Below are 57,671 nucleotides of genomic sequence, written 5' to 3' on the forward strand. Positions count from 1 at the left end.
CAATAATGTTGCCCCACGGTAGCGTTCGAAATTGTTTCCTTTCGGGTCAATCAAAACGGGAACATTGGCCTTGTTAGCGAGCGCTATCATTTTCTCAACATGCGTTAATGCCCCTTTTGCATAGTCAGACAGCACTAGTGCACCAATGTGTGGCAGTGCTTGTTCTATGCGCTCCAGTACGGGGGCAACATCCACGTTTTCAAAACCTTCTTCAAAATCAAGGCGAATAAGTTGCTGATTACGTGAAAGTACGCGTAATTTAGTAATCGTTGGATGAGTGGGAATAGCGACAAAATCACAACGCACCTGCACCGCATTTAAATTTTCAGTCAGTGCTTTTGCCGCGTCATCAATCCCAGTTAACCCAACAAGACGTGAATTTGCCCCTAACGAGGCAATGTTCATCGCGACGTTAGCCGCGCCACCGGGACGCTCTTCTACCATCGTGACTTTAACGACCGGAACAGGGGCTTCTGGCGAAATTCGGTTTGCAGGACCATGCCAATAACGGTCTAACATCACATCACCAACCACCAGCACACCGGCTTGTTTATAATCCGGGAGAGTTACTTTCATCCTGCACTCCAGTTTTAAAAGGAAATCTAATAATAATTAGCAACAATACTAGCATATTGCGCTGTTTAGCTAAATAAAATGCGTTTGTTCCTTATTCCTCAAGCCATTTTTGCCAACTCGCTAAAACTTGTTCACGTTGCTGAGTAAATTGGTTTGTTTCAACACGGCTTGGCAATGATTGTAATGCTAAGTGATGGAGTTCATTACGCATCGTGACATACGCTTGAGTTAAAGCATTCGCCTCATCTTCAGGCATGAAACCATATTGCGCCATTAGCTCGAAAATACGCACATTATCAGACCAACGTGTTAACACGTTATTTTCTGCGGCAAAACGCAAAACTAAGTATTGCGCGATAAATTCAATATCGGTGATCCCACCTGGATCCGCTTTTAAATCGAACTCATTAGCTTGATGGCTTCCTAGGTGCTGATGCATTTTCAACCGCATATCACGCACTTGTTGCTGCAAGGTGTGAGGGTCTCTTGGCATACACAACGTTTCGTGGCGAGTTTGTATAAATTTCCGTTGTAAATCCTCATCACCAAACACCATTCGAGCTCGAATGAGTGCTTGATGCTCCCATGTCCAAGCATCATTTTTTTGGTAGTCATCAAATGATTGTATTGTACTGACTAACATCCCTGACTCACCGGAAGGCCTGAGTCGCGCATCAACTTCATACAACACACCAGAAGGGGTTCGAGTACTAAACAAATGGATAATGCGTTGAGCAACACGCAAGTAAAATTGGCGTGCATCAATGGAACGTTCGCCGTTGGTGACGACATCTAAAGGGCAATCGAAAAGAAAAACGAGGTCTAAATCAGAACCATAGCCCAATTCCCAGCCACCTAGTTTTCCATAACCTAATACCGCAAACCCATATTGTTTTTTGTCACTTTGCTCGAGATGCGCTGGCTCACCATAGCGTTTTACCATTTTTTGCCACGCTTGGTGTACCACCGCATCAATAATTGCTTCTGCAAGGTAAGTCAGATGATCACTGACTTTCATTACCGGCAAAACACCTGAAATATCTTCAGCAGCGATGCGTAATAATTGAGCCTGTTTGAATTGACGTAATGCTTCAAGTTGTTGTTCTTCGTCATCTTCAGGAACGCGCATTAAATATTGGCGTAACTCGTCACGGTAGGCCGCTAGTGGCAGAGGCTGGTATAAGGATTGAGGGTCGAGCAATTCATCAAGCAACAATGGGTGGCGCGCTAACTGCTCCGCTATCATGGGTGAAGCCGCACATAAACGAATAACGTGCGTCAAAACCTCATCAAATTCAAGCATTAACTCTAGGTAAGTTGTACGGCTAACAATGCTCAATAACAGTGGTATGATGCGCTCAATGACTTGGCCTGCATCATCACGTTCACCGACTTTAGCCAATAATTTAGGCATTAATTCATCAAGAACATCCCGTCCACGAGGGCCAATGGTGCGTTTATTGAGATCATGGCGAAACATCACTATGCCGTGAATAATGCGTTGTGCAATATCTTCATTTTTAGAGGGCAAATAGGCGGCTAATTCTTCTTTCGATAATTCACTTTGCCACAGTGTGATATAAATTTCATCGAATGCATCGGTATTCTCAGTGTCATCTTCCTGGCCTATTTGCTCAGTGAATATTTGATGTACTGCCGCCATTTTCTGGCTCAAAAGTTGGTAAAACTCAGGCCAATCCGCAAACCCCATTCCCCACGCTAAGCGCGTTTGGTTTAAAGTATCTTCAGGGAGTGTTTGTGTCTGTTGGTCATCGATACTTTGCAGTAAGTTTTCGACTCTACGCAAGAAAAGGTAGCCATCTTGCAGGATATCAACTTGATCTTCAGTTAATAATGCAAGTTCTCGGATCCCTTGTAATGTTGAAAATAAGGATTGCGACTGTAAAACAGGTTCTCGCCCCCCTCGAATAAGTTGGAAAACCTGTGAAACAAATTCAACTTCGCGGATCCCTCCAGCGCCTAATTTGATGTTATTGACCAAACCACGACGCCGAACCTCTCGCTCAATCATATTTTTCATATTACGTAAGGATTGGATCACGCTAAAGTCGATATAGCGACGATAGACGAAAGGACGCAAAAGTTTTCGCAAACACGCCTCATAATGCAGGCTATCAGCCCCCATAATACGGGCTTTAACCATCGCATAGCGTTCCCAATCTCGCCCTTGTTCTTGGTAATAATCTTCTAGCGCAGAAAAACTAAAAACCAGCGGGCCGCTATCTCCAAATGGCCGTAAACGCATATCGACCCGATAAACAAAACCATACTCCGTCACTTGATCGAGTACGCGGATCAATTTTTGCCCTAAACGCGTAAAAAATTGTGCATTATCTAACTCTTTCCGGCCACCTTGGGTAACCCCATTTTCTGGATAAGCAAAAATCAGGTCAATATCTGAAGAAAAATTGAGCTCTCTGCCCCCTAACTTTCCCATCCCTAAAACCAATAGTGGCTGCGGTTTTCCTTCTGCGTTACAAGGGGTTCCCCATGACTGACTATATTCTTGATACAACCAGTCTCGCGCCGCAACAACCAAGGTCTCCGCCAATATACTGAGCTGATAAATCGTTTCTTCTTGCGTGCTTATTTCTAACACTTGCATCCATGCGCAGCGCACTAATATATAGTGGCGAAAGATGCGCAATACTCGCATCAAATGTTCTTCATGACTAACTGACGACAATTCTTGTGATAACCATGATGCATAACTTTTCCATTCATCGGCTTTCGGTGGCTGAGAACGAATTTCAAGTAAAAACTGTGAATGCACGAGTACTTTCTTGAATGCAAAATCGCTGAAAGACAGCACCTGAATTTCTTGTTCGCTTAACGGCAGTAACTCGTGAGCCTGTTCCGTTATTCGGCTTAAAACGCGTTCACCTTGGCTTTGTAATAACTCAGGAAAAGCATGCATATTATCAATACCTTAATGGGCTTCTTGATAGGTTAAAGCACTTAACCACTGGATAAAGGCTAATTTACACTTTAACCACTGGCTGCTATAGCAAAAATCCTCCGCACTGATGGTTTCATCGGCAATATCTGAACGTAATTGTTCCAGTGGCGTGTCATGGATAAAGTGAGGTACTGAATTTTGATAATGCACTAAAAATGCCTGAACAAAACGTAAAAACTCACTGAAGCCTTGGCGTGCATTGCTGCTATTTGCTAACCAGTAGTCTTCATGCTGCTGGCAAAGTAATTGCATATGCATTAATGACTTTTCTAAGGGGTGCTCTTCATAGTCAAACACCGAGTCAGGGCGAGCTAATGGCTCTTTTGACGGTGATAGCAATGAATATCCACGTGCAGCTTTGCTAAGTGATGACAGGTGCAGACCATCAATATCTGCAAATTTCTTTGCTAAATTGAGCACATCAGCAATAAAACCTTTTTTGAGTTCTAATTCAAACTCTTGAATAGGCAAATCCTTTGAACCTGCGGATATCTCTCCTTGGTCAAAAACGACTTCTATTTCGCTATCTTCAAACGTGACTAACCATTTTTCACGCGTAAAATTCGTGCTGAAAAGGATATTTAATTCAGACTTAAGCTGTGAAATGTCAGTTCCTTCGGGCCAAATTTCAGCGGGTAATGCCGCTAAATCAAGCTCTGGCGAATCTATGTCAACGTTATATTCAGGCCGTTGATGCAAACCACCTACCGCCTGTCCTGCCGTTTTCATTGTCATTTCATAGCGGCCATCACAACCTCGGATACGTAAGCCCATATCCCACTGACGTAACTGCTTATTTGCCGTATCAAAGTAGATATTGGTTAACTTCGTCGGCTCACTGTATTGGTGAGACAATGTCGATAGACACTGTCGTACAGCCTCTATTGCGGAACTCTTAGCAGCAAGTTTGAGTTCAACCTCTACGTGGCTCATACATATCCTTATTTAATTATTTCACTTCACTCATATTACCCCAATCGAGCTAAGCTGAGAAAAGAAACTGTGCGATAAACAAAAATTCTACCTGTCATATTTCTTTCAGTGAGTTATATTGAAAACAAAGTAAAAACAAGGGTAATTTAGACAGTTAGGATAGTTCTCATTCTCCTTTAGACTGTAGAGACATCTGCGTTTAGGATTTGCACCCTCGCGTTTTACTCATTAGTATTCAAATAATATAAAACTCATTCACCATCAAAAGACTGTAAATACCATGCGAAAAATTCCATTATTATTAATTTCAATCATGGGGCTAGGCCTTTCCTTAAATTCACATGCAGCAGAAAAACGTTATGTATCAGATGATTTATCCACATACGTTCATAGTGGACCTGGCACAAAATATCGTATTGTAGGTACGCTCAATGCCGGGGAAGCAGTTGAACTGCTCTCCACAGATAACAAATTTGCACAAGTTCGCGATGAAAAAGGCAGAACGGTCTGGTTACCCATTGAGCAACTCAGTAATACACCAAGTATGAAAACTCGCATTCCAGAACTTGAAGCTGAAAACCAAAAACTACGTCAACAGCTCGACAATATTGATAGCACGTGGAATACACGAACTGCAGATATGCAGCAAAAAGTCGCTGATAATGACAATATCGTCAGCCAACTAAAAGCTGAAAATGAAAAATTAAAAAATGAGTTGATCAAATCCGGCAAAAAGCTAGAAATTGCTGAGGTCAACTTAGATGATCGCCGTCGTGAATTGATTTTACAATGGTTTATGTATGGTGGTGGCGTCGCCGGTGTTGGCTTAATTTTAGGTTTGATTTTACCGCACATTATTCCACGTCGTAAAAAACGTAATGATGGTTGGATGTAATTGAGGCCATTCAAATGAAAGTCTATCTCGTGGGGGGGGCTGTACGTGACCAACTTCTTGGACTACCTATTTCAGATAGGGACTACGTGGTGGTTGGCACAACACCCGAGGCAATGCTATCTCAAGGTTTTCAACAAGTCGGAAAGGATTTTCCTGTTTTCCTACATCCAAAAACCCATGAAGAATACGCTTTAGCCCGAACAGAACGTAAAACTGGCGCGGGCTATACTGGCTTTAGCTGCTATAGCGCTCCCGATGTCACCATTGAAGATGATCTACTACGTCGCGATCTAACAATTAACGCGATAGCACAAAGTGGATCAGGCGAAATTGTTGACCCATTCCAAGGCGTAAAAGATCTCAACAACCGTATTTTACGTCATGTTTCTGACGCATTTTCTGAAGATCCTTTACGGGTCTTACGGGTTGCGCGATTTGCCGCTCGCTACTTTGAACAAGGTTTTACGATTGCGCCTGAAACATTAGCATTAATGCAAAAAATGGCCGCAACAGGGGAATTATCTCACCTCACCGCCGAGCGCGTTTGGACAGAAACCGAAAAAGCACTGAAATCAAACTCCCCACAGATTTATTTTGACGTTTTACGCCAATGTGGTGCTTTAGCCGTTCTTTTTCCTGAAGTTGATGCACTATTTGGTGTCCCAGCCCCTGAAAAATGGCACCCAGAGATTGATACTGGCATTCACACCCTAATGGTAATGAAAGTGGTTACCGAGCTATCTAACAGTGTGGATATTCGCTTTGCTGCCTTATGCCATGATTTAGGTAAAGCGCTGACACCACCGGATGTTTGGCCAAGTCACCCAAACCACGGTGAAGCAGGTATCCCATTAATAGAAGCACTCTGCGCAAGATTAAAAGTGCCAACTACCGCTCGGGACTTAGCCCGTCTAGCGGCTCGCTATCATGATAAAATCCATATTATCAATAAATTACCTGCTAATGAGCTCATTGCGATTTTTGATGGGCTTGATAGCTGGCGTAAACCAGAACGTATTGAACAACTCAGTTTAATCAGCGAGGCGGATGCAAGAGGTCGATTAGGCCTTGAACAACAAGCCTATCCACAAGGACGGTACTTCAGGCAAGCTTTTTCCATTGCACAGTCCGTTGAAGTAAAACCAATTATTGAACAAGGCTTTCAAGGCCCTGAAATCCGCCAAGAACTTACGCGACAACGTATTGAAGCCGTTGCAGGTTGGCAGCAACAACAAATCATCTAACACTCATAAAGCTGGCGGCTGAACACCGCCAGTCATCATTTAAGCGCTTTTCACGCCTCTTTCGATAACAACCCCAACCTGCTTGGCTCGCGCCACGGCTCCCGGCTTAGCGACCTTAATACGAACCCATGGGCTAGCAAATTGTGTCATCAATAATTGTGCAACTTCTTCAGCAACACGTTCTACTAACCCAAACTTGTTATTCCCTACATGAGCGAGGATAGCCTGACTAACCTTGGCATAATCTAGGCAATATTCTACATTATCGCTCATAGACGCGCGTTTGTTATCCCATCCCATTTCGATATCGAGCACGAGTTTCTGTTCAATATCTTGTTCCCAGTCATATACACCAATCGTGGTGATGACTGATAATTGCTCAATAAATACGATATCCATCACGTCATTTTCTCATTTATGTACTGAATTGATACCACTTCAGCAAAAATATGCGTATTATCCAAGACTGAAGTGAATTTATGGCCTTAACCGTTTTGGAGTTAGCTATGAGTGCAACCGCGCTTGGCATGATAATCTTCGCCTATCTTTGCGGCTCAGTTTCGAGTGCGATACTGATCTGCCGTTTGGCGAGACTACCCGACCCCCGTCAACACGGCTCTGGTAACCCTGGTGCAACTAACGTATTGCGTGTAGGCGGTAAAGCCGCCGCTGCCGGGGTACTCATTTGTGACGTATTAAAAGGGATGATACCCGTTTGGCTTGCTTATTATTTAAATGTGCAGCCATTCTATCTTGGCTTTGTTGCAATTGCAGCCTGTCTTGGGCATATATATCCCATTTTCTTTCGTTTCAAAGGCGGAAAAGGTGTAGCAACTGCATTTGGCTCAATTGCCGCTATTGGTTGGGATCTTTCTGGTTTAGTCGCAGGGACATGGTTACTTACAGTATTGCTTAGTGGTTATTCATCACTCGGCGCGATTGTCAGTGCCTTACTTGCTCCCTTTTATGTTTGGTGGTTCAAACCTGAATTCACCTTCCCTGTTGCCATGTTGTCTTGTTTAGTGTTAGTCCGCCATCACGGTAATATACAACGCCTTTGGCGCGGCCAAGAAAGCCGTATTTGGCAAAAACTGAAAAACAAAAAACAAAAAACCAATAAAGAAATAGCCCAAGAAGCCAAAGAGCAAGAACAGGATGACTGATCGTTACATTTGATTTTTCCCTAAGAAGAGCTGATTTCAGCTCTTTTTTTATGCTATTTTGCCTTGTTTAAAATTTCCCAAAAAAGCCCATCAATAACAACAGCGCGATATCCCTCCTTAAAACTGTACTGGTAGCAATTTGTGCTGCGTTACATTTTAGCCATAACTAGCGCACACTTTTAAAGAAAAGTTAAATTATTGCAAAATTATTACTAAGGAATATTTAAAAGCTGTCGACTATATAAAAGGAAAATTAAACAATAATAATGGTATTGTAATGAGCAGAACCCCTTATATCACTCAAAATGAATATGTGTTAGATGAAAATATCACATTGATGACAACTAGCGATCTGCAAGGAAACATTGTTCACGCTAATGATTTCTTTGTCCAAGTTAGTGGTTATGAATTAGATGAGTTATTAACACGTCCGCACAATATTATCCGCCATCCAGATATGCCCAAAGAAGCTTTTGCCGACATGTGGGCAACACTTAAAAAAGGAGAACCTTGGACTGGTATTGTAAAAAACCGTCGGAAAAATGGTGACCATTACTGGGTTAGAGCCAATATCATCCCAGTGGAACGCAAAGGTGTCATTACGGGCTATATGTCCATTCGAACCCGTGCAACACGCCAAGAAATTGCGACAGTAGAACCGCTCTATACCGCAATGAATGAAAATAGAAGTAAACGAAAAATTTTTAAGGGAATTGTACTTTCTAAAAAAATACCGTTTCACTTTTCTATATGTTCAACACGCTGGCGTATCCGACTCGTCATGAGCCTGTTGTTTATTCTTTGGCTCATCATGGCAAGCGTTGTTTTGCAACCAATCGGATCCCTTTTAATCATGAGCATCTGCACATTTATCACATTACTGGTCGGTAATGTGATATTTGAAAAAATGCTCGCCACACCATTGGAAAACATCACCCAACAAGCACTTGGTATTGCACGAGGAAATCAACATAGCGTTAACCATATGCAACGTACAGATGAAATTGGCTTAGTATTACGCGCTATAGGGCAACTTGGACTGGTTTGCCGCTGGCTAATCAAAGATGTCTCCGAACAAGTTGATAACGTCCGCAAAGGCAGTGAATCTTTAGTCTCCGATTGTGGTGAATTAGAAACGCATACTCAGCAAACCGTCGGTTATATGCAACAAACCGTTGCGACCATGAACCAAATGGCTGTTTCTGTAAAAATGAATGCCGATAATACAATCCAAGTTGATCAGCTTTCTAATACCACTAGCGAAACCGCAGTAAATGGCGGTGCAATGATGGAAGCCGTTGTCGATACCATGAATGAGATTGTTAATAGTACCAGCAAAATCAATTCCATTACGGATGTGATTAAAGACATCGCATTTCAAACTAATATACTCGCGTTAAATGCCGCTGTAGAAGCCGCTCGTGCAGGTGAACAAGGCAAAGGCTTTGCTGTTGTCGCAAATGAAGTACGCAGCCTCGCAAGCCGTAGTGCAAGCGCAGTGAATGATATTCGCGAATTAATTAATGATTGCGAAAAGAAAGTCAATTCAGGGAAAAATCAAGTAAATACGGCAGGGGACACCATGAAGGAGATTGTTGACCAAATACAGAATGTCACGCAATTGATTACCCATATTAGCCAAGCAACCTCTGAACAAGCGGCTGGGATCGCCGATATTACCCAAGCGGTAAGTGAGCTCGAAACCATCACACAACAAAGCACATTACTGGTAGAGCAAAGTACAGAGACATCAAATATGGTAAAAGCTCGTTCAAGCAGGCTTGAAGATGCGGTCGTTGTCTTACACTAATCGTTGTTTTACATTAATATTTAATTGAAAAGTAAAAGGGCTGTCACCCAGCCCTTTTTATCAAAAACATAAACTCATCAGCGATGTTATTTTTCTAACGCTGGCAATTCCGCCAGTGGCCAACGCGGGCGAACTGTTACACCAAGCCCTGTCGTTGACCCACCTTTAAGGCGAATAAGCCCCGCTAAAGCAATCATCGCGCCGTTATCCGTACAGAATTCAGGGCGTGCATAAAAAACTTCACCGCCGCGCTGTTTAAGAACGTCTTCCATTTTAGCTCTGAGTGCGCGGTTAGCACTAACGCCCCCCGCCATCACTAAGCGTTTAAACCCTGTTTGTTCTAAAGCGCGTTTGCATTTAATTGCTAGAGTATCTACCACGGCATCTTCAAAGGCTCTCGCAATATCTGCTCGGGTTTGGTCGTCATCCGCATTTTCACGAATGGTATTGGCTGCAAAGGTTTTTAACCCTGAGAAGCTAAAATCAAGCCCTGGCCTGTCTGTCATTGGGCGAGGAAAAACAAAACGGCCCGCAGTACCCTGCTGCGCCATGCGAGATAGCACAGGGCCGCCAGGGTAGTCTAAACCTAATAATTTCGCTGTTTTATCAAACGCTTCACCTGCCGCGTCATCGATGGATTCGCCAAGTAGCTCATACTCACCAATTCCCGTCACACTGATAAGCTGGGTATGCCCACCAGAAACCAGTAATGCAACGAAAGGAAATTCAGGGCTTTTCTCTTCTAACATTGGAGCCAATAAATGGCCTTCCATGTGATGAACCGCCACGGCTGGAACATTCCATGCAAAAGCTAATGAACGCCCAACGGTTGCACCTACCATTAAAGCCCCTACCAAACCTGGGCCCGCAGTATAAGCGACAGCGTCGATATCTTGGCTTGTTAAATTAGCTTCTTTCAGCGCGGCTTGAATTAACGGCACTGTTTTGCGAATATGATCGCGCGAAGCCAATTCAGGCACGACACCACCGTAATCTGCATGAACTTTAATTTGGCTGTATAATTGATTGGCTAATAAGCCACGCTCATCATCATAAATTGCGATACCCGTCTCATCGCAAGAGGTTTCGATACCTAAAACACGCATTGCACTACCCTTGTTTATTGCATAACAGCAAGTCTATCACTATTTTCGCGCAATCGCGTAATTAATGTTGGTAAAAGGCTGACTTTCCTGACTGTATAGTCTATAATCAGTCCCCTGTAATAAAAAATTTCGTGTGGCTAATTCTCATTATTATCTGGTTTTGTTTGCTTTTTCATCGAATGAACTGCAAATCAGGTAATCTTGTGTGATTCAATTTTATACGGCACTTTACAAACCCGTACTCATTGAAGTAAAATTCCGCACCATTTTAAATGAAGGCTGGTGAATCAGTACCAGCAACAAACCGATTTCTATTGAGGTGAGAGGCACATGCCGGTAATTAAAGTACGTGAAAACGAGCCATTCGACGTTGCACTGCGTCGTTTCAAACGTTCCTGTGAAAAAGCAGGTGTTTTAGCTGAAGTTCGTCGTCGTGAATTCTATGAAAAACCAACGACTGAACGTAAACGCGCTAAAGCATCAGCTGTAAAGCGTCACGCTAAGAAACTGGCTCGCGAAAACGCACGCCGTACTCGTCTGTACTAGTTGTTTGCAGTGAAAACTGCATTCATTACAGACGATAGCTAATACAAAACGTTGGTTTCTCTCGTAGTCACTTAGTTTTTGTAGTAGTAAATAGCTAAGCAGTTAAAGGCCGTGCTTTCCTCAAGGAAGCGCGGCTTATTATCGTTCATCAACAGGCGAAAAAGAGGCTTATGGCTGGACGAATTCCGCGTTCATTTATCAATGACTTGTTAGCAAGAACTGACATCATTGATTTAGTAGATGCAAAAGTCCCATTAAAAAAACAGGGTAAAAACCATCACGCTTGTTGTCCGTTCCATAATGAAAAAACACCTTCTTTTACCGTAAACGGTGAAAGACAATTTTATTACTGTTTTGGTTGTGGTGCTCACGGCAACGCTATCGATTTTTTGATGAATTATGACAAACTCGATTTTGTCGAAGCTGTTGAAGAATTATCTGCACTGCATGGCCTTGATGTCCCTTATGAAAAAGGAACGGGTTCAAGCCAAATAGAACTTCATCAACGGCAAAATTTATATCAGTTGATGGAAAAAATTAATCAATTTTACTGTGCTGCCTTAAGTCATTCTTCGGCTAATAAAGCGAAAGATTATTTAAGCCAACGTGGTTTAAGCGCTGAAATTATTGAGCATTTTTCGATTGGTTTCGCCCCTGCGGGCTGGGACAATTTACTCAAAAAATTCGCTGTAAACCCAGAAAGTCGCAAACAGCTTGATGATGCAGGCATGTTAGTGACAAATGATAATGGCCGAATCTATGACCGTTTTAGAGAGCGTGTCATGTTCCCAATTCGGGATAGACGTGGTCGTGTAATTGCCTTCGGTGGGCGTGTGTTAGGGGATGCCCTTCCCAAATACTTAAACTCTCCCGAAACTGATATTTTCCATAAAGGTCGTCAATTATTTGGCCTCTATGAAGCAACACAAAATAGTAGTGAATTAGCGAAGTTACTCGTAGTTGAAGGCTATATGGACGTTGTTGCTCTCGCTCAGTATGACATCCGCTATGCGGTTGCCTCACTTGGCACATCAACAACCTCTGAACATATTCAGCTACTTTATCGTTCAACAGATACAGTTATTTGTTGTTATGATGGCGACCGCGCTGGCCGAGAAGCGGCTTGGCGGGCACTGGAAACAGCACTTCCCTATCTAACGGATGGTCGCCAGCTGCGCTTTATGTTTTTACCCGATGGTGAAGACCCTGATTCATTAGTGCGTAAAGAAGGCAAAGAGACTTTTGAGCAACGCATGAAAGATGCTCAAACCCTTTCCGCCTTTTTATTTGATTCACTTGTGCCTCAGGTAGATTTAAAAACGCAAGAAGGGAAAGCAAAATTTAGTAAACTGGCTATCCCTTTGATTAAACAAATACCTGGTGAAACGCTGCGCCTTTATATGGCACAAGAGCTAGGAAATTTTATTGGTATACCGGATATTTCTCAAGTTCTTGCTATGATTGATAGAGAGAGCACAGAACAAGTTAACTATCAGGCGCCCAAATTAAAACCAACCACAATGCGAATACTTATCGCGCTGTTGGTACAGAATCCGAACTTTTCGGAGCTTGTTCCCTCATTAGAGGGGATCGCCCATATTCAAATGCCGGGGCTTTCTCTATTTCAGGAATTGGTTGATGTTTGCCGTTCCACCCCCGGAATGTCAACTGGGCAGTTGCTAGAGCGTTATCGTGATAATAAATTTTCGAAACAGCTTGAAAAACTAGCAACGTGGAACGATATAGAAATAGAGGAGATAGCGGAAAATACCTTTATAGATGCGTTAAACCATCTATTTAATAGCGCACTCGACGAACGTTTTGACTATTTGATAGCAAAAGAACGAACTGAAGGGCTGACCCCAGAAGAGCGCGAAGAAGTCCGCTTAATCACTCTTTCAAGAGTGAAAATATAATCTAACCCAAAACAGAATTAATATTTTAAACGGCTTAAGTGCCGATAAACACAAGGCAAATGCCTGTAAAATGCTACGAAAATAAAGGGCGTAGCGAATAATAAATATTCCCTTTGTATGTTCTTGTTGGCCGAATGTTTCGCCGACCGACACCAATTAAAATACTCAGAAGTGTGGATACCGTCTTATGGAGCAAAACCCGCAGTCGCAGCTTAAGCTACTCGTAACCAAGGGTAAAGAGCAAGGTTACTTAACCTATGCCGAGGTCAACGACCATCTGCCGGAAGATATCGTCGATTCAGATCAAATTGAAGATATCATTCAGATGATTAATGACATGGGCATCCAGGTCATGGAAGAAGCACCTGATGCCGATGATTTAATTTTGGCTGAAAATACTTCCGATACTGATGAAGATGCAGCAGAAGCCGCTGCACAAGTGCTGTCCAGTGTTGAAAGTGAAATCGGCCGTACAACCGACCCAGTCCGCATGTATATGCGTGAAATGGGTACCGTCGAGCTTCTCACACGAGAAGGCGAAATCGACATTGCAAAACGCATCGAGGATGGTATTAATCAGGTTCAGTGCTCTGTTGCTGAATATCCTGAGGCTATCACCTATCTTCTTGAGCAATATGACCGTGTTGAAGCAGGAGAAAGCCGTTTATCTGATTTAATCACCGGCTTTGTTGACCCTAACGCGGAAGAAGATCTTGCACCAACAGCAACTCACGTTGGCTCTGAATTACCACAAGCAGAGCTTGATAAAGACGATGACGAAGACGAAGAAGATGAAGACGGCGATGACAGCGATAGCGATGACGATAACAGCATCGATCCTGAATTAGCGCGTCAAAAATTCTCTGATCTTCGCGAGCAATATGAAAAAACGCGTCAACATATTAAACAATATGGCCGTAGTGATGCGAAAACGGCTGCCGCTATTGAGCAGCTTTCCGAAGTATTTAAAGAATTCCGTTTAGTTCCTAAGCAATTTGACTACTTGGTCAATAACATGCGTGAAATGATGGACAGAGTTCGCTTACAAGAGCGTACCATCATGAAACTGTGTGTTGAACAATGTAAGATGCCGAAGAAAAACTTCATTACTTTATTTAGTGGTAATGAGACCAGCGAAACTTGGTTAACTGCTGCAAAAGCAATGAACAAGCCTTGGTCAGAAAAACTACTTGAAGTTGAAGAAGAAATTCTACGTTGCCTGCAAAGACTGCGTCAAATTGAAGAAGAAACGGGTCTGACAATTGAACAAGTTAAAGATATCAACCGTCGTATGTCTATCGGTGAAGCGAAAGCACGCCGTGCGAAGAAAGAGATGGTTGAAGCAAACTTACGTTTGGTAATTTCTATCGCTAAGAAATACACCAACCGTGGCTTGCAGTTCCTTGACCTGATCCAAGAAGGTAACATCGGCCTGATGAAAGCCGTTGATAAGTTTGAATATCGCCGTGGTTATAAGTTCTCAACTTATGCAACTTGGTGGATCCGTCAGGCTATCACGCGTTCAATCGCTGACCAAGCACGTACTATTCGTATCCCGGTTCACATGATTGAAACTATCAACAAACTGAACCGTATCTCTCGTCAAATGCTGCAAGAAATGGGCCGTGAGCCATCGCCAGAAGAATTGGCAGAACGCATGCTAATGCCGGAAGATAAAATTCGTAAAGTACTGAAGATTGCTAAAGAACCTATCTCTATGGAAACCCCTATTGGTGATGATGAAGATTCACATTTAGGTGATTTTATTGAAGATACAACTTTAGAACTACCTTTAGACTCTGCAACGTCAGAAAGCTTACGCTCTGCAACTCACGAGGTGTTAGCAGGCTTAACCGCTCGTGAAGCAAAAGTGCTACGTATGCGTTTTGGTATCGATATGAATACTGACCACACCCTTGAGGAAGTCGGTAAACAATTTGATGTTACCCGTGAACGTATCCGTCAGATCGAAGCGAAAGCATTACGTAAATTACGTCACCCAAGCCGCTCAGAAGTTCTGCGCAGTTTCCTTGACGAGTAATTAGTTGATTTATACCTAAAAACACCTGCTCCGGCAGGTGTTTTTTTATGTCCGTAACCTCAATATCAATTAATTCACTGATTTATACCTTGCCATTAGGCATAAAGTAATCATTATGGCTACCGCTCCACCTAACATCGCTACATTAAAACCAGAAACAAAAGCTGACCGTGTGACTTGCTCAATAAAGGCAGATGGCATTGCTGAAGAAGTTTGAATCAAATGTTTGATTTCCTGTGTCGATAACATCCCAACCAACTTGTCATCCTGTAATAGCTGCTCTACAGCGCGATGTGTCATCAACGTTCCCAAAAGAGCAATACCGAGGGTCATACCTGTTTGCCTCAATGCATTCATAACAGCGGATGCAATGCCGGAATAGGCCTTATCAACACTCGCCATGACAAGTGCCCCAATTGCAGGGGTAGATATTCCCATTCCAGCACCCAAAATAAATAATGTTATCGCAATAGGTATATAAGGTGTCTCAGCGTTAACACGAGTTAATAATAATGAAGCCAGCGCGATTAAAATAAAGCCAAAGATCATCAGATTTCGCACGCTTAAATAGCGAGAGAGTTTACCGAAAGAGAATGAAAAAATAGCCATGGCAATAAACTCAGGTGCCATGCGGATCCCCGCTTCAAATGCCCCCCACCCTTGGCCTTTTTGTAAAAATAGCGCAATAAAAAATACATTGCTGTAAGTTGCAAAACCCAACGCAAAAGAAGCCATATTATATTGAAAGAAAAATGGATTTTTTTTAAATAAAAAGAAAGGTAGTAATGGCCGAGCTACGTGGCGTTCAACCCAAATAAATCCTAAGAATGCAATAATTGCAATGATTAACCCACTCAATGTGAAATAGCTACCCCAACCTTGCTCCCCTGCCTCAATTAAAGCAAAGGTTAAACCACCTAATGCAATGATACTTAAAGCTTGCCCCATCGGATCCAGTGCGGCTTTATCTGGATCTGAACTTTCTTGTATCCCTAGCCAGCCTAACAGGAATGTTAGCAATCCTATCGGGATATTGATTAAGAATATCGTTGTCCAATTGAAGCTATCGACTAAAAATCCCCCTAAGATAGGGCCGATAATTAAGGAAAGTGCACTCACGGCTGACCAGATACCAATAATTCTTATACGTTCAATATCATTCGAGAAAGCTTGTGTAATGATAGAAAGTGCCCCAGGAATTAAAGCCGCGGCAGCGACCCCTTGAATAATACGCCCCGCTATCAACATGTGCGACGATGTAGAAAATGCACAAATTGCAGACCCTAGAGTGAAAATAACAATTCCTGTTAGCCAAATTTTTTTACGCCCATAACGGTCGCTAATAGGGCCAACAGACAAGATCAATGCTGACAAACATAGTGCATAGGCGTCAATAACCCATTGTAGCATAGACATATTCGCATCGAGATCACGCCCAATAGAAGGTAGTGCAACGTTTACAATACTGATATCTAACGTTGCCATAAAAGTGCCCAAGCAAACAGCTAGGATCAAAAAAAGTCGTCTCATTTTTTATACCTCATCTTCGATCATAGTAGCATGATAATACTCGACCGACCGACGGTCAATTAAAATGAGAATAAATATCATCTATAAACTTATGCTGTCTGTTGGTGATAAAACAGTAATTACTCTGTTTTATCACCCTCATTTTATCTCATTTACACTACTGGAGTTTCATGCAAATAAACCCAGACACACTTTTCTGCTTCGACCCTGATACATGCAGCAGAAATTCTTAACGACTCAATACCGTTTATTTGCTGTTTTTCTTGATATTGAACCCAGCAATAACCATTGTCTTCGCGTAATGGCATCAGATTAATACACTCTGTTGTAAATAATGTTCGAGCCCCTACATTCTGACTGAATAACTGAGTCACTTCATTTAATCCAATACAATGGCCCTGGATTGTAACCATTTTAAAGTGCTCATCGAAACTGGCTAATAGAGGAGCCAAACTTTTATCACCATTTCTCCCCATAAAAACATTCTCAATTAAGACATGTACGTCCACAACGCTTTGCAGCGCTCTTTCCATTGTTTCACTCATTTATTTTTCCTTGATCACTGAAATTAATGAAAGTAACCCGAGTATTGATGCGATAAGAAACGTATATTGATAGCGTAATAAATCACTCGAAAAAGTCGTTAGGCTAAATATAGAAATAAATATGACGGCACCCACACTAAATGCGACTTGCCGATTAATATTCCACAATACGCTCCCTTGAAGTAAATCTTTGTCTTTGAAATCCATCAGCGAGCTAATTTGTGCAGTATTGGCGCTCAATCCACCACCCATCCCCATCAATAAATAAGCGATTATTAATAAATAGAGCTGACTTGAAGATGAAACCCAATAAAGCAGAAAAATACCAAGGCTATGTAATGTAATACCAATAATAAATAATTTTTTTTTCCCTATCTGCAAATAAAGGCGACCACCAGTTAACATTGATATCACCGCTCCCAATGCATATAGCACCATGAATAACCCTGTTTGTGCCGCACTGAATCCCATGTTCTCTTGTAGATTAAAAATATTGAGTAAATTAACCCCTGTAAAAATACCGGGAACAGCATAGTAAACAATAAAAGCGTTACGCAGATTGGCGTTTTTCAATAACTGAAAATTTAAAATAGGTTCTCGACATTTTTTTGCATATTTAAGATAAACAATAAATACAAGGGCTGAAGTAGAAAAACTCACCAAAGCCAATAATAAATTGTGATAGTCATTATAAAAAGAGAATGATAATAATAAGCTTAATAAACTTAAACTTACCATTATTAACCCCAAAATATCTGGCTTTTCTCTTATTGTTTTCCCATCATTTTTTATCCAAACCCAGGCAAGTACGGCCGTTAGCAATGAAAAAGGTAAATTAGCATAAAAAACCCAATGCCAAGATAAAGAATCAATAATTAAACCACCAATGGCAGGTGAGAATGCAGGCGCAATTAACGCGACTGTCATAATCAATGTTGATATACGCTGACGATCATTATTTGGAAATAATGCAAAAACGAGTGCCTGACCTACAGGAATTAATAACCCTCCCGCGGCTCCTTGGATAAAACGCCAAAAAATTAAACTATAAATTGAATCACTGCTCCCACTGAACCAAGCTGCAACAGAAAAGAGCAACATGGAATAGCAAAGTAGCTTTTGATTACCTAGCCTGCCTGCTAGCCATAAACTGATGGGCATCACCAGAACTAAACCTAAAATATAACCATTGGCAACCCAAGCAACTTGAGATTGGCTCGCTGAAAATGACGATGCAATATCAGGTAATGCTATCGCTGACATAAAAATATTAATACAATCAATAAAGAAACCGAGTAAAAATACTGTGGCGATTTTGTATCGATAAGTCATGGACTTCCTCCAGTGGCAAAGAATAGATTTAAGTACTTTCTTTGTCGATACAAGGGAGGTAACATGATTGTTTAATAAAAAAGAACAATCATTGTCATTATGCAAAAAAATCTCAAAAAGATTATCAGCTTTCTACAAGTTGTTGACTCCGGTTCATTCACGAAAGCCGCAGATATTTTAGGGCTAAGCCGCTCTATGGTTAGTGTGGATATCAAACAATTAGAAGCTCAGCTCAATGTAAGCTTGCTAACACGAAATACGCGAAATATTGCATTAACAGAAGTGGGAAAACATTTCTATGACGACTTTAAACGTATTCAAAGTCAAATAGATGAAGCTTTTGAAAGAAGCCAAAATTTAGGCACTAATATTGCCGGTTTGCTGCGTTTTTCATCAACGAGTGAGTTTGGCCAACGTTTTATTTTGCCACTACTTCCTGAATTTTGCCGTCTTTATCCTAAGCTACGGTTACAATATTCATTTAACTCATCCTTAGACGACCTGATCACAGAAAAACTCGATTTATCCATTCGATTAGGCAACCTAAAGAACTCATCTCTTAAAATGAAGAAACTGGGTGAATATGAAATTTACTTAGTCGCCACCCCGGAATTTATAGAAAAACACCCAATAAAACAACTCACTGATTTAGCAAATGTTCCATGGATTAACCATGCCCTATTAAACTGGCAAGATCCGCAATATTTTTTACAGAACGCAAAAAATGAAAAATATTACTTACCTATAATTAAAAACCAATACGAGTCTAATTCTGCCGCCGTTATTCACCATATGGTGTTAGCTTCTTTAGGTATTGCAATATGCCCTGCTTGGATGGTTGATGACGACTTGCGGTATGAACGCTTAGTTCATGTATTACCTGAATACCATTTACCTAAACAAAATATTCAATTACTTTATCCAAATACTCTTGTTTTACCGGCTAAGACACGTGCTTTTATTGATTACTTAGCTGATAAATTAGCTGTAAATAAATAAAAATATAGAGATAGACAGGTTAAATGTTTCAAAAATTTAGTTTCTAATCGACCATAGAATAAAAGCTTATCCTTCTCGTTGGTAATGCCTATTATGCCTTCCATGGCATAATAGTCTGCTTTATTTCTTAGATGCTAAATAATCTTGCAGAGTACCTTCCGGTTTTTTCTTACAAAACTCAACAATCTGAGGGACTTCAGCAACACTTTGCTCTGTTAGCGCAACATAATCCCCACCTTTAAATTGCGTTTCTTGGTTTGTTACCCATAACGCAACAGGTGCCCAACTTTGAGGATCTAAATTAATAAATTGCTGGCAAGTCATATTTTCAGGTGTAACCGTATTTTTGTCTGCTGCCATTGAGTTAAATGAAATTGTAGACACTGCAAATAATACGCTAGATATAATAACCTTTCTCATTTTGAACTCCATTGAAAATTTAAAATATAGAATTATGTGGCTAGCTATTATTAGCATATTATTTATATAAATTATATATTCTAATTTTGATGATTAAATTTATACTGAATTAAAAATAGAATAACAAACAATAAGAACAATAAATTACAAATGACAACTTAATTAGAGCATCAATATAAGATTTGTTTTTATAGAAAAGCCACTTATAAAAAGTGGCCATAAATATTTAACTATATTACTTTTACTTCCATCTCTGCAGGGTCTTTAATTGGTTCATTTACACAGAAGAAGTATGACTCAGAAGACATAAACATCATATCTAACCGATTAAAAATTTAATTTAAAATAAGTATCTAAGATAATAAAAACATGATTTACCATCTTGATACTTATACTTCAAAAGGCGAAGGGTGACTTTGTCTATAAACTCACCCAAAACACCCCTGTTTCTCGGATCTCTGTAAATTGATTTTGAAATTCGACTAAGTTTTGTTCTGGATTTAATGCGCTAAATCGTTTTGGATGCATAAATTTAGCCATAGCTTCAATGGCAAATATATTCATCGGGTTGTTGTAAAAATTATGGTAAATCGCCATAACGCGCTTTTCTTTAACTGCCGTTAATGATGAGATCCCTTGTCTATCCATTAATACTGATAACTGCTTCTGCACGTTAGCTTTATTTGCATTATATCCTAAGCTTACTGCGAGCGAGCGACGATTAAAGTTGTGCCAATCGGCGCCTGTCAGTAAATAATATTCTGGGTTTAATGTAATAATATTCTCAATGGAACTTTCAGCCCCTTTTGCAGGGAAGCTATCTGCAACAAGATTATTTCCGCCTGCCAGGGCCGCTAAAGAACCATAACCTGAACGACCATAAAGTTGACAACAATTATCGCTAAATAACCCTGCATTCGCTTCAATCAAGACAGTTGGAAATGGCTGAGATAATTGGCTTTCAATCGCACCTAATTTTTCGTGGTACAGCTTCGCAAATCGTTCCGCTCTTTCTTGTGTTCCTAATAATTCACCTAATAATAGAATACTTTTTGGCGTGTTTTTCGCGATATCCATTCGAAAATCAATAAAAATGACTTGGATACCAGCGGCTTCAAGTTGCGGTAAAATTTGGCTATCACGCATCGCACCATAATTAGCCTTATGCATAATTACCACATCAGGCATTAACTCGATCAGTTTTTCAACTTGGAGACCGGCTTCACGAGTTTTCTTTAACGTTGGAATTTGGCCTAATTCAGGCAACACACTGAAATAAGCTTGTTTTAAATCTGGTGCGTATTGTGTAAGCGAATCACTCCAACCCGCGATACGAGATATCCCACTTTTACCCGCAGCAATATCTACTGGCAAAATATCACGGCTATCCACCAGAAATAACTTTTCAACGGGAAGATTAACTGTGACTTCACGGCCTTGTAAGTCGGTGATCACCGTTGGCGTTTTTGCCTGCCCCCAAAAGCTTAGTAAGCACAATAATCCTGTGAGAAATAATTTCATGGAAAATCTTTTACCTTAAATTTAAAAAGGTTGGTATGAATAAAGCCACTGTAAAGTGGCTTCAAACTGCTGCCAAATATATTATGTTTGGCAGCAAGTCGAATAGGTTTTGAAAATAAACTAGAACGTCACACTGTAATTCAGAGCAAAGGTTCGACCACGGCCTTTATAATCGTACAGGTTTGCAGCACCGTATTTAGGGCTATATAAGCTTTGTGCTCGTTGCCCCCAAATTGTGGAGTAATTTTTATCCAGTAAGTTTTCAACTGCAAAACTGACTTTACCCACTGGCAACATATAACTTCCTAATAAATCAACGGTATTATAGCCATCAAGTTTCTTACCAGCCGCATCCGTTAAATTGAACGTTTGCTGGCTTTGTAAACGTAGTGCCCAGTCATTCGGCTCCCAACCAATATAGGCATTCACTTTTGATGGGCTCGCGAAATCAACGCTCCATTTTTCCCAACTACCATCTACTTTAGTTTCTGATTTTTGTAGATTGAAGTTACTTCCAACACTCCAATCTGAATCAGCAAAGAAGTAATCCACCGCACCTTCTACCCCATAGATACGGCGTTTATCGGTTTTCATATAGATGCTCATGTCATCTTTATTAATGCCGTAGCTTCTATCAGATAATGAATAATAGGTAGCAACTTGCGTGAGCAGGTTTTCCCCTGTGTAGCGCCATCCTAACTCAAAGGAGTTAACCTTGATTCCTTTTACCTTGGTATCATTAATGTTAACGCTTTTATTTAGATGATAGTGGCCATTGGCATCTGGAGTCTTCGCATAGTCACCAGTTCCGTAGTACTTAGCAATATCAGGAATTTCAAAACCTTGAGAGAAATTAAACCATGTTTGTTGCTCTTCGGTTAGGTTAACCAGCAACCCTGCGTTAAACAGTAAGTTGTTGTAATCCGTTTTCCCACCCGGTACTGCATCGGCTGATTTGCCTTTGCCGTTAGCAATGGCTTCTTGCTGTGCATAACCAATAAAATCATCCACTTTATTTTCTGTGTACTGATAACGCACACCACCGCTTAACGTGAACATTGGCGTAATGTCATAACTACTTTGTAAAAATGTCGCCATATTCGTCGTGGTATAGCTTGGATAGCGGCCAATTTGGAAAGCTTTAGTTAAGTCCATTCCCCCGGATTCTTTCGCTTTATCTAAATCAAAAAACATTTGGTTCGCGCGAAATTGCTCATGCTCTGCATCCACACCATAAGTTAACGTTAATTCATCGATAGGTTGGCTATTGAACGTCAGCTTAGTTCCATAAAAATTGGTTTTTTGATCCGATGAGCTGATACTTGTAACATCTTTGCCTGTAAGGGTTGGGAAGGGATAAAACTTTTGTGATTCATCACGATAATAAACCTGTGCAACAAAATCCTGCCCAAATACATCTGCATTTGAATATTGTAAGTTGAGCAAATTACGCTCAGTTCCCGGCAAACGGTCAGAACTTAATTTACTGCTGTTATAAGCATCACCTTGCCCTTTAACCGCGGAAAAATTTTTTCCTAAATAGAGGCCGTGTTTACCATCAGACTCACTTTTATAATGCTGATAAACAGCTTGAACCTGTTGTTTTTCATCGATTTTGATAGTACCTGACGCCATCACATCCAAGCGTTCAGAAAATTGTAACCCTGTTTGGGTATTATCGATATTAATCGCATTACCTTTACCATCATACCAACCGCCATAGCGTTGATAAGCAACAGAAACACGTCCGTGAGCGTTCTCGTTACCACCACTTACTGCTGCAGCAATATTTTCATCGTGATCTTTACCATTGTTAAAGCCTGTTTTTCCACCTAATTGCAGGGAAACTTGTTTTTCTTCTTGGCCTTTTTTCGTCACAATATTAATCAAGCCGCCGCTGCTACCGCCACCGTACATCGCCGTAGCACCTGAAATAACTTCGATATGGTTAATATTAAAAGGATCGATGGAGTCTAATTGGCGGCTATCACTACGAGAAGAGTTAAGGCGTACCCCATCAACCATCACAATCATTGAACGGCCACGCATATTCATGCCATAGTTTGTCCGCCCTTGGCCGCTGACACTCATTCCTGGAATAAGCTGCGCTAAAATGTCTTTTAATTCTTTTCCACCTTCAGCTTGCTGCTCAATTTCAGCATTATCAATCACCCATGTGGTTTGTGCCATTTCTGAAACCGATTTATAGCCACGTGTAGCGGATACGGTTATGGATTCTTCATTTTTATCAACGGCAAATACAGAGGGAGAAATAAAAGGGAGAAAGCAAGGGGAGATAATAAAGAAATGCTTTATTTTCATTAAATTAAACCTTTACATTATTAGAATTGCTGTTATTGAATCTAAAAAATAAATCACAATGCATAATTAAATTACTGTTTATTATTTTATCAAATAATTATTAACAACAGTAACTAAGAATCAAGATAAATATAAGAATTATTATTATTAACAACAAAAAATGAAAGGTTATTCAGTACTAGTCACGCATCCTTGCGCAAAGCCTTCCTATTAATTACTTCACGCTAACGACAGCGATATAATTCAATTTTCCACGATTTTGCCGAAAATGACGGAACATACGCAAAAATTGGGGACGATTTTCTTTCTTCAATGCATTACGGACAATCTTTAATGCACCGAATATACCTTCATCGTAAATCAGCCCTTTTGGTGATAGCAACGTCATTGGCCCTGTATGAGATACCACTTGCTGGAAACCCGCTTGTTGAAACAATTCCACCCATTGTGTCTCAGGTAATGGCTGCGCTTTGACATTAATCGCCTGCTGCATTTGAGAAACCACATTTTGTACCGCTTGGGCATCCTTAAATGCAATATCGTGGGTTAACAGACAGCCCCCCGGTTTTAGTACTCGATAATACTCCTGCAATAACTTCGCTTTCGCTTTATCACCATACATGGTCAGCATGGCTTCATTAATGACCACATCAAAGCTGTTATCTTCAAATGGTAATTTTGATGCATCCGCCATTTGGATTGTCACTAAATCTGTTAACCCTTTATTCGCCACATTTTTTTGTGCTTGAGCGAGCGCCTGCTTATCCATATCAATACCCGTAATATGGCAATGAAATTGGGAGGCTATTTCAATAGCTGTGGTTCCCATATTACACGCGACTTCAAGAACTTGGCTGTTCTTGTGTAACCCTGATTGGCTAAGTAGCCACTCGGTGGCTTCTTTTCCCCCTGGGCGTAGGCGTTTTTTTCCCAAGCGCGCTAAAAATTTGTGCCCAGCTTCATGGGCGGTAAATGATTGGTCCATTCGCACCTCCAAGCTAGTGTGTACAAGCCGTTTCAGGCTCACGTAACATAACTAACAACATTTTTGCGGGCTCTAGCGCATCTACCGCATGAGGAATATTGGCGGGCATTCTGACAATTTCCCCCGGTTTAGCCATCACAGGCTTTCCTTCGATGGTGAGTTGTAAACTCCCTTCAACAACCATTACAATAGCGTCAAAAGGGGCGCTGTGTTCAGATAGCGCTTGGCCTTTATCAAAAGCAAATAAGGTGATATTTCCCCCGCCATTCTTCGCTAATACACGGCTAGCAATCCCCTGTTCAGTATAATTAATTAACTGGTTGATAATCAGCGCTTCTGCGGGTGTTATAGTGTTACTGCTTACTGTGTTATTGCTCATCGTTTTATATTCCTTAATTCAATCGTTTTCATTCAGTTATCTAAATAGCGGAATGACCCCTTGGGTCTGCCGGCCTTGATAATCCATTGGCGTAATTGCGACAGGTAATTGGTACAGCTGTGTCAGGTTTTCTTCCGTTAAAATTTGTTCAGTTTCACCAAATAAACAACCGCTGCCGTTAAATAACAACAGTGAATAATCAGCGATATGCAGCGCATGTTGTGGATAATGACTCGTAAACAAAATAGTCATTCCGCGGTGTATGGCTAAGTCACGTAATACGCTGAGCACACTGTCTTGGTTGGCGAGATCCAATGCGGAAGTCGGTTCGTCAAGGATCAGGATTTCTGGTTCACTGGCTAATGCTCTCGCAATCATGACCATCTGTTTTTCCCCGCCACTGAGGCAGTTAAAGGGTTGGTCCGCAAATTTGCTTATGCCTAAGTACGCTAGGCATTGATCTACAATTTGGTGATCTTTTTCATTAGGTGAGGCATACCAAGGCAGGTGACGAATACGCCCGAGACTCACCATTGTGCGAACAGAATAATGAAACAGTGAACCACTAAGCTGTGGAACATAAGCGACCGGTGCATTCAATAAAATATTGCCCGTTGCCCCTTTTTGTAAGCCGAGTAAGAGCTTTAATAAGGTTGTTTTACCACGACCATTTGGCCCTAAGATTGCGCCAATACTGCCTTTTGGTTGCCGAAAACTTAAGTTGGTAAATAACTGGCGTTGGGCAATTTTGAAATTAAGGTGTTCAACTTGGATCATAAATCGGCCACCTTTTTATTTAATGTATGGATAAGTAACGCAAAAATGGGGGCGCCGATCAGTGCGGTGATCACACTCAATGGAATTTCTGCATTGGTCATACTGCGTGCGAAAGTGTCAACAGCCACCATATAAATCCCACCAATGACGGCACTGGCAGGCAGTAATATTCGGTGGTCATGCCCTACCATTAATCGTGCAATATGGGGAACAATTAGCCCTACCCAGCCAATAGTGCCGGATACCGCTACTGTCGCACTGGTGATCAAAGTAACGCTGAGTAACACCGCCCAACGGGTTCTATTGATTTTCATCCCTAAGGCTTGTGCATTTTCTTCCCCAAGGGACAGCACATTGATACGAAAACGCAGTGCAAAAATAACCAAAACACAGACCAGCACAACCGGAAAAACAATATTGAGTTTGAGGTAAGACGCACTGGCAAAGCTGCCCATAAGCCAGAAAACAATGGTTTGTAACGTGTTGTTTGGGTCTGCAAAATAAGTAATTAACGAAATTAATGCAGCAAAAAAAGCATTAATAATGACTCCAGCGAGGATCAACATTAATAGCTGGCTGCCTTGGCGATTCAAACCAAGTAAAAAAACCAGTACGATAGCCAACAACCCACCGATGAAAGCGAATGAAATGGTGATAACTAAAGAGGAAAATAATAAAATGGCTAAAGCCCCGCCGAGTGCGGCGCCTGATGAAACACCAATAATTTGTGGCCCAACTAATGGGTTACGGAAAATCCCCTGCAAAGCCGCCCCCGCAACGGCTAACCCCGCCCCTGCTGTACCGGCTATCAGAACACGTGGTAAACGTACATTCAGCACAACATTTTGTTCTGTACGACTATAGTTCCCCACCATTTCGTTACCAAAAATAGTGTCATAGAGAATATGCCAAACCGCGGAAAACGAAACTGGGTAGCGGCCACAGCTGAGTGCCAAAACAAAAGTCAACAATAGGCAAATAGCGAAAACAAGCCAAAGATATTGGGGCCTACGCATGCGGTTTCCCCATTAAAGAAAGATAGTGTTGGCTACTTTTGTTCATCTCCATTTGCAATATGCCGTCTATTTGTTCATCCGAAACGTCATAGCCATAAAGTTGCTGATATCGCAGATGAATTTCTTCCCGCAATGGCATTTTCATCGTTTCTGGGTGAAAAATCATTGATAGCCATTGCCAGTACAGTGGGGTCTCTTGGTTTGGTGCATCCCAGATAAAACCACCAATGGGGAGTTTATACACGCGCTGGTTTTTCACTGCAGTGACTTCACTTAACATAGGGTTACGATAAACGTCAGCTGGCGATAACCCCTCTTCGAAATTCCCCAAGAGAATAATGTCAGGATCCCAAACCAGGATTTGCTCAATATTGAGGGTTCTTGGCCCTGTGAGGTCACGGTTTAAACTTACTCCACCCGCTAGCGCAAAATCCGCATTGTTGTGCGATGTTGAACCAAACGTTTGAATGCTTTGATTAAAGTGTGAAAGATATAAAACTCGAGGCTGTTCAGATTCAGGAATTTTAGCGGCTGTAGAGGAGAGTGAGGTCACTACCTCTTGGCGCCACTGGATCATTTTTTGTGCTTTATCATTGTGGCCAAGTGTTTGCCCCATTAAGCGAACCCACTCTTGCGTATAGCGCTCTTGCCCATAATCTAACGTAGCAACAGTCAGCCCCGCATCTCGCATTGGTGAGATAATGTCATCCCCTCGGTGCCCCCATTGCCATACCAGATCGGGCTCGACATTAAGTAACGCTTCAATATTTGGCGTAAAATTATTCCCCACAACATTTGAATTCACCTGTAAAACTGGTGAAAACATTTGGCTTAGCATGCCGTCCCGAGCGGCAACCTTTGCAAAAGGGTGCATTCCGACTAATTTTTCACTGCTTTCATCCATGCCAACTAACATCGAAGCAGCGGGAATTGGGATCACGACAATACGTTTTGCAGGGGCTGATAAATGAATTTCATCACCTGACATATCTGTGAAATCAACGGCTTGTGATGCGCTTGCATTGGCCATCCCACCAATAGTTAGAAAAACAGCGGCTAGTCTAAAAGCATTATTTATCATAGGGTTATTCAGCTCTCTGCTAATATCTCAATTGATAATGTGTATGATTATCATTTATACTCAAGCCATTCTAAGACGACGTAAGTGGATGACCTATGACATTTGTCAAAAACGTTTTCCCCCATACACAATCGCTCAATGCCCTTAAATCGTGCTTGCTGTTTAATGAAGTAGAAGATGAAAAACTGGCATTACTACTGGAAAATTGTGGCTATATTCGCTTTAAAAGTGGTGAAATTCTGAACCATGAAGGGGAGCCATTCAAACATTGCCCCCTAATGATAAGCGGGCAAATCGAGGTGTACCGCCACACTTATCTGGGCGAGGAAAAAATTTTCGGTTTATTTTGTACAGGGGAAATCGTTGCCATCGCCGCGGTTTTTATGCCGCACAACCGCTATCCGATGAGTTTACGGGCGAAAACCGACGGTGAAGCCTTGCTACTCGATAAACGCGATATTTTGCGGCTTTGCCATGCTTGCCCACAGATTATGGAAAAATTACTCATGCGTTTTAGTAGCAAACTGTATGAAAACATTAACCATATCGATTGGCTAACCTCGAGTTCTGCGGAGCAACGACTAGCCGCTTATATCCTTGATTTAAAACACAAGCAATTGACTTCAAATATTATTTTGCCTTTATCACGAGGCCAGCTCGCGGCTAAATTAGGCATACGCTACGAAACACTCAGCCGGTTGGTTTCTGGCTGGCGGCAAAAAGGATTTATTGATATCGAAAAAGACACTGTGCATATCCATAATGAAAACTACTTAACGCAATTATCTATTTCTGCACAGCGTCCATTTTAGGCATAACGCATTAACCAATATTAATGCGTTATTTATTATTAGAAATTATAGGTTACGCCACCATTCACATTAAACCCCATACCGGGGAATAAGGTACTGTCTTTTGCGGTGACGGTTTGGTTAGCAACCGATGTTGTCGCATAACGTTCATCCGTTAAATTATCCATCGATAAATACACAGACCACTGCTCTGTTGGCTTATAACTGCCTTTAAGTCCCAGTACGGCATAATGTTTACGTTTTTGAATATCAAGGTTGTTTTGGTGGTCAACAGCCATATCTGTTGGCGCCCAATGAATATTCGGTCCAACACTCCAATCCCCAATTTCATATAGCACCTCGGCAGCGACAATATTGCGTGGAATACCCGCGATATAGTTGCCATTATATTCTCCGCCCATAAAGCGAAAATCGTTATAAGTCCAAGAAACTCGGTAATTAATATCTCCCGGCCCTGTGCCAACGCGTCCTGCAAGCCCTGCTTCTAAACCTTGATGGCGAGTTTTCGCGGCATAATTAAACACGCCCACGACAGTTCCTGCACTGTCATAAGTGGTGATATACTCATCTTTAATTTGGCTACGATACAGCGCTAAGTTCCATTTCAACCCATCCGTGACATCCCCTTCCCCTCCAATTTCATAAGTGATGGCTTTTTGTGGTGAAAGTTTCGTCAATTTTCCATTGCTGGAGTTAATAATTTCCCAAAATGTCGCTGGTTCTTCACTCGCACTGATATTGGCAAAGTAGCGCTGACTTTCTGTTGGGCGCCAAATAACACCCGCTTTTGGTGTCCAAAATGTCCAACTTTGGTCTAACGACAAATGACTTTGCCGTTTTTCCACATCACGGCGTGCATGCGTACCTTTGACATCTAAATTAACTGTCACGGTTGGCGTAATATGTAAATCCACCCCAACACTGCCGTAGAGGTTTTCAGCTCGGCCATCATATTTACCTATTTTTGTTTTGTCTGCTGGTGTTCCTTTACGGTTTTGCATTAATTCGGTCTGCAAGGTCATTTGGTCCCAAGCAAGTGCCGTGCGATAAGTAACGGGTTCAGTTTCAATATTATAGGTAAGTTGCAGCCCTTCACTGTGGCTGCGGCTAAAGCGATAGTACGCAGGGGTGGTAAAATTATCATGGGTACGAATGTGCCAAACTCCTGCGCCAATCGCTTGGTTATCCACTTGCCAGTCAGAGCGGTTAGCCACTCGCAATTGCTCAACATTACGGTGTGGGTCACGCAACCATACCATCGGGTACACATCCGTTGGGTTATTATTTAGTACCTCTTCGGAAACGGGCCCTGCAACATCAAAACGCAAGTCTGTCCAGCTCAACCAAGTTCGGTTTTCAAAGTTATCGGTCACATAACCAAAGTTACTGCGTAAAGTTTTGCGTTGAGAAGAAGAATGTTTTCGATAACCATCAAAATGGTCGTAGGTAAAATTAACACGCCCATCAAGTACCCCATCGTCAGAAACACCACCGAATGCCGTTTGCAACCCTTCGCGCCCATGAGAGCCGTACTCATAGCGTAGTCGGCCTTGTTCGTTTCGACCTGTGTAAGAGAGCACGTCCAATTCTCCCCCCAAACTATTGCTCTGTGGGTTCAGGCTATTTGCACCACGGCGTACGCTCACCATCCGCGCATCACGCATTTCTAAGGTACTGATATGAAAACTGCCATCTGCATCCGTTGCAGGTAAACCATCTTGGAGCAGCAACACACCACGGGCAAGCGGTGCACTTTGCACTCCTGAGCCACGAATATTCAAACGCGGCTGGTCAATCCCTCCAAAGAAATTCTGGATCACCAGCCCTGGCTGGTAATCAAGGGCATCTTGTAAAGTCGCAAGGCGAGTCTCTTTTTCGATAACCACTAAATTTGTTCCGCCTGCCACTTTTTCGAGTTTATCTTTTTCTTGCTGTTCACTCGGTACCAAGCGGCTTTGCCCTGTTGAAGACGTGACGATCAGTTTATCTGCTGTTACTGCTGGTGCAGCGAACCCAATTGGTGTCGCCAAAGATCCGATGCCTAAAGTGAGTGCAATACAATGCGCCAATTGGTGCCGTTTTAAACGATAAGACATATATTCACCCCAATAATAGTAATGGTTATCATTTTCATTTGAGGGGTTTAAAATAGAGGATGGGAATTGATATCCCTATGACATTTGTCAAAAATGCCTAGAGTGAACTTCATTTTCAGGCTAATCACACATGTAATTAGCCAAGTGGTACTTTAAGTTACTGTGGGTATCAAAGGATTAATAACCCATTTTATTTCATAGTAGTGTATTCGCAGTCCAAATACGGCTACACACTTTCTCTAATAACGCTTTGTTATGGCTAAAAATAACCATTGCTAGTGGCCGCTCTTCGGATAATTTCACTAACAACTGCCAAATCTCTTTTTGCAAATTAGCGTCTAATTGCGCAGTGACCTCATCGGCAATTAAAATTTTCGTTCGCGGGTCAAGGGCTCGCAGTAACGCAATACGAGCAAGCTCACCACCGGATAACTCACTGGGAAGCCTTTCTAGCCAAGCAGGTTTAATTGAAAAACGTGCTAACCAATGGGAGTCTGGCTGCCAAGCATCAAACAAACTCGCACCGACCTTACGGTATGGGTTAAAACTTTTTTCTGGATGCTGAGGGACTAATTGAATCGGGCAATAGCCTTGTTGAGGTAGCCGTCGCCCTTCAAACAAAATGGTTCCTTGAGATGCCTTTTGCCACTGAGCCAATACTCGGCCCAACGTAGTTTTACCAAACCCACTAGGCGCAGAGATCCCAAGGCGTTCACCGCTAGCGAGTGATAAGTTAAAGCCATCCCACAGCCGCCGCCCACCTTGTTCAATGCATAAATTATTTACTTGTAAAATAGGTTCAGTGATACTCATTTACTTGCCATAAATTGATGTTCCGGTAACGCATTCCACAACGACTGCAACCATTTTCCACCGCCACCTTGTTGTAGCGTTTGGCTACTTAACACTTCTTCCAATGCTCCGTTACGCAATAAGGCAATACGGTCAGCAAAACGCACTGCCATGGACAAATCATGGGTGACCCATAAAACACCTCGGCCATCGTGGCAGAGCGATTTAATGTTTTCGAGTAGCTGCATGGCATGGTCATCATCCAACCATGATGAAATTTCATCCGCTAAAATATATTGTGCGCAGGAGAGTGTCGCACTGCTGGCAAGTACCCGTTTTGCCATTCCACCAGATAACTGGTTTGGGTAGCTATCCACGAGTGAGCTTTGTAGATTATATTGCTGTAAATGCCGCGCGACATCGTGCATTTTAATGTGCTGCCCACTTAACACAGCGGCACGTTCTAATTGTGGGCCGATACGAATTAACGGATTAAGTGCGCTAACCCCTTGAGGGATATAACATAATGCGTTACCACGGTGCTGCGCTTTGTTTTGTTCGGTCAGTTTTTTACCATTAAGGTGAATACCGCCACGACAGCGCATATTATGGGGAAGCAACCCCAAAACACTCTGTAATAACAAGCTCTTACCTTCTCCGCTCCCACCTACCAGTGCAACCATCTCACCGGGCTGAATATCCAAGGAAATCCCTTGTAGTAATGGCGCCCAACGTTTACGCCCTAACCAACGAAATTGCGCGACATCCACGGTGAGATTATCAAGACTCAACATACGGCCCCCTTCAACCATAACTGCTGCAAGGCTTTGGCAAATTGGTCAAATAATAACACTAATCCAACTAAGGCAACGCCTGGAAAAACCACCAGCCACCAAGCTCCTGTGCTGAGATAACGCAACGCATCAGACAATAAAATGCCCAGTGAGGGCTCATGGGGCGATAAACCAAAACCTAAAAAGCTTAATGCTGCGCTGTGTAATACTGCGTGGGGAAACATTAATAACGTTCCTACCATCCATTGCGGCAAAATCATGGGTAAGTAGTGATAGCGCCAGCGATAAAATGCACTATTACCAATACGTTGAGATAACATAATGTAATCTGACTGGCTAACTCGTTGTAACTCCGAACGTAAAATCAAGGCTAGTTTTGGCCAATGCGTTAGTGCAACCGCCCAAATAACCCCCATTTTTCCGCCTCCCAACGTGAAACAAATCAATACCAGCAATAAAAGATGGGGTAATGCCAACATGGCATCAATAATACCACGCACCACATAGTCCATGGCTTTGCTTATTGAAGATAACCCCGCCATGACAAGTGCAATAAAACCACTGGTAATGGCAGCCATAAGGCCGATTTGCAAACTGGTTGCCACACCTTGAAAGGTTCTGGCAAATAAGTCACGCCCTAAATTATCTGTACCAAATAGATGTGCCCACGACGGAGGCAGCCGCCTATCGAGTAAATTCATTTCAATATCATTGAGGGAGAAACCAAACGCATAGATACTGACGATGACCAATAAAAGCAACGAGAAAGCTAACTTAAGCAAAGCGCGATTCGGGTTATATGTCATGACTACCTCATCACTCCCTTATTCACTTTTTTTAGCAAGCTGTCGGCTACCGTATTGCTAAAAAATATTAGCGCAGCACATAACATCACGATCCCCATCAACAAGGGAATGTCTCCACGTAGCCCCGCATCAATCGTCGCCTGACCTAAGCCTGGATAGGCAAAAACTTTCTCTGCTAATAATGCCCCACTTAATAACTCACCAATAGACGCAAACTGTAAACAAATTGCGGGGGTGATGGCATGCTTTAGGACATGAAAGCCTATCATCGACCAGCCTTTATCTCCTTGGGCTTGTGCATAATGAATAAATTCACTGCTCATCACCTCAACCACTTTGGCACGTGTATGCAGTGCGATATTGCCGACGCCTAACATACCCAACGCAATGACAGGTAAAACCAGATGATGAAGTTTTTGTGAAAATGTTGCCGTTTGCTCATCCAAGCCTATCGGCCAAGCACAGCATATCGGCGCCCACTGTAATGTCACCGCAAACAGAGACAACAACAGCAAACCCACCCAAAAAACAGGAATTGAAGCAAGTAAATAGCATAACGTTGAAATAAGTTTGTCTGGCCAGCGGTTTAAATAACGTCCCGCGACCAAACCCAACGCAAAACCAACAACGCCAGAGAACAGCCAAGAGCTAATAAGTAGGGCTAAAGAAGGCACAAGGCGGTCAGCAATCACTTGAATTACTGGGGTGTTATAGAGCATGGAATAGCCCAAATCCCCCTGTAAGACTTGCGAAAACCAGCGCCAGAACTGAACCCACAGTGGCTGATCAAGCCCCCATCGAGCAGCAATGAGCGCATATTGCTCAGGGGGAACGTGCAGTAAGTCATTGCCGATATAGGCTTTTATTGGATCAATAGGCGAGTAACTCAGCAGGATAAAAATTCCTGCTGCCGTTACGGTTAATAAGCAAATAAATCGTAATAAAAGCCCGAGTGCGGTTCGCATTACTGACAGGTCCACGCCCATTCATCGACATTATTTAACACTGACCAAGAGCCGTGAATTTCAGGGGCACTGGTGCCTAAATCAACACAATTATTCAGTAAATAAATATGTTGCAGGTTCATCAACCAAGCCCATGGGGCATCACCTTTAATACCCACCCCCGTGTTACCGTTCCAATCCACTTGTTGCCATAACGGGATCGCTGCGTCTTGGTCAGCTTGCGCTAACGCTTTTTCAATCAATTGATCGACTTCAGCATTTTTATAATAACCCGGGTTGTAAAAGCCAACACCCGCAGCCTTGCTGCTGTAATTATGGACAATTTCCATCGGGTCTAAGCTTCCCCAACCAAACAGTGTTGGATTCGCATGCATATTGAGTTCAACGGTTTCCCAGCTCCCCGATTTTAAGTCCATTTCGATACCAATCGGTTTTAAACTTGAACGAATAGCCTGAGCCAAATCGCGGCGTGTGGTATCGCCACTCGCATACCATAAGGTTAGCTTAGCCACTTTACCGTCTTTTTCCCTTAAGCCATCTTTGTTTAGCGTCCACCCCGCCTCTTCTAAAATGGATTTCGCTTTCTCAAGATCGCCATCTTTAAAAGCGGAGTCTGGGTTATTCCATGGCAGCCCCGCGACGCCGGTATAAGCCGGTACGGCAAAGCCTTCCAATACAGATTCTGCCAATAGTTTACGGTCAAGTGCATAGTTAATCGCTTTACGGACAGCAACATCAGAAGTGATGTCGTTACCGATAGGGTTACCTTGAGCATCTTTCTCACCCGCAGGTGGAATTGGGAAAGAGATACCGCGATTTTCCACACTATAGCGTTCAACCAATTTCATATTTTTCACATTATTGGCATTTGCCGCTACCGCAGCGGGAATACGGACGATTTCCAGTTGATTGCTTTGTGCCGCAGCAAAGGCCGCATCTTCATCAAGGAAAACAAAGACCATTTTACCAAAGGCATTTTTTGGCCCTGCATAATATGGATTTTGCTCAACAATCAGTTGCTGCCCCGGCTGGAATGCGACTAAGCGATAAGGGCCTGCGCCAATCGGGTTATGTGCATAGGTTTTCGCATCATATTTATCGGCACAAACAATCCCTAACGAGCCTAGTACATTCACAAAGGTACTTTGTGGGGAAGATAACGTGATTTTTACGGTGAGTGGGTCAATTTCCTCTGCTTTGGCAAAGTTGCCCATGTCCACCTTACCGCCACTTGCTGCGGCATTGTTATAGGTAAAAACCACATCTTTGGCGGTCAATGGGGAGCCATCGGAAAATTTTAAGCCTTTTTTCAGCTTAAGTGTCCACTGCTTACCATCGGCATTATGTTGATAGCTTTCAAGCATATAGCTATGCCATGAAAGGTCAGCTTTTTGTTTCAGTAATGGGCTATGCAACAGTAGGTAACTGCCGTGGCTCCACCCAAGCATAGGGTCAAAACCTTCAGTCGGCTCTGAGCCAATCGCTAAACGTAAGGTTTGTGATTGAGTAGGTTCCACAGCTTGAGCTTGCAGTGTGAGCCCCATCAGGCACATTGCTGCAACGATATTTTTAATCATACATCCCTCTATAGATAGGTTTTATTTTTTATTTCAAACCACCAATGTCGTTATTTTCATTGATGTCGCTATCGGTGAGATATTTACTAAGTGTAAGGTAGCAAATATGAGTTATATTAAATTTAATGTCTTGATTGCTAGGCGCTACATCAATAGAACAGCGAATTTAATCGAGAAACCGCTAAAATTAAGTCGTTATTTGACCTACCTTAACAACTACTCATCTATTTCTTTGTCAAATTCAATTGGGTTAGAACGCAAGGACAAATTAGTAATAAAATTAGGGTCATTCGACTGCCTTGATTGCAACCGAAACTGGGAAGGTGTCATATTATATTTTCGCTTAAAAACATCACAAAAATAAGCATTGCTACCAAAGCCGCAGCGATGACTAATTTGAAAAACAGAATAGTTCGAAAACGTCAAATAATTCAACGCCATCCCCATGCGAACATCTAACAATAATTGACGAAAAGACACCCCTTCGCGGTTCAAATGGCGGCGCAATGTTGAAGGTGTCGTAAATAACGCTTTCGCAACATCGTCTAAATGCCATTTTTTTTGCGGTTCTTGAGTTATCAAATGGGTAATCGCTTGGTTTTTCGGTTCATCATAATTGAAACGAAAAAGATTCAGAATATCGATACCTTCTTGATATATTGCCATTAAAATAAAATATAGGCTCTGTTTCATTAACAATGCTTCTTGGGATTCACTCTGTTTTTCTAATGGTAAGCATTGTTTTAACAAACTAAAGTTATCTCTCACGGTTTCTGGGGGAGAAATATGGTAAATCGGTTGGTGGCTAGTCAGAGGCGCACCAGACTTCATCAATGTTTTCAGTAATAAAAATACCGCTTGTAATTCTTCTGCTGACATCGACAAGGTGTGTAACTCAAGCGGCTGCTTCACGGTGTTACACACAATATTGCAGGAAACTTGGCTGTATTTAGGAATAATTAAGGTGACATCGCTTTCAATTTCAATGGATTGGCCATTGATCACGATATTTCCTTTCGCGCCAGTTAGCATGGCTATCATCGCGCTTTCAATATAAAACGCTTTTAACACCATTTGGCTTTTCGAAAGAAAGAATTTATATTCCATAATCTCTATAAACTGCCGTTAATGTCAGAATGACTTCCCAAGAAAAGGGATTGTTGAATAGATATAAGGTAACGTCGTAAACATCTCCACCCCATATCAGTGCGGCTGAGAATATAGTCCTGTTACGCTGAAATCGCAATATAGATATACGCTCATTTTTTACTGTTATTTTGATGGTTGTTATATTTTCTAAATAAAATGCTGTTTAATTGAAAGGCAAATTTCGATATAAGGTGTAGAATCGCGCGGCAGACAAATGTAGCTGACAACACTGCATAATAATAATTTTAGTGTTCATTCTCATCCTACCCTACTTGCATTAGCTTTTACATCATAAGTACCCAATTTTTGTTTGGGCTATAGCTAAACATGTTCGCGTATTTTTAGTTGACTGAGTTGCAGGAGAAAGTATGTCTGATTTTTCAGGATCAGGCTGGTTAGCTGAAATCTTTTTACGATATGAACTAAAACGTGGCGTCACCCGCTTAACGGATAAACAACATATCGGCCCTTTAATGGTTCAGCGGCCATTCTACCCCGAGCAAGGAATTGCACACACGTATTTACTTCATCCACCCGGTGGCGTTGTCGGGGGGGATAAACTTCTTATCAATATTGATGTTCAACCACACGCCCATGCGCTATTGACCACGCCTGGAGCGACAAAATTTTATCGTAGTGCAGGCGGTGTTGCACGGCAAGTACAAACCTTAACCGTGGCACCTAATGGGTTCTTAGAGTGGTTACCTCAAGAAAACATTTTTTTCCCTGAGGCGCAAGTTCGCTTAGAGACCCATGTGCGGATCGCAAGTTCATCAAAATTTATCGGCTGGGAAATCCAGTGTTTAGGCCGCCCAGTATTAAACGAGCAATTCGACAACGGTAATATTCGGGGCCGATTGCAGTTTTATATTGATGACAAGCTCACCCTGGCGGAATCTATCTTTATCGACGGTTCTCAAAAACAGTCGGCTGTCATGCGTGAGTTTCCCATGGTCGGTTCTTTGTATATCTACCCCGCCAGCGATGAGTTGAAAGCTGAACTTCAAGATAGCTTGGCCTGTTTTTTCTCTACAGATGCTAGGCCGCTTGAGTATGGGCTAACTGATGTGGATGGTATTTTAGTTTTGCGGCTATTAGGCTCCCAAACCGAGCCAATGATGGCCTGTTTTGCCCATATTTGGCAGGCAACAAGGCAATACTGGTTAGGTTATTGCCCTGAGCCACCGCGTATTTGGGCAACATAAACGTTTTTTTAGGAGCAAAAAATGGAACTAACCCCAAGAGAAAAAGATAAATTATTGCTTTTTACGGCAGGCCTCGTCGCAGAAAGGCGTTTAGCGCGTGGATTAAAGCTCAATTACCCTGAAGCGGTCGCGCTAATCAGTTGTGCGATTATGGAAGGTGCCCGCGATGGCAAAACGGTTGCCCAATTAATGAGCGAAGGCAGAACCGTGTTAACCGCAGAGCAAGTAATGGAAGGCGTGCCAGAAATGATCAAAGACATCCAAGTGGAATGTACATTTCCTGATGGCACAAAGTTGGTTTCTATCCACGACCCAATTGTATAGGAGGCAACATGATCCCCGGTGAAATTAAAGTCAATCAAGCTTTAGGTGACATCGAACTCAATGCAGGCCGAGAAACCCAAATAATCCTCGTCGCAAATACAGGCGACCGCCCGATACAAATTGGCTCTCACTACCATTTTTACGAAGCGAACGAAGCGCTAAAATTTGCACGTGAAGGCACGCTTGGGTTTCGTTTAAATATCCCTGCGGGAATGGCCGTTCGTTTTGAGCCCGGACAGAGTCGCACTGTTGAGTTAGTCGCATTTAGCGGTAAAAGAGAAATTTACGGTTTCCATGGCAAGATCATGGGAAAATTAGAGAGTGAGAAATAATCATGAAAACCATCTCACGGCAAGCCTATGCGGATATGTTTGGCCCAACAACGGGTGACCGCCTACGCTTAGCAGACACAGAATTATTTTTAGAAATTGAAAAAGATTTCACGACTTATGGTGAAGAGGTCAAATTTGGTGGCGGTAAGGTCATTCGTGACGGTATGGGACAAAGCCAAGTAACCAGCGACCAATGCGTTGATGTGATAATCACCAACGCCATTATTCTAGACCATTGGGGCATTGTTAAAGCCGATATTGGCATTAAAAATGGCCGCATTGCGGGTATTGGTAAAGCTGGCAACCCTGACGTGCAGCCGAATGTCGATATCGTGATTGGCCCCGGTACTGAAGTGGTTGCAGGCGAAGGCAAAATTATCACCGCGGGTGGCGTTGATACCCATATTCACTTTATTTGCCCACAACAGGCTGAAGAAGGCTTAGTGTCAGGCGTCACCACCTTTATTGGTGGCGGAACTGGCCCTGTCGCGGGCACCAATGCCACGACCGTCACGCCTGGTATTTGGAATATGTACCGCATGTTACAAGCCGTGGACGAGCTGCCGATTAATGTCGGTTTGTTTGGGAAAGGCTGCGTCAGTAAACCCGAGGCTATCCGCGAACAAATTGAAGCGGGAGCAATCGGCTTGAAAATCCACGAAGACTGGGGCGCGACCCCGATGGCTATCCATAACTGCTTGAATGTGGCTGATGAAATGGATGTCCAAGTCGCCATCCACTCCGATACATTAAACGAAGGCGGTTTTTATGAAGAAACCGTAAAAGCCATCGCTGGGCGTGTGATCCACGTGTTCCACACCGAAGGCGCTGGTGGCGGTCACGCCCCTGATGTGATCAAATCGGTGGGAGAGCCCAATATTCTGCCTGCGTCAACTAATCCAACTATGCCATACACCATCAATACCGTTGATGAGCATTTGGATATGTTAATGGTTTGCCACCACTTAGACCCGTCCATTCCTGAAGATGTGGCATTTGCTGAGTCCCGTATTCGCCGTGAAACCATCGCCGCTGAAGATATTTTGCATGATATGGGCGCCATTTCAGTCATGTCTTCGGACTCACAAGCCATGGGGCGTGTTGGTGAAGTGATTACTCGTACTTGGCAATGCGCTCATAAAATGAAATTACAGCGCGGAACTTTAGAAGGCGATACACCAGAAAACGACAATAACCGCATCAAACGTTACGTGGCGAAATACACCATTAACCCCGCTATCGCCCACGGTATTGCCCATGAGGTCGGGTCGATTGGAAAAGGTAAACTTGCGGATATCGTCTTGTGGGATCCCGCATTTTTTGGCATCAAGCCCGCCTTGATCATGAAAGGCGGCATGGTTGCTTATGCCCCTATGGGAGATATCAACGCGGCTATCCCAACGCCTCAACCTGTGCACTACCGCCCAATGTTTGGCACATTAGGTAAAGCCAAATACCAAACGTCGATGATTTTTATGTCGAAAGCGGGGATTGATGCTGGCGTGCCTGAAAAACTCGGTTTGCAGAGCAAAATTGGTCGTGTGGAAGGCTGCCGAAATATTAGCAAGGCATCCATGATCCACAATAGTTATGTGCCACATATTGAGCTGGACCCGCAGACTTACATCGTAAAAGCCGATGGTATTCCATTAGTTTGTGAGCCTGCAATTGAGCTGCCGATGGCACAACGTTACTTTTTATTCTGACCCCGACGAAAGAACCCAAACATGAAAAAATTCATTAAAATTATAGATAACCACCAAGCATCACACACTGAGTTATCCTTGTGTTTGACTATGGATGAGCGCACAAAGAGCCGCTTAAAAGTCACCTTAAGCGATGGCCAAGAAGCCGGGTTGTTTCTGCCACGTGGTACCGTGCTTAAAGAAGGCGATATCTTAGCCACTGAAGAGGGTGAGTTAGTCACCATCGAAGCGGCAAAAGAGCAAGTATCAACCGTTTATAGTGATGACCCTCTTCTGTTAGCGCGTGTTTGTTATCACTTAGGTAACCGCCACGTACCGCTGCAAATCGAAGCAGGCTGGTGTCGTTATTTTCATGACCATGTCTTAGATGATATGGCTCGTGGGCTTGGTGCGACCGTCAGTGTTGGTTTGGAAAAATACCAACCAGAGCCGGGGGCTTATGGTGGTTCATCCGGTGGGCATCACCATCATCATCACGATCACGATGACCATCATCACCATTAATCATATTTGGGAAGTTTATCCATGTTAGCGGATTTGCGTTTATATCAATTAGTCAGCCCGTCTTTGCCTGTTGGGTCATTTACCTATTCCCAAGGCTTAGAGTGGGCCATTGAAAAAGGCTGGGTAACCACGCCTGAAACGCTAGCAAGCTGGTTAACGGCACAAATGACCCATGCGATTGCGACATTGGAACTCCCTGTTTTACGGCAAATTCACACCCACTTATTGAGTGCTGATATGGAAAAAGTCTCCTATTGGTGTGAATTTATAATTGCCAGCCGTGAAACCAAAGAACTACGGTCAGAGGAGCGCCAGCGCGGCATTGCATTTGCCCGTTTGCTGCCTCAGCTGGGTATTGAGCTTGATACAACCACATTGAGCTGCGTTAAACAAACTCAGCTAATGGCCTTCGCCCTCGCTGCGGTAAATTGGCAGATTGACGTTGAAAAATTATGTACCGCATATGCATGGGGCTGGCTTGAAAACACAGTGATGTCAGGTGTTAAGCTTATCCCTTTAGGGCAAAGCGCAGGGCAAAACATCTTATTTACCCTTGCTGAACGCATACCCGAGGTGGTCACGCAATCGGCAATCTGGCCAATAGACGATATTGGCAGCTTTACCCCAGCACAAATTATTGCCAGTAGTCGGCATGAAACCCAATACACACGACTTTTTCGTTCATGAGAAAATGCTATGCAAGAATATAATCAACCCTTAAGAATTGGTGTCGGTGGGCCGGTTGGCTCAGGAAAAACGGCATTATTAGAAGTGTTATGTAAAGCCATGCGCGACACTTACCAAATTGCCGTTGTCACCAATGATATTTACACCCAAGAAGATGCCAAAATTTTAACCCGTGCCGAAGCATTAGATGCAGACCGCATTATTGGTGTTGAAACTGGTGGCTGCCCTCACACGGCTATTCGTGAAGATGCATCAATGAACTTAGCCGCAGTTGAAGAGCTCGCCATGCGCCATAAAAACCTCGATATCGTATTCGTGGAAAGCGGTGGCGATAATCTCAGTGCGACATTTAGCCCAGAACTGGCAGACTTAACCATTTATGTGATTGATGTCGCTGAAGGGGAAAAAATCCCACGTAAAGGCGGCCCGGGGATCACGCATTCCGATTTACTGGTGATTAATAAAATCGACCTTGCACCGTATGTCGGGGCTTCATTAGAAGTTATGGAAGCCGATACCGCAAGAATGCGCCCAGTGAAACCCTATGTGTTTACGAACTTAAAGAAAAAAGTCGGCTTAGAAACCATTATCGAGTTTATTATCGATAAAGGCATGTTAAGACGTTAATACATTTGTTCACCCTATAGGTTTTATCTATAGGGTGCCCAATTAACAAATGCGCGGTAAAGGCTCACTGTGGGGTAAATCTAATAACCTTGATGTACCGAAGATCCCAACTAATCTGACTTGTTTCTGTTCGGTGACACAACCAATCGTAGTCGCATCTTTCCCTAATGGGTGCTGGTGTAGTGCAGCAAGTACCGCATTTTCCGCTTCAGGTTTCACCACAATCACTAATTTACCTTCATTGGCAAAATTTAACGGTTCTAAACCTAATAGCTCGCACACGCCTCTAACTGCTGAAGAGACAGGTAAATCCCCCTCGTTTACCGCAATTCCACAGCCGCTAGCTTGGGCAAATTCATGCAATATTGCCGTTACGCCACCACGAGTTGCATCTCGTAATGCACGAACGCCATCAATTTCACGTAACGGGGCGATTAATGGTGTTAATACTGCACAATCACTGCAAAGTTCTGCCTCTAACCCGAGCTGTTCGCGTTGGTTTAAAATAGTGGCTCCGTGGTCGCCCAACGTACCACTGACAATCACTTTATCCCCCACTTGAATATGCTGAGCTCCCCACTGAATATTGGTCGGGATCACGCCAATACCTGCTGTATTGATAAAAATTTTGTCTGCCGCACCGCGCTGTACTACTTTAGTATCACCTGTCACAATAGCCACGCCAGCCGCTGCTGCCGTTGCAGCCATCGATTCCACAATTAAAGTAAGTTCAGAAAGTGGAAAACCTTCTTCCAAAATAAAGCCGCAAGAAAGATACTTGGGTATCGCACCACTGACTGCGACGTCATTCACTGTACCGCATACAGCCAGTTTTCCAATATTACCGCCCGGGAAAAAAATTGGGTCGATAACATAACTGTCAGTACTGAATGCTAAACGGTCGCCCAATGCGGTCATTTCCGCCAGTGCTAGCCGAGCTTGGTCTTCCCGCTCATTCAACGCTGGGTTAGCAAATGCCTGCAAGAACAACTGTTCAATCAATTGCTGCATAGCCTGCCCACCACTACCATGTGCCATCGTCACCACATGATTACTCATTTATACCTCCCGACGATATTGGTAATAAGCTGCACAGGCGCCTTCAGAAGAAACCATCAGTGCACCAAAAGCGGTTTGTGGCGTACAACGGCGCCCAAACAACGTACATTCGTTGGGTTTGCAGCGCCCTGTTAATACTTCGCCACAACGAGCTAGCGGGTCATCCGCCACTTTATGAGGTTGTACCTGAAAACGCTTCTCGGCATCAAAAAACTGATAAGCTTGAGTTAATTGAACCCCTGAACCTGCAATTTCCCCCAATCCACGCCATTCGCTGGTTTGTTTGAGTTCAAAAACTTCTTCTAACGCCTTCATTGCCAACAGGTTACCTTCATCGGCCACAACACGTTTATATTGGTTTTCTACCTCACAACGGCCATCAGCGATTTGGTCAACTAACATGGCTAATGACTGCAAAATATCTAAGGGTTCGAACCCTGTGACCACCAAGGGTTTATGAAAGTCTTCGGTAATAAATTGGTAGGGATGCGCCCCGATCACCATACTCACGTGTCCCGGTGCTAAAAAACCGTCAATACGGACATCCGGTTGCTCAAGTAAGCTACGCAAGGTGGGAATGATCGTAATGTGCTGGCAAAATACACTAAAATTTGCTAATTGGCGTCGCTTCGCCTGCTGCAAGGTAATTGCCGTACTCGGCATTGTGGTTTCAAAGCCTAAGCCAAAGAAAACCACTTGCCGATGAGGGTGCTGCTCTGCCAATGCCAAAGCATCTAACGGTGAATAAACGATACGGACATCCGCCCCATTGCGTTTGGCGTCGAGTAAAGACCCCTTTTCCCCCGGCACACGCATTGCATCGCCATAAGTACAAAAAATAACCTCTGGGCGCTGCGCAATTTCGATACAGCCATCAATGCGTCCCATTGGTAATACACAAACAGGACAACCCGGCCCATGAACAAACTCAATTTCAGCGGGTAATAACTGGTCAATACCAAACTTAAAAATCGCGTGGGTATGGCCACCACAGACTTCCATGAGTTGTAATGGGCGTCGTTTCGCTTGGGGTATTTCATTCACCCGTTGATGAATATGCGCCAACAGCGCTTTTGCAAGAACAGGGTCGCGAAATTCATCGACGTACTGCATCTGCCGCTCCTGCATTTAAACCACTAAAATCGCTGACCTCGTGGTCTAGCTGGCTCATCGCGGTTAACGCATCCAAGGTGGATTGCGCTTCTTCTTCATTGATAATACTCATGGCAAACCCGACGTGTACTAGTACCCATTGGCCTAATAAATCAGCGGTTTCTCCTTCACAAATTAGGCCAATATTCACATCGCGTTTTACACCACAAACATCCACTTGAGCGAGTTGGTGGATATCTTCACCAACTGCCACTATTTTGCCCGGAATACCTAAGCACATAGCTGTGTCTCCAACCATGCCAGCCATGCATCCATCCCCTCGCCTCGTGTCGCAGAAACTTGGATAACTTGGATATTGGGGTTCACTTGCTTGGCATTGGCAATACAAGCATCAACATCAAAATTCAGGTATGGCAATAAGTCAATTTTATTCAATAACATGATATCTGCTGCCGCAAACATATGTGGGTATTTGAGGGGTTTATCTTCCCCTTCCGTGACCGACAGCACCGCCACTTTATGGCGCTCGCCCAAATCAAAGCTAGCAGGACAAACTAAATTCCCCACATTTTCAATAAATAATAAGCTGTTATCGGCTAACTCTAAACGCGCTGTTGCATCGTGCACCATTTGTGCATCTAGGTGGCAGCCTTTTCCTGTATTCACTTGAATCGCAGGCACACCCGTTTCGCGGATCCGCTGTGCATCATTGGTGGTTTGTTGGTCACCTTCAATCACTGCGCAATTGATTTTGTCACGCAGCCTTAACAACGTTTCTGTTAACAAAGTGGTTTTCCCTGAACCGGGGCTAGAAACGAGGTTTAGCGCTAAAATATTCTTCTGGTTAAAATCTTCACGGTTATGCTCTGCCAGATGGTTATTTTTATCTAATACATCCATCTCGATTTGTAGCATGCGTTTTTGGCTGATCCCCGGTGCATGGGTACCCGCTTCACCGTGTCCATAATCAAGGTCATGATGTTCGCCAGCCGGTTTAAAACTTGCCTCTGCGGTTTGGTAAATATGTTTGTGCTTATGTTTGTGTTTATGCTTTTTAGATTTGCTTTCAGCAGGTGCGGGTTCATATTGGTGATAGTGGTTGTGAACATCACCTTGATGATAGTAATGGTGATGAATGATCACCGTTTGCCCGTGAGGTTCATGATCATGGTGATGGTCGTGATCATGGCCGTGATGGTGGTCATGGTCGTGATGATGATCGTGACCGTGATGGTGATCGTGAGCATGGCCGTGATGGTCATCACCCTCGATTTTGCGCTCTCCCGATGCACATCCACAAGTACTGCACATAAGTTTCACTCCCAACAGCTAAATTATTAAATTAGATTAATACATAATCCATAGAGTCTGGTTGATACACCTCAAGCTCACCTCAAAAAGCTATTCCACTTCCAACTCTTTGATGCGTAAACGCTCCCCACTTTCCACTTTCAGATTCAACCCCTGACAGCATGGACAAACCGATTGGTGGCTATCTATTTCCACTATTTCACTGCAATCCCAACACCATGCTTGTGCGGGCTGGTAAATAATGTGGAGCTGGCAGCCTTCTGCAACCGTCCCACGACAAACGACGTCAAAACTGAAGCGAAAGGCACTCTCTTCAACACAAGAGAGCGCACCAATTTCAAGCCAAACAGCGGTGACTCGGTTAACTGCATTTTTTTTCGCCTGCTGTTCAATAATTTCTATCGTACTTTGGCATAACGAAACCTCATGCATCCTGCCCCCTTAAGTGGCGGGCAAACAATGCTCTACGTTCAGGTGCTTGAGGAATATTTGGGTCACTCACTGGAAGCGATAACAATATTCGCTGGCAATCATCCGTTAGGTGAATACCTTGTTCTGGTGTCAGTTTCTTTTCTAATGGCGACATTAATGAGCAAGCAAAATATTGGGTCAAGCCGTCTAATTCCCCCACGGTATACGTCATTTCACCATAGGGGAGGATTAACCCAACCTTGTCACCGACCACGCGACGAGGCCAGTACTGTTCAGGCCCCGGTAGAATAATCGCGCTGAGCATCCAAGGCGTGATCACCACGCCCACCCATTGCCCGTCAAACAGTGAAAATTCACTGGCATGCACTGGCATCGTCGGATGCAAAAATGACAAATCATGCATCGATTGTTCAGCAACTCGCGTAAATGCGGCCTCAACTAGAGGCCGAGGGTTAGTTTCATAACCTAAGATGTCATCCGGCATGCAAACTCTCTTCTTTCGCTATGATTTCCAAGCCTTCGCTTCGCAAAACCTCAATAACCTTTTGTAAAGCTGGCTCTAAAGCGGCCTGCCCTATTGCCGTCAAACCGATATGCGGTTCGAGGGATCCAGGCACAACGCCAACTAATGTTAGCCGCTGTGGGAATTCATCTGTTAAATGCAAAGCGGATAGCACATCTGATAAGCCGAGTTGATGCGGGGAGATTTTACGCGTAAACAGTGCAGGAACTTCGTCATCGCGCAAGACTAAAATCGAGCCAGCCTGCTGGCTCGATAACACAACATCAGCAATGATCAAATGGTCTCTATCTGCCATCGGGCCAATCAATTCCATTCCCGCCGTTCCACCATCTAGCACTTCCACGCATTCAGGCAAGTGATAGCGCTGCTCTAAAGCCTCAACGATGCGTACCCCAATCCCTTCATCGCTCAGCAATATATTGCCAACACCTAAAACTAAAATACGCATTACAGCACCTTAACCTTAGTGACTTCGCCGCCTTCTGGGTCAACAATGTGCACAGCACAAGACATACAAGGGTCAAATGAGTGAATGGTTCGCACCACTTCAAGGGGTTTAGCGGGATCAGCAACAGGAGTTCCTACCAATGCTTGCTCATAAGGGCCTGGCTCATCATTGAAGTTACGCGGGCCTGAGTTCCAAGTGGATGGCACTACCGCTTGGTAATTTTCAATTTTACCGTCTTTGATCACAACCCAGTGCGACAATAAACCACGTGGGACTTCCCCAAAACCAACACCTTTAATAGTGGCATTTTCAGGGAATACGGGTTTTACAAAGGTGGTGTAATCGCCTTTTCCTATGTTATCAACCAGCGCTTGCCATTGAATAGACAGAGTTTCATTCAGCACACAGCAGCGAACACTACGTCCGATAATTCGGCCCAATGTTGAATGCAGTTGATCCACACTAATCGTATTGCCTGTCAGTGTTTGGTACAGGTTTACCACATCATTAAAGTGTTTTTCTGTCGGCTCATGTTTTGCCGCTAATTTACACAACAAGTCAGCAAGCGGCCCGACTTCGACGGTTTTATCATAAAAAGTTGGGGCTTTTACCCATGAGTATTTACCGTCATCGTCCCAGCCCGTGTAATCTGGGTTGGTGGTGCCTTCCCATGGAGCCTGTGGCTCATTTTCTTTGTACCATGCATGTTTGCTACTTTCTTTGATGCCGTTGATCAAATACTCATCCATATGGCTAGTAATGGGGCGATAAGTACTAAAATCGCTGTTTTCCAGATAACCACCCGGTAATAGGAAACTCCCATTTTTACCGTCCATTGGCATTTCAGGCATACACATGTAATGTTTTGCGCCTTGGCCGACTTCGAGCCATTCAGGGTAGCCCGCAGCAATCACTGCTGCATCAATCTTATACACTTGCTCAATGAAATCCCCTAAACGGTCAATAAAGGATTTTACATACATCAAACGCTCGAGGTTCAGAACCCCGACACCATCAAGGTTAATAGGGTTTGCGACACCACCAACGGCAAGGTTTTGAATATGCGGTGTTTTCCCCCCTAATAACGCTACAATTCGGTTGGCATCTCGCTGACATTCAAGGGCTTGTAAATAGTGAGCTACGGCGATTAAGTTCACCTCCGGCGACAATTTCATCGCTGGGTGCCCCCAATATCCATTGGCAAAAATACCTAATTGCCCACTGGCAACCAGTTTTTTAATTTTATCTTGAACTCGCGTGAATTCTTCTGGGCTATTCAATGGCCACGTCGAAACGCCTTTCAAGATTTCTGCTGCTTTATTTGGGTCTGCATTCAATGCAGAGGTGATATCCACCCAATCTAATGCAGATAATTGATAAAAATGGACTATATGGTCTTGAATGGTGTGCGCGGCTAAAATCATATTACGGATATACTGCGCATTCACTGGCACATCAATATTTAAAGCACTTTCAATAGTGCGTACCGACACAATACCGTGCACCGTGGTACAAACCCCACAAATGCGCTGCATAATCATCCATGCATCACGGGGGTCTTTCCCTTTGACTATCTCTTCCATACCACGCCACATCGTGCCTGAAGCCCAAGCCTTGGTGACTTTTCCATCTTCAATTTCACAATCAATGCGTAAGTGACCTTCGATACGAGTGACTGGGTCTATTGTTATACGTTGGCTCATGCTTTACCTCGGGCCTCTGAATGGCTCATCGTTGTTTTTTTCAATGCTGGAATAACAGGTAATAAGCGGATCAATAAGATATAAGCGCATACCTCTATTGCCACAAAACCTATTGAAATTAAAAGTTCTTCTGTTGTTGGGAAATAGTCATATCCGCCCCCTGGGTTGAATGCAACGAGGGAATAGCTCATCCGCCACATGGCAGCCCCAATCAACATGCTCAAACCGCTTGCATATAACCATCGTGAATCATTTCTCAATGATGGCATGCGGAAAATAATCAACGGGAAAACCATTAATGCGGTTTCTATCCAGAACATCATGGCGTAGAAATCGGTATTGAAGATATGGTGCAACTTGCCCCGATAAATTAGTTCACCGAAACGGCAGACCAAGAACAGCACTAACAATACCTGCAAGATCCGAGTGATACGAACAAACAGCGGCCGTTCATCAGCGCCTTGCCCCCGCAACGCGGCTTGGAGTAATGACCCTTCGAAAATGACGATGGAAAAGCCCATAATGAATGCAGTCAGTAATGAGAGTAGTGGCAGCATTTCATAACTTTGCCAAATAGGGTGGACTTTATACCCCGCCGAAATCATCAATGAACCCATAGACGATTGGTGCATCATCGGCAGTAATGCGCCAAGAGCAATAATAAAAAACATCGCTTTATTCAGTCGTTTTAACGAAACCTTCCAACCAAAGCGCTCACACAGTGCAGGGGCAAATTCCAATGCCATCACACCGATATAAATCGTCATACACACTGCGGTTTCAAACAGCACTGAGTTGGTGTTAAAGAAACCGGGGATGTAGAAATAAGGCAAGTTCCAGTAACGACCTACGTCAATAGTGATAGACAAGCCACCGAGAGAGTACCCGAACAAACTGGCTAATAATGCAGGGCGCACTAACGGGTGATATTCACCTCGGTTAAATACATACACCGCCCAAGCCAGCGCCCAACCGCCACAAGCAAAACCGGTTCCAATCAGCAAGTCAAAAGCAATCCAGATCCCCCAAGGATAGCCACCATTTAGGTCAGAAACTGAGCCTAAGCCGAAGACCAAGCGTTTAACTATCAAGATGACACAAATCAGCACTAAGGGCCCAAAGACCATAATTGGCCAACTGACTAAACGCCCGCCTAGCGGCTGCTCTTTATGATGCGTCGTCATTTGAGTCATCTCCTTCGTGTTTGTCATTCTTGGTATTGCGATACACCAAGAAACTCAGCCCTGCCAACGCGGCCAATGGCAGTACCATGCCTTTGTAAAGCGTGTGCTGCACATATTCAGAACGCGCCCCTGTGGACAACTGCTCCAATTCAGGTAGCCCAAGGTTTTGATATGGCACACCGGAAAGAACAATGACTTGTGTACCACCGCCTTCAAGTTCGCCATAAACATGGGACTCATATTTCGGCACTTTAATCACATTTGGGTCATTGCTGTGTAAGGTTTGTCTTGGGTAGCCGTACTCATCCCCCACTTTGAGTGTTAAGCGTTTTTTGGCTTCCGCGAGTAATTCTTCACGCGTCCCGAAAATTACTGCGCCTGTTGGGCAAACTTCGACACAACCGGGCAAACCGCCCTTGTCTAAACGTTCGACACCTTTTTGGTTGCATAACTCGCACTTATGAATTGCACCAAATTTGTCATCGTAGGCATATTTCGGGATATTAAATGGACACGCCACCATGCAATAACGGCAACCAGTACATACGCTGGCATCGTAATGAACAATGCCGGTTTTTGGGTCTTTTTTCAGCGCTTGAACAGGGCAAACCGACACGCAATTAGGGTCAACACAATGCATACATTGCTTTTTAATGTAGGCATAGCCATCTTTTTCTTGGTCTTTATGAACGCCTGTTCCACTGCTCCAAACCTGAATAATATTGTTGGTATAAGGGGTGAGTTTGTCATTATTTGACCAAGTTTGTTCCCCGACCGGGTTACGTTCCGGGTGGTTAATATCTTGGCATTTTGTCACGCACGCCTGACACCCAATACACAGGGTCGAGTCATATAGCATCCCCAAAGAATTAGGAATTGGCGGGCGGTTTTCAGGCCCCGCCAAGCTGGGTGAACTTCCCGCAAGTAATGCTCCCCCAGCGGAGAGTTTAAGAAAATTTCGTCTATTCACGGTTATTCTCCCCGTGAGTCAGTATCTTGTTGGCGTTTTTGACGACCTAATTCACGTACCGCCATCACGCTAACCCCAGCCACTAACCCGACAACACCACCAATTAACCCCACAGCTGTAGATGAAATTTGGCCACCTTCGCGGTTATTCACATCCGGTTTATCCACACGTGGTGTTGGGTTTTCAACACTTGCTAGTTGGTGGATAGCTTTATGGAACCCTACATTTTCTTCATTACAGCCATAACAAGGGTGACCAATTGCCACAGGCCAGACACCGCCAACATCACAGAATTGCAATGTGGAGCAGTTACCGTACGTTTCAGGTCCCTTACAACCTAAATGGTATAAACACCAACCTTCACGATGGCCATCATCACCGAACTCTTTTGCGAAGCGGCCCGCATCAAAATGAGGGCGACGTTCACAGTGTTCATGAATTAATCGACCGTACGCGAACATTGGGCGATTTTTGCTATCCAATTTTGGTGGGCGATTAAACGTAATTAAGTGTGCGACCGTCGCAAGGAAGTTATGTGGATTAGGTGGGCAGCCTGGAATATTAATAACGGTTTTATCTTTAATGACTTGATCTAAACCCACGGCTCCTGTTGGGTTATCACCTGCCGCAGCAACACCGCCCCACGAAGCGCAAGAACCTATCGCAATTACAGCCGCAGCGTGTTCAGCCACTTCACGAATATGCTCAACAATCGGTTTCCCCGCCACCATGCAGTAAATACCACCATCTTTCAATGGGATAGAACCATCGACGACTAAAACATATTTTCCTTTGTACTTTTCAATTGCATCATGTTTATTTTGCTCAACTTGCTCACCAAAGGCGGCAGACAACACCTCGTGGTATTCCAATGAGATGGTATCGAGAATTAAATTTTCCAAAGTTGGATGGGTTGAACACAGCAAAGATTCCGTACACCCTGTACACTCTTGGGCGCCAATCCAAATGACAGGAGGTCGAGCTGGGTCACTAATAGATTCCGCAATTTGGGCAGCAGCCTTCCCGCTTAATCCCATTGTCGCAGCCAGTGCTGTACATAACTTCATAAAATCACGGCGGTTAATGCCATGCGAAGAAATAATAGAGTTATCTCCTATCATTCTTTTTTCCTATTATTATGGGTGGCTTAAAACCTATTCATTAGGAGGGGATTTTTGTTTACTACCTTAAAGTTATAAATACCACAAAGCCCTATACACAAATGATGAATACGCTTTTTGCTTGTATTTATCTATTTAAGAAGCAAACAAAACCAACTCTAATGAAATAAATTCTTATTTAAGTAACCTGATGTATAAATATAAAATAAGATCCTATTCCTACCGCGCCTAAATCATTTGATCTTCATCAAAAGGCAATAAGAAATTTTATTTTTTTTATATATTTGCTAGAAAAATCGATTCAGTAACCCGTAACAAAACAAGAATGGAAATATAAATAAATAGATTTTATTTTCAATACTGCGTTATACATCACATCATTTAAAATAAAAAAATCATTTATTTTTCATTATGATATCAAAACCAATCATCTTAATATAATTAATTAAGCGGAATAGGTGTATTAATAACAACCCAACCATTAATATAAAAACAAATATGTTAAATAAGAATCAATATCAAAAATAAAATATAATCTATTAAAATGAAAAGCTGAAAAAATAGGTAAGTATACAACCCTATAAATATAATACTGCCCATTAGTAATAGATTAATTTTTCAACATCGCAGAAGCGATAGCGACTTGCCCCAATGATAGCCCACCATCTCCCATGGGAAATTGTTTTGCATATAGCACATCGAACTCAGATAGGTTATTCACTAATAGTTTTCTCAATAATTGGTTATGAGTCACGCCACCTGACAAAACAATTGTCTTAGTACCATATTGGTTCGCTGACTTCCGTGCTAGCTCAGCAAAACCTTGCGCTAATGCCACATGAAAGGCATGTGCCCGTTGTGGTTTAGGCGCACAGTACGCTATCCATTGTTGCCAAAATGTATGTAAATCTAATTGTTGATCCACTAATGGCATAGTGACCGGATGTACGCTCACGGGTGATTTCATGGCAATCGCTTCTAGTTGGCAAGCAGCCTCCCCTTCCCAACTGGTTTGTGCCGTACAAATACCTAACGCTGCAGCAACCGCATCAAAAAGCCGCCCAGTAGATGAAGCCGTTGGGCTATTAATTCCTTTCTCAATCGCCTTTTGTAAGCCTTGCCAAGGAAATGACATTAAATAAGCGGCGCTCTCTTGCTTTTGCCACTGGGGAACAAATTGTAAACAATGCGCAAGGAAATTACGCCATGGCTGCCGAGAAGCTAATTCCCCTCCCGGCAGTGCAACTGGGGGCAAGCCTCCTAGATATTGACTGGATTTATAATCCACTAGTAAGCATTCACCTCCCCATAGCCGGTGGTCATCCCCATACCCCAAACCATCCAAAGCTAACCCAATGACTTTACTTCCATTTAATGGCAAACCATGCTCAGCCATTACCGCAGCAATATGTGCATGATGATGCTGCACTTTTATCAATGGGATCCGTAATTGCTGTGATAACGCCTCGCCATAGCGCGTACTCACATAATTAGGATGCATATCAGAGACTATAGCGGTTGGCGTAAAACGATAAATAGATTCAAATAATGCAATCGCAGACTGATATTGCTCAAAAATATCCATATCATCAAGGTCGCCTAGGTGTTGGCTCATGACTGCACTTTTGTCTCGCAATAAACAAAAGGTATTTTTAAGATCAGCCCCTAAAGCCAGTATTGATGGGGAATTTTCAAACCCTTCAGGTAAATCAATCGCATCAGGGACATAGCCCCGTGCACGGCGGAGCATTTCCGCTTGTCCATCATGATAACGCACCAATGAGTCATCTGCACGTTGGACAATATCGCGGTTATGAGTGAGCCAAACATCGGCGATATTGGCTAAATCAACCAGCGCAGCTTGCTCGCTCAACACAGGGGGCTTCCCTGATGCATTTCCTGACGTCATCACTAATGGGCGATTAACTTGTGCCATCAATAGGTGTTGCAATGGGTTAGAAGGCAACATAACACCGATTTCCGCTAGATTTGGCGCAATATATTGGCTTAATACAGGATTTTTCCAATTTTTAACCAATACAATCGGAGCGGCAGGGCTTTTTAATAATGCACGTAAGCCATCACTCAGCGGCATATTGTGCTGCTCTAACCAATTCAGTGATGGGATCATAACCGCCAGCGGCTTGGTTGGGCGGCATTTACGCCCTCGTAAAGCTTCTACCGCCTCATCACTACTTGCATCACAAGCAAGATGAAAACCGCCAATCCCTTTAATAGCAACAATTTTCCCGGCCAATAACTGCTGAGCTGCCAAGGCTAATGCATTCTCTTTATTTGCGATCATTTTTCCTGATGGGTCGCACAATTTAATTTCAGGACCACACACCGCACAGGCATTGGGTTGTGCGTGAAAACGCCTATCTGCGGGGGATTGATATTCCACTAAGCAATTAGGACACAAAGGAAAATCGGCCATTGCAGTATTGGGCCTATCATAAGGCATACGACGAATAATCGTGAAGCGAGGGCCGCAATGCGTGCAGTTTGTGAACGGGTAATGAAAACGTCGATTCGATGGAGCAAAAAGCTCTTGTTGGCATGCATCACAAGTAGCAGCATCTGGGATGACTTGAGTATCCATTTTACCTTCGCCACTACGGCGAATAGTAAATGCGTCGGGTAATTTATCCCATTGAAAAGGTTGCAGTTCAATACTTTCTATATGGGCTAACGGTGGGCAGTGTTGGTACAATAACTGAGTAAATTCAGTGGGATCCGAATCAGTACATAAACGAATCAGCACCCCTTCAGCATCATTACACACATCACCTAAAAGTTGGCATTGATGCGCTAATTGCCAAACATAGGGGCGAAAACCTACACCTTGCACTTTCCCTTTGATGCGTAACTGTATACCGTTTTTCACTCGTGCACCCTCTTAACACACTGAGGATATTTTCCCGCGAAGACATAAAAAAAACTTCACTTGAGATCAATAAAATATGAAAAACACATTAACAATACTCGCTCAATAGAAATAGCCACAAAGCAATTCTTGTGGCTATTTTAACAATAACAGTGAATTTATCAGTTTAATCGCTGATAAAACCATCTTCCATACGATTAAAGTTGTAGAAGAACTCAGAAGGATCCACGACCGCTGCGTCGCTATATTTTCTTGCTTCATCCCCCCATAATTGCTGCAATGCTTTCAGTTTTTCTAGGTACTTTTTCGCTAAGTCGGTTGATTCAGAAAAATCTTCTGCTGTATTGAACAGTTGCCATTGGTCATCATCATAGCTGGTGTTGTAACGGTGTAATGCGACAGCTCTCCAGTCTCCTTGAGTAATAGCTCGCTGACTACGCAGTTAAAAATACTGCACGTCACGGGTTTTTGCGTCATCCGAATTTAGTGTTCCCAAGAAAGATTTACCTGCCACAGGAATTTGTTTTCCCCCATCAACCTCTGTTGTAAATGAAGTTCCCGCTGCATCTAAAATTGTAGGGGCAATATCAATGACACTAACATATTGGGAGCGAATACTATTTGGTTGCTGTGTATGACTAGGCATGACACAGTCAGTGGAGTTCTAACACCGCCTAAATAAGGCCATAATTTATAACGCTTAAAAGGTGTTGCCCCACTGGTTGCTGGCCCTGAACCATGAGGCGTTTCTTTCGATGGCACATTGAAATATCAGGATTTTTCAATCGATACGCTATATGTTGATAGAGTTATGGAACGCTTTACCCCGAATAAAGAAAAATTCCATAGTGCAAATAAAACCCCTGTTGAATATATCGCAGCGGGTGGTATCAACTATAAAACAAAAGAACTCACTGCCAGTTATAATTATGGCTATGCGAAAGATTTCATTGACCGTCATGTTCTTGAACTAAGCTATATGCCTTATTCTAATATCACTCTTGGGTTCCAAGCTTTTGGTAATGTCCCTTTAGAATTATATAAAGATATGCCCTCCGCACAGCAGGCCGCTAATGGCACCTCTTGGGTCTATGAAGGTACTGTTAGATGGTAACATGATGCCTTAGGTATGAAACTGGGTATTGGCTATACTGATGCTTCAAAAAATGACGGGTCACTCGGTTATTTTGACAGGCATCCTTTGAGAAATGCACGTTGGCATATTGAGCCTATGTCATCTGCCGCTTATCACTATCAGCGTGATGGTGAATTAGCTCTAACAGGGCTTATTGATTATAAATATGCTGAAGATTTTTATTCTGCAGTACAATTAAATTACGGTCAGTTTGATTTTAAAAATAATAAAATTAAAACAGGTGAGATTAATCTCATCAATGCTTGGCAACCTAGTGATCCAAGCTTAAAAAACTTTACGATATTTACTAAATTAACCAAAGCTTGGTTATATCAAGTACAAGGAAACCGCGTACAGCCTGTTTTTGATGATAGTGGCCACTATATTCGAAGAAATGCTATCGCCGCAGATATTATTTTTGATTATAAATTCAATATATTTTAATACCACTAATCATGTGTCGAGGGGCAAAATGAAAAAAACAATTTTAGCTATTAGTTTATTAACGCTATTTGGACTTCAAGCTCAAGCCAGCAACGATAAAATGCGTATTTTATTAGTTAATGACGATGGATGTGAGGCATTTGGCCTAACTGAATTAAAGTCTCAATTAGATGCAAAAGGTTATGATGTTTGGCTTGTCGGTCCAGCAACAAATCAAAGCGGAATAGGGACTGCTATTACATTCAAAGCAGGGAAAGAGTTTGATGTTAAAAAAGTCGATGAGCGTACTTATTGTTTCCCTGGTACTCCTGCAGATTCACTGGATTTTGGTTTGCAGGGATTATTACGGGAAACACCACCAGACCTTGTAATTTCTGGAGTCAACGATGGCCCAAATACCGGAGCCTCGCAACTTAATTCAGGAACGGTCTCAGCCGCAGCTCGCGCTGTACGTCTTGGCTACCCAGCGATAGCCGCAAGTATTGGTTATATTATGACTGAAGAAGAAATAAAATCAGGTTGGCCTAGCACCCAAAAATATTGGCCTGATTCAGTCACTTATATTGTTGATCTCGTTGATAATTTAAATAAAAAATGGGAGACTGGCGAGAAAGTACTTCCAGCGAGATCAGGATTAAGCATTAATTACCCTGCACTACCTAAAGATAAAATTAAAGGCGTAAAGTTTATTGAAAACGAATATACCGTTTCACCACAAGTTTTATATGAAATAACCGCCGAAGGAAAAACTAAGCAATTCATTAATCCTGAAGCATTAAAAATGAGAAGTGATAATTCGGATACTGGATACCTCGACAAAGGATATATTACTTATACTGTATTCGATG

55 protein-coding genes (2 of these 55 cut by a window edge) are annotated in these 57,671 nt (G+C 43.0%); 19 read left to right on the forward strand and 36 right to left on the reverse strand.

Annotated features, from left to right (window positions below):
* The 3 genes from hldE to PSF67_RS00520 all read right to left on the reverse strand — a co-directional run.
* A protein-coding gene (gene hldE, locus PSF67_RS00510) for a bifunctional D-glycero-beta-D-manno-heptose-7-phosphate kinase/D-glycero-beta-D-manno-heptose 1-phosphate adenylyltransferase HldE (RefSeq protein ID WP_272530195.1) crosses the window boundary here: on the reverse strand, window positions 1-576 show its start. Its footprint begins 852 nt before the window's first position; 576 of the gene's 1,428 nt are visible here — the first part of the coding sequence; the start codon lies at window positions 574-576; its stop codon lies off the left edge, out of view.
* A 91-nt stretch (window positions 577-667) separates the two neighbouring features.
* Window positions 668-3,514 carry a bifunctional [glutamate--ammonia ligase]-adenylyl-L-tyrosine phosphorylase/[glutamate--ammonia-ligase] adenylyltransferase gene (gene glnE / locus PSF67_RS00515; protein ID WP_272676345.1) on the reverse strand — a complete coding sequence of 949 codons (2,847 nt, stop codon included), beginning with the start codon at window positions 3,512-3,514 and terminating at the stop codon, window positions 668-670.
* Between the two features lie 12 nt (window positions 3,515-3,526).
* The gene (locus PSF67_RS00520; protein ID WP_272676347.1) at window positions 3,527-4,489 is read right to left on the reverse strand and encodes a CYTH domain-containing protein; all 963 of its coding nucleotides are present in this window, start codon (window positions 4,487-4,489) and stop codon (window positions 3,527-3,529) included.
* A gap of 280 nt (window positions 4,490-4,769) precedes the next feature.
* Between PSF67_RS00520 and PSF67_RS00525 the strand changes: the two genes are divergently transcribed.
* Both PSF67_RS00525 and PSF67_RS00530 read left to right on the forward strand, forming a co-directional pair.
* Window positions 4,770-5,384, forward strand: a complete 615-nt coding sequence (locus PSF67_RS00525) for a TIGR04211 family SH3 domain-containing protein (RefSeq protein ID WP_272676349.1) — start codon at window positions 4,770-4,772, stop codon at window positions 5,382-5,384.
* A gap of 14 nt (window positions 5,385-5,398) precedes the next feature.
* Window positions 5,399-6,628, forward strand: coding sequence for a multifunctional CCA addition/repair protein (locus PSF67_RS00530; RefSeq protein WP_239978427.1), 1,230 nt, complete (start codon window positions 5,399-5,401; stop codon window positions 6,626-6,628).
* Between the two features lie 39 nt (window positions 6,629-6,667).
* Here the strand turns inward: PSF67_RS00530 and folB are convergent, their stop codons facing one another.
* On the reverse strand, window positions 6,668-7,027 hold the full coding sequence (gene folB / locus PSF67_RS00535) for a bifunctional dihydroneopterin aldolase/7,8-dihydroneopterin epimerase (RefSeq protein ID WP_102137844.1): 360 nt from the start codon (window positions 7,025-7,027) through the stop codon (window positions 6,668-6,670).
* Between the two features lie 107 nt (window positions 7,028-7,134).
* On the opposite strand from folB, the gene plsY reads away from it, so the two are divergent.
* Both plsY and PSF67_RS00545 read left to right on the forward strand, forming a co-directional pair.
* The gene (gene plsY, locus PSF67_RS00540) at window positions 7,135-7,791 is read left to right on the forward strand and encodes a glycerol-3-phosphate 1-O-acyltransferase PlsY (protein ID WP_125890346.1); all 657 of its coding nucleotides are present in this window, start codon (window positions 7,135-7,137) and stop codon (window positions 7,789-7,791) included.
* Between the two features lie 277 nt (window positions 7,792-8,068).
* Window positions 8,069-9,601: a methyl-accepting chemotaxis protein gene (locus PSF67_RS00545; RefSeq protein ID WP_102137845.1), complete on the forward strand. Its 1,533-nt coding sequence runs from the start codon at window positions 8,069-8,071 to the stop codon at window positions 9,599-9,601.
* An 86-nt stretch (window positions 9,602-9,687) separates the two neighbouring features.
* Here PSF67_RS00545 and tsaD read toward each other — a convergent pair whose 3' ends face one another.
* Window positions 9,688-10,707: a tRNA (adenosine(37)-N6)-threonylcarbamoyltransferase complex transferase subunit TsaD gene (gene tsaD, locus PSF67_RS00550; protein ID WP_272676352.1), complete on the reverse strand. Its 1,020-nt coding sequence runs from the start codon at window positions 10,705-10,707 to the stop codon at window positions 9,688-9,690.
* Window positions 10,708-11,037: 330 nt separating this feature from the next.
* Here tsaD and rpsU point away from each other — a divergent pair, with 330 nt between their 5' ends.
* The 3 genes from rpsU to rpoD all read left to right on the forward strand — a co-directional run bounded on the left by rpsU (window position 11,038) and on the right by rpoD (window position 15,210).
* Window positions 11,038-11,253 carry a 30S ribosomal protein S21 gene (gene rpsU / locus PSF67_RS00555; protein WP_001144069.1) on the forward strand — a complete coding sequence of 72 codons (216 nt, stop codon included), beginning with the start codon at window positions 11,038-11,040 and terminating at the stop codon, window positions 11,251-11,253.
* 170 nt (window positions 11,254-11,423) lie between these two features.
* On the forward strand, window positions 11,424-13,169 hold the full coding sequence (gene dnaG, locus PSF67_RS00560) for a DNA primase (RefSeq protein ID WP_272676354.1): 1,746 nt from the start codon (window positions 11,424-11,426) through the stop codon (window positions 13,167-13,169).
* Between the two features lie 187 nt (window positions 13,170-13,356).
* A complete protein-coding gene (gene rpoD / locus PSF67_RS00565; protein ID WP_102137848.1) occupies window positions 13,357-15,210 on the forward strand; it encodes an RNA polymerase sigma factor RpoD in 1,854 nt (617 codons plus the stop codon).
* Between the two features lie 69 nt (window positions 15,211-15,279).
* Here rpoD and PSF67_RS00570 read toward each other — a convergent pair whose 3' ends face one another.
* From PSF67_RS00570 to PSF67_RS00580, 3 genes are all read right to left on the reverse strand, one after another.
* On the reverse strand, window positions 15,280-16,740 hold the full coding sequence (locus tag PSF67_RS00570; protein WP_272676356.1) for an MFS transporter: 1,461 nt from the start codon (window positions 16,738-16,740) through the stop codon (window positions 15,280-15,282).
* Window positions 16,741-16,892: 152 nt separating this feature from the next.
* Window positions 16,893-17,285, reverse strand: a complete 393-nt coding sequence (locus PSF67_RS00575) for a hypothetical protein (RefSeq protein ID WP_272676358.1) — start codon at window positions 17,283-17,285, stop codon at window positions 16,893-16,895.
* Window positions 17,286-18,617 carry an MFS transporter gene (locus PSF67_RS00580; RefSeq protein ID WP_272676360.1) on the reverse strand — a complete coding sequence of 444 codons (1,332 nt, stop codon included), beginning with the start codon at window positions 18,615-18,617 and terminating at the stop codon, window positions 17,286-17,288. It lies immediately after the preceding gene.
* Between the two features lie 99 nt (window positions 18,618-18,716).
* Between PSF67_RS00580 and PSF67_RS00585 the strand changes: the two genes are divergently transcribed.
* Window positions 18,717-19,616, forward strand: a complete 900-nt coding sequence (locus PSF67_RS00585; protein WP_102137852.1) for a LysR family transcriptional regulator — start codon at window positions 18,717-18,719, stop codon at window positions 19,614-19,616.
* Window positions 19,617-19,736: 120 nt separating this feature from the next.
* Here the strand turns inward: PSF67_RS00585 and PSF67_RS00590 are convergent, their stop codons facing one another.
* The 8 genes from PSF67_RS00590 to PSF67_RS00625 all read right to left on the reverse strand — a co-directional run bounded on the left by PSF67_RS00590 (window position 19,737) and on the right by PSF67_RS00625 (window position 28,117).
* Window positions 19,737-20,036 (reverse strand): HdeA/HdeB family chaperone, encoded by a 300-nt coding sequence (locus PSF67_RS00590; protein ID WP_036958008.1) that lies wholly within the window; start codon window positions 20,034-20,036, stop codon window positions 19,737-19,739.
* Between the two features lie 420 nt (window positions 20,037-20,456).
* Entirely contained in the window at window positions 20,457-21,557 is a 1,101-nt protein-coding gene (locus PSF67_RS00595) for an ABC transporter substrate-binding protein (RefSeq protein WP_272676362.1), read from the reverse strand.
* Window positions 21,558-21,677: 120 nt separating this feature from the next.
* Complete coding sequence (locus PSF67_RS00600) at window positions 21,678-23,879, reverse strand: TonB-dependent siderophore receptor (protein ID WP_272676364.1); 2,202 nt, start codon at window positions 23,877-23,879, stop codon at window positions 21,678-21,680.
* A 214-nt stretch (window positions 23,880-24,093) separates the two neighbouring features.
* Window positions 24,094-24,864, reverse strand: a complete 771-nt coding sequence (locus PSF67_RS00605) for a class I SAM-dependent methyltransferase (RefSeq protein ID WP_102137855.1) — start codon at window positions 24,862-24,864, stop codon at window positions 24,094-24,096.
* Window positions 24,865-24,877: 13 nt separating this feature from the next.
* Window positions 24,878-25,243 (reverse strand): cupin domain-containing protein, encoded by a 366-nt coding sequence (locus tag PSF67_RS00610; RefSeq protein WP_102137856.1) that lies wholly within the window; start codon window positions 25,241-25,243, stop codon window positions 24,878-24,880.
* Between the two features lie 36 nt (window positions 25,244-25,279).
* Window positions 25,280-26,020, reverse strand: coding sequence for an ABC transporter ATP-binding protein (locus PSF67_RS00615; RefSeq protein ID WP_102137857.1), 741 nt, complete (start codon window positions 26,018-26,020; stop codon window positions 25,280-25,282).
* The gene (locus PSF67_RS00620; RefSeq protein ID WP_195697690.1) at window positions 26,017-27,036 is read right to left on the reverse strand and encodes a FecCD family ABC transporter permease; all 1,020 of its coding nucleotides are present in this window, start codon (window positions 27,034-27,036) and stop codon (window positions 26,017-26,019) included. The genes PSF67_RS00615 and PSF67_RS00620 overlap by 4 nt, the downstream gene beginning before the upstream one ends.
* Entirely contained in the window at window positions 27,029-28,117 is a 1,089-nt protein-coding gene (locus PSF67_RS00625) for an ABC transporter substrate-binding protein (RefSeq protein ID WP_272676368.1), read from the reverse strand. Before PSF67_RS00625 ends, PSF67_RS00620 begins: the two co-directional genes overlap by 8 nt.
* A gap of 95 nt (window positions 28,118-28,212) precedes the next feature.
* Here PSF67_RS00625 and PSF67_RS00630 point away from each other — a divergent pair, with 95 nt between their 5' ends.
* Entirely contained in the window at window positions 28,213-28,929 is a 717-nt protein-coding gene (locus tag PSF67_RS00630) for a Crp/Fnr family transcriptional regulator (protein ID WP_102137860.1), read from the forward strand.
* A 38-nt stretch (window positions 28,930-28,967) separates the two neighbouring features.
* On the opposite strand, the gene PSF67_RS00635 is transcribed toward PSF67_RS00630, so the two are convergent.
* The 7 genes from PSF67_RS00635 to PSF67_RS00665 all read right to left on the reverse strand — a co-directional run bounded on the left by PSF67_RS00635 (window position 28,968) and on the right by PSF67_RS00665 (window position 37,066).
* Window positions 28,968-31,025 (reverse strand): TonB-dependent receptor family protein, encoded by a 2,058-nt coding sequence (locus PSF67_RS00635; RefSeq protein ID WP_272676370.1) that lies wholly within the window; start codon window positions 31,023-31,025, stop codon window positions 28,968-28,970.
* A gap of 195 nt (window positions 31,026-31,220) precedes the next feature.
* Window positions 31,221-31,820 (reverse strand): ATP-binding cassette domain-containing protein, encoded by a 600-nt coding sequence (locus tag PSF67_RS00640; RefSeq protein WP_206276107.1) that lies wholly within the window; start codon window positions 31,818-31,820, stop codon window positions 31,221-31,223.
* A gap of 14 nt (window positions 31,821-31,834) precedes the next feature.
* The gene (locus PSF67_RS00645) at window positions 31,835-32,611 is read right to left on the reverse strand and encodes an ATP-binding cassette domain-containing protein (RefSeq protein ID WP_102137864.1); all 777 of its coding nucleotides are present in this window, start codon (window positions 32,609-32,611) and stop codon (window positions 31,835-31,837) included.
* Window positions 32,605-33,417, reverse strand: coding sequence for an ABC transporter permease (locus PSF67_RS00650; RefSeq protein ID WP_102137865.1), 813 nt, complete (start codon window positions 33,415-33,417; stop codon window positions 32,605-32,607). The genes PSF67_RS00645 and PSF67_RS00650 overlap by 7 nt, the downstream gene beginning before the upstream one ends.
* A gap of 2 nt (window positions 33,418-33,419) precedes the next feature.
* Window positions 33,420-34,382 carry an ABC transporter permease gene (locus PSF67_RS00655; RefSeq protein WP_166264377.1) on the reverse strand — a complete coding sequence of 321 codons (963 nt, stop codon included), beginning with the start codon at window positions 34,380-34,382 and terminating at the stop codon, window positions 33,420-33,422.
* Window positions 34,382-35,935: an ABC transporter substrate-binding protein gene (locus PSF67_RS00660; protein ID WP_229597618.1), complete on the reverse strand. Its 1,554-nt coding sequence runs from the start codon at window positions 35,933-35,935 to the stop codon at window positions 34,382-34,384. Before PSF67_RS00660 ends, PSF67_RS00655 begins: the two co-directional genes overlap by 1 nt.
* Before the next feature lie 240 nt (window positions 35,936-36,175).
* Window positions 36,176-37,066: an AraC family transcriptional regulator gene (locus PSF67_RS00665; RefSeq protein ID WP_102137868.1), complete on the reverse strand. Its 891-nt coding sequence runs from the start codon at window positions 37,064-37,066 to the stop codon at window positions 36,176-36,178.
* Between the two features lie 410 nt (window positions 37,067-37,476).
* Here PSF67_RS00665 and PSF67_RS00670 point away from each other — a divergent pair, with 410 nt between their 5' ends.
* The 7 genes from PSF67_RS00670 to ureG are packed head-to-tail and all read left to right on the forward strand — an operon-like array spanning window position 37,477 to window position 42,493.
* Complete coding sequence (locus PSF67_RS00670; RefSeq protein ID WP_166264373.1) at window positions 37,477-38,313, forward strand: urease accessory protein UreD; 837 nt, start codon at window positions 37,477-37,479, stop codon at window positions 38,311-38,313.
* A gap of 21 nt (window positions 38,314-38,334) precedes the next feature.
* Window positions 38,335-38,637: an urease subunit gamma gene (locus tag PSF67_RS00675; RefSeq protein ID WP_004908484.1), complete on the forward strand. Its 303-nt coding sequence runs from the start codon at window positions 38,335-38,337 to the stop codon at window positions 38,635-38,637.
* 8 nt (window positions 38,638-38,645) lie between these two features.
* Window positions 38,646-38,969: an urease subunit beta gene (locus PSF67_RS00680; RefSeq protein WP_102137870.1), complete on the forward strand. Its 324-nt coding sequence runs from the start codon at window positions 38,646-38,648 to the stop codon at window positions 38,967-38,969.
* A 2-nt stretch (window positions 38,970-38,971) separates the two neighbouring features.
* Complete coding sequence (gene ureC / locus PSF67_RS00685) at window positions 38,972-40,675, forward strand: urease subunit alpha (protein ID WP_102137871.1); 1,704 nt, start codon at window positions 38,972-38,974, stop codon at window positions 40,673-40,675.
* 21 nt (window positions 40,676-40,696) lie between these two features.
* Window positions 40,697-41,179, forward strand: a complete 483-nt coding sequence (gene ureE / locus PSF67_RS00690; protein ID WP_272676372.1) for an urease accessory protein UreE — start codon at window positions 40,697-40,699, stop codon at window positions 41,177-41,179.
* Between the two features lie 21 nt (window positions 41,180-41,200).
* A complete protein-coding gene (locus tag PSF67_RS00695; RefSeq protein ID WP_272676374.1) occupies window positions 41,201-41,866 on the forward strand; it encodes an urease accessory protein UreF in 666 nt (221 codons plus the stop codon).
* A gap of 9 nt (window positions 41,867-41,875) precedes the next feature.
* Window positions 41,876-42,493 (forward strand): urease accessory protein UreG, encoded by a 618-nt coding sequence (ureG, locus tag PSF67_RS00700; protein ID WP_004908472.1) that lies wholly within the window; start codon window positions 41,876-41,878, stop codon window positions 42,491-42,493.
* A gap of 42 nt (window positions 42,494-42,535) precedes the next feature.
* On the opposite strand, the gene hypE is transcribed toward ureG, so the two are convergent.
* The 13 genes from hypE to PSF67_RS00765 all read right to left on the reverse strand — a co-directional run bounded on the left by hypE (window position 42,536) and on the right by PSF67_RS00765 (window position 55,890).
* Window positions 42,536-43,552, reverse strand: a complete 1,017-nt coding sequence (hypE, locus tag PSF67_RS00705; protein WP_272676375.1) for a hydrogenase expression/formation protein HypE — start codon at window positions 43,550-43,552, stop codon at window positions 42,536-42,538.
* Window positions 43,553-44,665: a hydrogenase formation protein HypD gene (gene hypD / locus PSF67_RS00710; RefSeq protein ID WP_102137875.1), complete on the reverse strand. Its 1,113-nt coding sequence runs from the start codon at window positions 44,663-44,665 to the stop codon at window positions 43,553-43,555. It abuts the gene before it with no gap.
* On the reverse strand, window positions 44,649-44,945 hold the full coding sequence (gene hybG, locus PSF67_RS00715) for a hydrogenase maturation factor HybG (protein ID WP_004257928.1): 297 nt from the start codon (window positions 44,943-44,945) through the stop codon (window positions 44,649-44,651). The genes hypD and hybG overlap by 17 nt, the downstream gene beginning before the upstream one ends.
* Window positions 44,936-45,976: a hydrogenase nickel incorporation protein HypB gene (hypB, locus tag PSF67_RS00720; protein WP_272676378.1), complete on the reverse strand. Its 1,041-nt coding sequence runs from the start codon at window positions 45,974-45,976 to the stop codon at window positions 44,936-44,938. The genes hybG and hypB overlap by 10 nt, the downstream gene beginning before the upstream one ends.
* A gap of 90 nt (window positions 45,977-46,066) precedes the next feature.
* A complete protein-coding gene (gene hypA / locus PSF67_RS00725; RefSeq protein ID WP_166264365.1) occupies window positions 46,067-46,408 on the reverse strand; it encodes a hydrogenase maturation nickel metallochaperone HypA in 342 nt (113 codons plus the stop codon).
* Window positions 46,401-46,892: a hydrogenase-2 assembly chaperone gene (hybE, locus tag PSF67_RS00730; protein WP_272676380.1), complete on the reverse strand. Its 492-nt coding sequence runs from the start codon at window positions 46,890-46,892 to the stop codon at window positions 46,401-46,403. The genes hypA and hybE overlap by 8 nt, the downstream gene beginning before the upstream one ends.
* Entirely contained in the window at window positions 46,882-47,379 is a 498-nt protein-coding gene (locus PSF67_RS00735) for a HyaD/HybD family hydrogenase maturation endopeptidase (protein WP_166264361.1), read from the reverse strand. The genes hybE and PSF67_RS00735 overlap by 11 nt, the downstream gene beginning before the upstream one ends.
* Complete coding sequence (hybC, locus tag PSF67_RS00740) at window positions 47,379-49,082, reverse strand: hydrogenase 2 large subunit (protein ID WP_195697701.1); 1,704 nt, start codon at window positions 49,080-49,082, stop codon at window positions 47,379-47,381. Before hybC ends, PSF67_RS00735 begins: the two co-directional genes overlap by 1 nt.
* The gene (gene hybB, locus PSF67_RS00745; RefSeq protein WP_102137881.1) at window positions 49,079-50,266 is read right to left on the reverse strand and encodes a Ni/Fe-hydrogenase cytochrome b subunit; all 1,188 of its coding nucleotides are present in this window, start codon (window positions 50,264-50,266) and stop codon (window positions 49,079-49,081) included. Before hybB ends, hybC begins: the two co-directional genes overlap by 4 nt.
* Complete coding sequence (gene hybA, locus PSF67_RS00750; RefSeq protein ID WP_094961065.1) at window positions 50,250-51,236, reverse strand: hydrogenase 2 operon protein HybA; 987 nt, start codon at window positions 51,234-51,236, stop codon at window positions 50,250-50,252. The genes hybB and hybA overlap by 17 nt, the downstream gene beginning before the upstream one ends.
* 2 nt (window positions 51,237-51,238) lie before the next feature.
* Window positions 51,239-52,357: a hydrogenase 2 small subunit gene (gene hybO / locus PSF67_RS00755; RefSeq protein WP_102137882.1), complete on the reverse strand. Its 1,119-nt coding sequence runs from the start codon at window positions 52,355-52,357 to the stop codon at window positions 51,239-51,241.
* A gap of 610 nt (window positions 52,358-52,967) precedes the next feature.
* A complete protein-coding gene (gene hypF, locus PSF67_RS00760; RefSeq protein ID WP_272676382.1) occupies window positions 52,968-55,244 on the reverse strand; it encodes a carbamoyltransferase HypF in 2,277 nt (758 codons plus the stop codon).
* A gap of 442 nt (window positions 55,245-55,686) precedes the next feature.
* Window positions 55,687-55,890 (reverse strand): hypothetical protein, encoded by a 204-nt coding sequence (locus PSF67_RS00765; RefSeq protein WP_166264357.1) that lies wholly within the window; start codon window positions 55,888-55,890, stop codon window positions 55,687-55,689.
* 165 nt (window positions 55,891-56,055) lie between these two features.
* On the opposite strand from PSF67_RS00765, the gene PSF67_RS00770 reads away from it, so the two are divergent.
* The 3 genes in view from PSF67_RS00770 to surE are tightly spaced (at most 28 nt apart) and all read left to right on the forward strand, a layout consistent with a single transcriptional unit that may run on beyond the window.
* A complete protein-coding gene (locus tag PSF67_RS00770; protein ID WP_102137884.1) occupies window positions 56,056-56,358 on the forward strand; it encodes a hypothetical protein in 303 nt (100 codons plus the stop codon).
* A 15-nt stretch (window positions 56,359-56,373) separates the two neighbouring features.
* Window positions 56,374-56,823 (forward strand): hypothetical protein, encoded by a 450-nt coding sequence (locus PSF67_RS00775; protein ID WP_272676384.1) that lies wholly within the window; start codon window positions 56,374-56,376, stop codon window positions 56,821-56,823.
* Between the two features lie 28 nt (window positions 56,824-56,851).
* Window positions 56,852-57,671 carry the 5' portion of a 5'/3'-nucleotidase SurE gene (gene surE / locus PSF67_RS00780; protein ID WP_272676386.1) on the forward strand. The gene runs 62 nt beyond the window's last position, so only the first 820 of its 882 coding nucleotides appear in the window; it begins with the start codon at window positions 56,852-56,854; its stop codon lies beyond the right edge, outside the window.

It is taken from the genome of Providencia sp. PROV076, assembly GCF_028483405.1.
Lineage (GTDB): Bacteria > Pseudomonadota > Gammaproteobacteria > Enterobacterales > Enterobacteriaceae > Providencia > Providencia huaxiensis.

What these genes read in the sequence shown, in the direction of transcription:
- glnE (WP_272676345.1), bottom strand. Translation starts at nt 3,514, where the DNA reads ATGCATGCTTTTCCTGAGTTATTACAAAGCCAAGGTGAACGCGTTTTA.
- PSF67_RS00520 (WP_272676347.1), bottom strand. Translation starts at nt 4,489, where the DNA reads ATGAGCCACGTAGAGGTTGAACTCAAACTTGCTGCTAAGAGTTCCGCA.
- PSF67_RS00525 (WP_272676349.1), top strand. Translation starts at nt 4,770, where the DNA reads ATGCGAAAAATTCCATTATTATTAATTTCAATCATGGGGCTAGGCCTT.
- PSF67_RS00530 (WP_239978427.1), top strand. Translation starts at nt 5,399, where the DNA reads ATGAAAGTCTATCTCGTGGGGGGGGCTGTACGTGACCAACTTCTTGGA.
- folB (WP_102137844.1), bottom strand. Translation starts at nt 7,027, where the DNA reads ATGGATATCGTATTTATTGAGCAATTATCAGTCATCACCACGATTGGT.
- plsY (WP_125890346.1), top strand. Translation starts at nt 7,135, where the DNA reads ATGAGTGCAACCGCGCTTGGCATGATAATCTTCGCCTATCTTTGCGGC.
- PSF67_RS00545 (WP_102137845.1), top strand. Translation starts at nt 8,069, where the DNA reads ATGAGCAGAACCCCTTATATCACTCAAAATGAATATGTGTTAGATGAA.
- tsaD (WP_272676352.1), bottom strand. Translation starts at nt 10,707, where the DNA reads ATGCGTGTTTTAGGTATCGAAACCTCTTGCGATGAGACGGGTATCGCA.
- rpsU (WP_001144069.1), top strand. Translation starts at nt 11,038, where the DNA reads ATGCCGGTAATTAAAGTACGTGAAAACGAGCCATTCGACGTTGCACTG.
- dnaG (WP_272676354.1), top strand. Translation starts at nt 11,424, where the DNA reads ATGGCTGGACGAATTCCGCGTTCATTTATCAATGACTTGTTAGCAAGA.
- rpoD (WP_102137848.1), top strand. Translation starts at nt 13,357, where the DNA reads ATGGAGCAAAACCCGCAGTCGCAGCTTAAGCTACTCGTAACCAAGGGT.
- PSF67_RS00570 (WP_272676356.1), bottom strand. Translation starts at nt 16,740, where the DNA reads ATGAGACGACTTTTTTTGATCCTAGCTGTTTGCTTGGGCACTTTTATG.
- PSF67_RS00575 (WP_272676358.1), bottom strand. Translation starts at nt 17,285, where the DNA reads ATGAGTGAAACAATGGAAAGAGCGCTGCAAAGCGTTGTGGACGTACAT.
- PSF67_RS00580 (WP_272676360.1), bottom strand. Translation starts at nt 18,617, where the DNA reads ATGACTTATCGATACAAAATCGCCACAGTATTTTTACTCGGTTTCTTT.
- PSF67_RS00585 (WP_102137852.1), top strand. Translation starts at nt 18,717, where the DNA reads ATGCAAAAAAATCTCAAAAAGATTATCAGCTTTCTACAAGTTGTTGAC.
- PSF67_RS00590 (WP_036958008.1), bottom strand. Translation starts at nt 20,036, where the DNA reads ATGAGAAAGGTTATTATATCTAGCGTATTATTTGCAGTGTCTACAATT.
- PSF67_RS00595 (WP_272676362.1), bottom strand. Translation starts at nt 21,557, where the DNA reads ATGAAATTATTTCTCACAGGATTATTGTGCTTACTAAGCTTTTGGGGG.
- PSF67_RS00600 (WP_272676364.1), bottom strand. Translation starts at nt 23,879, where the DNA reads ATGAAAATAAAGCATTTCTTTATTATCTCCCCTTGCTTTCTCCCTTTT.
- PSF67_RS00605 (WP_102137855.1), bottom strand. Translation starts at nt 24,864, where the DNA reads ATGGACCAATCATTTACCGCCCATGAAGCTGGGCACAAATTTTTAGCG.
- PSF67_RS00610 (WP_102137856.1), bottom strand. Translation starts at nt 25,243, where the DNA reads ATGAGCAATAACACAGTAAGCAGTAACACTATAACACCCGCAGAAGCG.
- PSF67_RS00615 (WP_102137857.1), bottom strand. Translation starts at nt 26,020, where the DNA reads ATGATCCAAGTTGAACACCTTAATTTCAAAATTGCCCAACGCCAGTTA.
- PSF67_RS00620 (WP_195697690.1), bottom strand. Translation starts at nt 27,036, where the DNA reads ATGCGTAGGCCCCAATATCTTTGGCTTGTTTTCGCTATTTGCCTATTG.
- PSF67_RS00625 (WP_272676368.1), bottom strand. Translation starts at nt 28,117, where the DNA reads ATGATAAATAATGCTTTTAGACTAGCCGCTGTTTTTCTAACTATTGGT.
- PSF67_RS00630 (WP_102137860.1), top strand. Translation starts at nt 28,213, where the DNA reads ATGACATTTGTCAAAAACGTTTTCCCCCATACACAATCGCTCAATGCC.
- PSF67_RS00635 (WP_272676370.1), bottom strand. Translation starts at nt 31,025, where the DNA reads ATGTCTTATCGTTTAAAACGGCACCAATTGGCGCATTGTATTGCACTC.
- PSF67_RS00645 (WP_102137864.1), bottom strand. Translation starts at nt 32,611, where the DNA reads ATGTTGAGTCTTGATAATCTCACCGTGGATGTCGCGCAATTTCGTTGG.
- PSF67_RS00650 (WP_102137865.1), bottom strand. Translation starts at nt 33,417, where the DNA reads ATGACATATAACCCGAATCGCGCTTTGCTTAAGTTAGCTTTCTCGTTG.
- PSF67_RS00655 (WP_166264377.1), bottom strand. Translation starts at nt 34,382, where the DNA reads ATGCGAACCGCACTCGGGCTTTTATTACGATTTATTTGCTTATTAACC.
- PSF67_RS00660 (WP_229597618.1), bottom strand. Translation starts at nt 35,935, where the DNA reads ATGTGCCTGATGGGGCTCACACTGCAAGCTCAAGCTGTGGAACCTACT.
- PSF67_RS00665 (WP_102137868.1), bottom strand. Translation starts at nt 37,066, where the DNA reads ATGGAATATAAATTCTTTCTTTCGAAAAGCCAAATGGTGTTAAAAGCG.
- PSF67_RS00670 (WP_166264373.1), top strand. Translation starts at nt 37,477, where the DNA reads ATGTCTGATTTTTCAGGATCAGGCTGGTTAGCTGAAATCTTTTTACGA.
- PSF67_RS00675 (WP_004908484.1), top strand. Translation starts at nt 38,335, where the DNA reads ATGGAACTAACCCCAAGAGAAAAAGATAAATTATTGCTTTTTACGGCA.
- PSF67_RS00680 (WP_102137870.1), top strand. Translation starts at nt 38,646, where the DNA reads ATGATCCCCGGTGAAATTAAAGTCAATCAAGCTTTAGGTGACATCGAA.
- ureC (WP_102137871.1), top strand. Translation starts at nt 38,972, where the DNA reads ATGAAAACCATCTCACGGCAAGCCTATGCGGATATGTTTGGCCCAACA.
- ureE (WP_272676372.1), top strand. Translation starts at nt 40,697, where the DNA reads ATGAAAAAATTCATTAAAATTATAGATAACCACCAAGCATCACACACT.
- PSF67_RS00695 (WP_272676374.1), top strand. Translation starts at nt 41,201, where the DNA reads ATGTTAGCGGATTTGCGTTTATATCAATTAGTCAGCCCGTCTTTGCCT.
- ureG (WP_004908472.1), top strand. Translation starts at nt 41,876, where the DNA reads ATGCAAGAATATAATCAACCCTTAAGAATTGGTGTCGGTGGGCCGGTT.
- hypE (WP_272676375.1), bottom strand. Translation starts at nt 43,552, where the DNA reads ATGAGTAATCATGTGGTGACGATGGCACATGGTAGTGGTGGGCAGGCT.
- hypD (WP_102137875.1), bottom strand. Translation starts at nt 44,665, where the DNA reads ATGCAGTACGTCGATGAATTTCGCGACCCTGTTCTTGCAAAAGCGCTG.
- hybG (WP_004257928.1), bottom strand. Translation starts at nt 44,945, where the DNA reads ATGTGCTTAGGTATTCCGGGCAAAATAGTGGCAGTTGGTGAAGATATC.
- hypB (WP_272676378.1), bottom strand. Translation starts at nt 45,976, where the DNA reads ATGTGCAGTACTTGTGGATGTGCATCGGGAGAGCGCAAAATCGAGGGT.
- hypA (WP_166264365.1), bottom strand. Translation starts at nt 46,408, where the DNA reads ATGCATGAGGTTTCGTTATGCCAAAGTACGATAGAAATTATTGAACAG.
- hybE (WP_272676380.1), bottom strand. Translation starts at nt 46,892, where the DNA reads ATGCCGGATGACATCTTAGGTTATGAAACTAACCCTCGGCCTCTAGTT.
- PSF67_RS00735 (WP_166264361.1), bottom strand. Translation starts at nt 47,379, where the DNA reads ATGCGTATTTTAGTTTTAGGTGTTGGCAATATATTGCTGAGCGATGAA.
- hybC (WP_195697701.1), bottom strand. Translation starts at nt 49,082, where the DNA reads ATGAGCCAACGTATAACAATAGACCCAGTCACTCGTATCGAAGGTCAC.
- hybB (WP_102137881.1), bottom strand. Translation starts at nt 50,266, where the DNA reads ATGACGACGCATCATAAAGAGCAGCCGCTAGGCGGGCGTTTAGTCAGT.
- hybO (WP_102137882.1), bottom strand. Translation starts at nt 52,357, where the DNA reads ATGATAGGAGATAACTCTATTATTTCTTCGCATGGCATTAACCGCCGT.
- PSF67_RS00765 (WP_166264357.1), bottom strand. Translation starts at nt 55,890, where the DNA reads ATGCCTAGTCATACACAGCAACCAAATAGTATTCGCTCCCAATATGTT.
- PSF67_RS00770 (WP_102137884.1), top strand. Translation starts at nt 56,056, where the DNA reads ATGGAACGCTTTACCCCGAATAAAGAAAAATTCCATAGTGCAAATAAA.
- PSF67_RS00775 (WP_272676384.1), top strand. Translation starts at nt 56,374, where the DNA reads ATGAAACTGGGTATTGGCTATACTGATGCTTCAAAAAATGACGGGTCA.